This window comes from Paenibacillus mesophilus (assembly GCF_005938385.1).
GTDB classification, from domain to species: Bacteria; Bacillota; Bacilli; order Paenibacillales; family NBRC-103111; genus Paenibacillus_AB; species Paenibacillus_AB mesophilus.
The window spans coordinates 57,672-115,342 of sequence record NZ_VCRA01000021.1 but is presented as its reverse complement, the minus strand read 5'-3'; the positions used below and the strand labels follow the sequence as shown (position 1 = coordinate 115,342).

Sequence of the window (57,671 nt, the reverse complement as noted above, 5' to 3'; positions counted from 1 at the left end):
GCCAATACACGTACCATTCCCCCAGCTCAGTGGCAGTCCCAGGACGTTTTTGTAAAAATGCTCGGCCTTAGGATAATCTTTAACCCTCACATAAATTTCGGCAACCCGATGTTCAATTAACGATTGTACGGTTTGTTCGCTCATCTCATATTCCGCCTCTTCTATTTGCTGGCAGCACTTTTGCGGTTCTCGTATTCTTACCCGTTCGTCGGTATATAGATTTCGGTTACGCCCTGAGGCTGAAGATGCTCCGCGAAAATTTCGAATCTCGGTTTCGTAAAATTCAAGTTATATTTGCTCTTTACGGGCTCCTTGCATATGTGCCCCCAGAAGCTCCCTATGTACCTCTCCTCGAACCGGCAGACTGCGTATTCGTCCGCAGGAATCGTAAAGCCGACCATGCCTTCCGGAATCGGTCCGTCGGATTCCGTCACCTCGTGCGCGATTATTAATCCGTTCGGGATAATGACGAGATAATGATTCAGATTTTTCTTATGCGCAATTTCGTCGCCTCTTGCTTTTATTTCGTCGAAAAGTCTATTCTCATCGTCCGGCCCGCCGCCTTTGACGCCTACGACGCTAACCGCCTCCCGCCTCTCGAAACGCACCTGCATAAACTCGTCTATGTTTACCTTAACCGCTTCACTCTCACTCATTTGCATCGCCTCCGAGTCGGATTAGTAATACCATACATTGAACCGGTTGCCGTCGGGATCGTAGAAATGGAACATCGAGTATCCTTCGATCGGCGGTTTTCCTGCAATAGCGGATACGGTTACGCCGCCCTGAACAAGACGGTCGTATTCCTCCAGCAGCTTGCGCAAGTGAAAGTAAGGTCTCACCGGATAATCGGACGGATCGGTACTAGCGTTCGCCGGCAGCTGCTCCAGCCAGATTTCCGAGAAACCGACCGAATAGAACGATGTCCGCGACGCCATCAAGATCCAGCCTTCTTCACGGAACTCCTCGATGACCTCGAAGCCGAGAAATTGCCGGTACCACGACACGGAACGGCTCAAGTCCGTCACGCCGATCCGATGCCACTCGCACGGAGAGAACAGGCATTCATCCCGGGTGTTCCGCTCGTCTCCGCAAGCGGTCAACCGAATGCTCTCGTCCGTCGCCCAAAAATCGAAGTACATTTTGCCGCCGGGCCCGCGATACAGTTCGGTAATCCGGACTTGCTTCATGCGGAACAGCTCATGAGCATGAACAATATCTCTCGTGTTGAAGCAGAGCCGCAGATGGGGATCGGTCATTCCCGATTGTGCGTAAAGGTGATGCTGCGGATTGTCGACCTTGGCCGATTTGATCCAAATGATCCCGAATCGCGGAATGCCTAGCGCCGTCATGCGCTCGTCCTGCGTATCGTTCGTTTGCCGTTTGGCGCCGTCGCCGACAAGGCTCCAGCCCATATGCTCCACAAACCATTGAACGGCCCGATCATGCTTATCCCAGCCGACATGGATCATCGCCCCGTCACATTCATACCGGGGAGGAGCGACGATCGGATACCCGTTGTCACATGTGTCGCCTTGAACTTCGAACGATTTCACCGTCACTTTGGACCGATTGGCCGCCCCGACGCCGATTTGGCCCGCGAGATGGCCGTATTCGCCCTCGGAACGAAACCGCTCTTCCCCATTCACGAGCAGCACCGCATACGACGCTTCGATAATCCAGTCAACCTTCACCCATTCATCGAGAGGTATGCGCCCTTGTCCGGGAATTCCTTGCGGTGTACCCGTTGCCGGATCGACCCAGCGAAGCTCATCCGGATTCGGCCCCCAGTTCAAAATCACTTCGCTCTTCGCAAAACGCAGTCTCAAATTGGTCGAGTCGGTTTTGGCGGTTACCGATACGCGCAGCGGCACTTTGTAGAAGTGCGGGGTGGATACGTAGCCCCCGTTGCTTTCCAAGGTGATCTCCAGCTGGTTCCTTTTTTGCTTGGACGAACAGCCTGTCGCCACGAGCTGCCTTACGATATTGCGGAACTTGTCGTCCCGCGACGGCTTCAGCGGATGCAGCTGGTCCTTCACGAGCAGGAGCAGCCGTTCACCCAGCTTCTGCCTGGCGTTATACAGCTTCTTCTTGACCGTCGCAACAGGCACTTCCATCATATCCGCTATCGACTGGTACGACAGATCGCTTATGTAAAACAGCACCACCATATGCCGCTCCGCATCCGGCAGCTCGGCGACGGCAAGGCGGACTTGCCCGGCCATGTCGTTTCGTTCGGCCGCCTGCTCCGGATCGGCCTCGGCGTCCATCGCTTGAACCGTGTCCTCCAGCACGACCGTGTGCAGTTTTTTTCTGCGCGTCAACCGGTGAACTTGGTTCATCACGATTCGGCGGAACCACCCGGGGAATGCCTCCGGCTCCCTCAGCTGATCCAGCTCCCGCCATACGGTCAAGAAAGCTTCTTGAGCGGCATCTTGCGCCAAATGCGCGTCCCCGAGCATCGAATAAGCCAGTCCATAAGCCATATCCTGATACCGCACGACCAACTCCTCGAATACCTGTTCTTTCTCCAAACGACCGGCGTCCTCTTTGGACATCCTGGCGATCAATTCCGCGGTCATACCATCCCTCCCACTATAAGGAGCCGTTAACATCGCAAAAAGTTCCGTTCCTGCTTTTTAGACCGCTGCTATTATTTCTTAGTCCTTCCATAATATCGCACATACGTTCGCAATGTAAATAATTTACTGTATCGACCCATTTATTTAAAATAATTATTAAATGGTATTGATTTCATATGAAACCGTGCATATAATAAAACCAATACTTAACATACATTAAAGTTTATAAAGTTTATTTAATGAACGGAGGATGGATATGAACGAATCGCAAGTGGTGATGATCACGGGTGCAACGAAAGGGCTCGGCAAGGCGTTGGCACTGGCATTTGCCAAGAAAGGGGCAAAGCTTGCACTATGCGCCAGAGGTGAAAGCGGATTGGAGGCGGTCAAGCGCGAAGCCGAGTCATCCGGAGCCGCATCCGTATTGACCGTGACGGCGGATATTCGCTCATCGCGGGACGTTGAACGTTTCGTCGCTCTGACGGAGTCGCAGTTCGGACGCATCGACGTCCTGATCAACAATGCCTCCATGCTCGGACCGAGTCCGATGCCGCTTCTGCTCGATTATCCGGAGGACGACTTCGGGGAGGTGCTGCGGGTCAACGCGGTCGGAACTTTTCTCGTTACGCGGCGCGTCATTGCGGGCATGCTTCGGCACGGAGCCGGTTCGGTCATCAACGTGACATCGGAGGCCGGGAACGTCGGTTATTCCGGCTGGGGGGCTTACGGCATTTCCAAGTTCGCGGTGGAAGGCATGACCGAGACATGGGCGGCGGAAGTCGACGGCAGCGGCGTGAGAGTCAATATGGTCGATCCCGGGGAAATGGACACGGAGATGCACGCCTTGGCCGTACCGGACTGCGATTATGAGTTGGCCGATCCGAACGATTTGGTCGGCGTGTTTCTGTATTTGGCTTCCGATGAGGCTCAGGAGATTAACGGCCGGCGCTTCGAAGCGCAGTCCTATGCCGCGGCACAAACGGCAGCGGCCGACAACGGCGCCGAATAGAAAAGAATAGAAAGGAAAAAGGTGAAAGCCATGGAAGCGGAATCCGCGTTCACATTCGAATTGCCGTCCGACCGCAATGCCGGGGCTCCGCCGGAAAGACGGGGCTTGCGGAGAGACCGCGTCAGACTCCTCGTTCAGAACCGTGCCGACGGGACGGTCAACCATTCCAGCTTTCACCGGCTGGCCGACTTCTTGCGGCCGGGAGACTGTCTCGTGCTTAACGAGAGCCGGACGATTCCCGCATCCCTGCAAGCGCGGCGGTTCAGCGGGGAGTTGTTCCTCGGCTCGCTCGAAGTCCGGTTGGCGAGACGAAACGGAGAATCGGCATGGGACGCTTTGCTGCTTCGGCCGGACGAGAGGAAAGGTATGCCGTCGGCAGCGGAAGCGAGCAGCGGAGATATGCTTCGCTTCTCCCCTTCCCTGCACGCCGATGTGGAGCTGTGTCCGTCTTCGCCGTTCGTCACGCTGAAGTTTAACCGGGAAGGCAATGAACTGATGGGCGAAATATATGCGCTCGGAGAGCCGGTTCGCTACGAATATTCGGAGAAGCCGTGGGAGTTGGACTACTACCAGACGGTGTATGGCACCGTTCCGGGCTCGGTGGAAATGCCGTCCGCCGGACGCGCGTTTACGTGGGAAATGATGTTCAGCCTGCAGCAGAGACATATACGCATCGCTTACGTACAGCTTCACACAAGCTTGTCCTACTTGTACGGATCGCGCCTCGATCCGGCGCATAACGCCGAATATTACGCCGTCTCCGCCCGCGCTGCGGACACGATCAACGAAGCGAAACGGGACGGAGGACGCATCATCGCCGTCGGAACGACTGTCGTCCGCTGCCTTGAATCCGCCGCTGCCGGAGACGGCTTCGTACGTCCGGGCTCGGACTGTACCCGGCTGTATATCGACGAAACGGTTCCGCTGCGTGTGGCGGACGGCCTGATCAGCGGTCTTCATGAGCCGGAAGCGAGCCATTTGCATATGCTGTCCGCTTTCGTAGGAATAAGCTCGCTGCGGTATGCCTACGACGAGGCGATCCGGGAACATTATTTGTGGCACGAATTCGGCGACGTTCACTTGATCCTGTAAGGTCGATTTGGTTCAAAGATCAGCCGATCCGTTCCGCAAGCTCGTTTCGATGCTGCTCGATCCAGATCAGCGCAGGCTCGATGGCTCCGACAAGCACTTCGATCGCCCTCTCCGGCGGAACTTTCGCTAGCGCCTGTACCCGGCTGTGCAGGAGGCGGGCTGCCATGAAGTCGGGGAGTGCGGAGACTTCTCCTGCGGTTAACGGAGCCCCGAAGCTCCGGACGTAAGGATGAAGCGCGGCGGCCGCCCTGTCCATATCGAACGTACAGCCTTGAATGAGCGAATAAATGCTGCCGCCGTCCAACGGCTCGGGACGAAGCGCCGCGAAATATATGATCAGATCGGCGACATCGCGCACCCGGGGCTGGAGGCTGATCCAATCGAAATCGTACAGGGCGCATATGCGGCCATTCCGATACGCTACGTTGGCAGGATGGTAGTCGCCGTGGATGACCGCATGCGGAAGACCGCGGTACACTTCGTCGGACAGCCGTTCCTTGATCCGATCCGAGAAGGCAATCATCAATTCGAGCGTGCGGCGCTCAGGATAAGACAAATCGCGGCGTTCGCGATGCACTTTGTCCAACGCCTCCGAAATAACAGCCGGATCGTCATACCGCGGCAGCGATTTGACGCAATCCGTACGGAAATCTTCGGCCGCCCGGTGCACCGTACCGAGGAAATCACCCGCAGCCGCGAGCTGCTCCGGATCGTAGGGATCGTAGGTCTCCCCGGCCATATAAGGGAACAACTGATACGTGCCCGTTCCGGCCGTACAGCGGCGGAAGCCTTGCGCGGTCGGCAAAGGCACGGGAACCGGAATCCCTTTCGCTCCCAAATGAAGCAAGTACTGCTCCTCATAGTCAATCCAATTGTCACCGCTGTATTTGGCGCTTCGTCTCCGCAATATTCGTACCTGTCCGTTCGACCGGACGATGTAGTTCCGGTTGGCCGTCCCCCCTGTCAAAGCGGTGATCGGCTCGTCAGGCTTCATTCCATAATATTCCAATGCTTGCATAACCTCTTGCCGATCAAGTTCCTGCTGATCCATGAAAACGAACCCCCTCCGTATAATTGTGGTATGCTGGTAGCAGAACGAATTCGTCCGGGAGGAACTCGCGTGAAGCTCGATTCGACCCGAATCTTGTCCGTTGCCCGGTATGTGTACGACGAGGAAAACTACGTGCGCAACCATAGCCATAACTTTTACCACGTTCTCGTCGTGACCGGCGGGTGCGGTCTTCTTACCGTGAATGGCGAGAAGCGTGAAGCCTGCTGCGACGACGTCCATTTCATACCGCCGGGCGTATGCCACGAAATTGCATCCGACCCCGTTATGCCGCTCCGAACGCTGGAATGGAAGTTTTATACGGCTGACGCCGGGCTGGAAGCGGCGCTGCGCTGCATTCCGTTCTGCTTCAACGCACGCGGATCAGGCATGAAGCCGGCTCTCGAGCGGATGGTCGAAGAAGCGATCGCCGGGAAGACGCTGTTCAAGGAAATGATAACGGTCCGGTCCATCGAGCTGCTGCTCGGGCTGATCCGCATTTACGAAGCGGCAGGGGAGAAAAACAAACGGCTTTCCCCGCCCGGATTGCCCGAAACGGACATCGAAGGCGCAGAAGGCGACTATCCGGCCGCCATCGCCGCCTATATCGAAGCGCGTTACACCGAACCGCTTACGCTAACCGGACTCGCGAATACGTTTCATTCGAGCGTCACCCGACTCTGCGGCTCGTTCCGCAAAAGCTACGGCTTATCGCCGATCCAATATGTCAACGAGTTAAGACTCAAGCAGGTGAAGGAGCTGCTCGTCGCCACCGACTGGAGCGTCACGGAAATCGCGGAACGCGTCGGATTCGGCAGCGTCCATTATTTGAGCCGCTTCTTCTCGCGAAGGGAGCGATTGTCCCCGCTCGAATATAGGCAAAGGGCGAAACGCGCCCGCCACATTACGGTGGAAGACCGGTACAGGATCGTCGATCACCGGATCGAAACGGATTGAACGCAAGGCGGCGGCATAGGCATAGGCTTATGCTAGCATGCACTCCAATTCAGACTACCACGGTTTCGGGCGGATGGATTTGTACGTTTCTCCCGATCTTTTTGCACATTGCTGCAGTTCAACGACAAATAAGGTACATTTGCATAAGAAAAAGCCGGAGTCCCCTCAATGGAACCCCGACTTTTCGGACGGGCACACTCCGCCGCCCGCAGCTTATCTTCACTTCTCGCCGAATTGGATCAGCGTCCCCATCGTTTCCGCCGGGGCGTTCTCCGCCTGCTTATACGCTTCTTCCAACTGCTCCAGTCGGTATATGCCGGTAATCAGCGGCTTCAAATTCATTCGCCCCGACGCGAGCAGACGGGCGAACTCGTCCAAATTGCGCTGCAGCGTCCACCGGATGTATCCGTACGGGTAATCGCGCCCTTCCTGCTCGTACGCTTTATCGTAGCGACCCGGACCGCCGGCGCGCGATATCGTAATTTGAGCTTCCTTCGCGAACAGCTTGTTGCGATCGAACTCCGTATTCGTATCGCCGACGATGACGATTTTGCCTTTGTCGCGTATCCAGTCAAGCGCCTGGTCAATCAGCCGGTGCTGCTTTGTATTCGCGCAGATGAGCACGCAGTCCGCACCTTTCCCCCGTGTTGCCTCCGCTACCCGCTCCTTTACCTGTTCCGGAGTCCGGCACACGTCCCGAAGTCCGGCCGCCTCCAACATCCCGCAGCGGGATTCCATCAGATCCATCGCAATAACGCGATAGGCAGCCGCATTCGCGATCTGCGCAGCCAGCTGTCCGACGATGCCGAGGCCAAGGACGACGATGGTTTCGCCGAAACGCAAATCCGCTTGGCGCAGTCCCTGCATCGCAATCGTCGCGATTCCCGACAACGCCGCTTCCTTCGGATCGACGTGATCGGCAAGCGGCGCAACATGATTGCGGTTGGCATGAAAATATTCGGCATGGGTTTGAGCCCCGTAGCAAACGATCCGCTGCCCGACTCGTACATGATCGACATTTTTGCCGGCTTCCTTGACAATTCCTACCGCACTATAGCCGAGAAAAGCATTGATTCCTTTGCGCAGCACCATCAGTTCGGTTCCCGTACTCATCGCGGAATATTCGGTTTGTATAACCACGGAACTGTCCGTCGTCTCGGGCATAGGTATTTCCGCGATCTCCAGCTTTCCGTCCAAGCTTCTTGCCGCTTTCACATCGATCTCCTCCATGAGGGCGCGCTCTGCTTCTTCAAATGTCTGCCGCCCGAATGCTGTTATTTTCCCTCTCGTAATTCATTGTATAATTCACACCACCATCAGGTCAATGCATTATTGCCGTTTTCTAATTCATAACTTAACTTTTTTTCATATAAAATATCAATTAGAACGAATCGAGTCTTACAAACGTTCAAAACTAATTCACATAACCTCCCCATTTTCAAAAACATATCAATTAGGTTATAATAGTGGCAATCAACTATACATGCTTGTGGGGAGACATTGCAATGTCAGCACGAATTAGCCGAAGGACGTTCGGCGCACGGCTGGAGCATATGATCCACCAGCTGCGCGGACGCATCTTGAACGGCACTTATGCCGAGAACGACTACCTGCCCTCGGAAAGCGCGCTGGCCAAACAGTTTCAGCTCAGCAACAACTCGGTGCGCAAAGGGCTCGAAGCGCTTGTCGAAGAAGGACTTATCGTGAAAGTCGACAAGGTGGGAAGCCGGGTCATCGCCGTATCGGACCGGGAGCGGACGACGATTACGATCGCCTGCCACCCTTCCATCGAGCGCGATTTGGAGTTTTCCACGCTGCTGGAAGATTTTCACCGGGAGTATCCGGCAATCCGGGTTCAGCCAGTCGCGGGTAAAGCGCTCGGCATTACCGCAAACCGCTTCTTCTCCGACACGGTCCGGGAATGCATCGAGAACGAATCGGTCGATCTGTTTACCGTGAATCATTCGGATTTCTCCGACTTCGTCGGGCAAGGATGGACCGGGCTACTGGAACCGCTGCCCGTTGACGGGGACACGTATCCTTTTCTGACAGAAGCTTTCTCCGTGAATGGGACTCCGCTCGTAAGCCCGCTCCTGTTCAGCCCGGTCGTGTTATGCTATAACAAGGACCATTTCGCTGAAGCCGGCATCCTTACGCCCGACTCCAGTTGGACTTGGGAGCACTTGCTGCGAGCGGCGGCGAAGCTCGCGATCCCGGGCCGGCGGCACGGCTTCCACTTTTTCCAGCTGTCGGAGAATCGTTGGCCGCTCTTTCTGCTTCAGTCCGGAGCTCGGTTCGAACGAAACGCCGAAGGGGGCTACAGCCCGACCGACGGGGCGAAGCTGATGGAAGGCATCCGCCTGTACGGCGATATTACCCGCAACCGCGACGTATTCCCTTCTTATTTGCCGGAAAACGAGCCGGAAGCGAGCCGCCTGTTCGCGGAAGGAAAAGTATCGATGCAGCTCGCCACCTACAACAGCCTGAACGATTTGAAGCGCTCCGGCGTCCGTTACGATATCGCGCCGGTTCCGTATCCCGCGGCTTCCCGTACACCGGCAACACTCGCCATCGCGATCGGGCTGCTGGCTAGCGGCCGCTCCAAGCACAAGGAAGCGGTCAAGCTGTTCGCGAGCTACGCCGCCTCCCGCCATGCGCAGCAGTTGTTGCGGGAGCGCACGCTAAGCATACCCGCTTCGAAGCCAGCCGCCGAAGCCGCCGTGCACAAGGATGACGGCCTGAATCGGCCGGAGCATTTCCGGCTGTTCCGCGAAATCATCCCCTCCTACCGATGGCACGCCGATTTGGGGCTGCCGATCCGGCTGCTGCAGCCGCTGCATCATCAGCTGAAGATGTATTGGTCGGACATGACCGATGAAGACGCTTTGCTGGAACAGCTATCCCGGTTATCCGGCGATTCCGATTAGACGTTTACTTTTTGAGCGACAGGCTGCCGCGGCGGCCTGTTGTTTGCGCTGTATGGCAATATTTTTTGGTTATAGTGATTCATGACGTACGATGTCGGCTGCAAGGCATTGTAAAATCAGGTTACCGCACCATAAATCGGCAGGACGATCGGTGGACAAGGAGGTAACCTAATGGGAGATTTCGAAACAAATTCAGTTATCAAGAACGCCTGGAACAGCTGGTCCGACAAATGGTATGACAAATACGGCACGGCGGACAGGATCGGCCGAATCATGAACAATCCGGAAACGGCTTTCCATCAAACAACCTTTTCTTTAATCAGCAAGTACTATCCGGACTTGAAAGGGAAGAAAGTATGCGTGCCGGCCAGCGGGGACAATCATGCCGTATTCGCTTTTTGCTTGATGGGGGCGCAAGTCACGTCAGTCGATCTTTCGGAACGGCAGCTTGAGAATGCGGCCCGAATTGCCCGGGAAATCGGCCTGCACATCGAATTCGTGTGCGAGGATTGCATGCGTTTCGACAAAATCAAAAGAAACGAATATGATTTGGTTTACACTTCCAACGGTGTCCACACTTGGATTTCGGACTTGCCTTCCATGTATCGCAATTTCCATGGCGTCTTGAAGGATGAGGGACTCTATGTCATGTACGACGTACACCCCTTTATGCGTCCGTTCGAAGAAAATACCGAGACTATCGCCATCCGAAAGCCTTATGATGCGACGGGGCCTTTTACCGAGCTTTCCACCTATCATTGGAGAATGGAAGATATAATGAACGCTTTGGCGGACTCGGGCTTTTGCTTGCAGATGATTAAGGAATCTTATGCGGAGTACGATACGTTCTGGCATGAAACGAGCGGGACAAGAGAAGGGAAGCTGGATCGCCTCTATGATTGGAAACAAACCCCCTTGATGGCACTGCCCCAATGGTTGTCATTATGTGCTCGGAAAAGAGCGGAGGGCTGATGAAGTATGTCTTATACCGTTCGCGAATGTGATGAGGAAGATTTCGGGCAAGTTACGGCGGTCAGCCGGTCGGTATATGCGAAGAAACCGGGCTCGTTTTCATTAGTTTCCGATATGAAGGACAGCCGCATGCTTAAGAAGTACGTCGTAACCGATCATGAAGGGCAAACGGCCGGTTATGGTTTGTTATGGGAGCAGTACGCCTCTCCGAATTTGATATTGAAGGTTGAAATCTTATTCCGCCGCGAATACCGAAACGAGCTTGCGGTCGATGCCCTTTTTGATAAGATAACCGACGATATACACCGGATCCATCCTTATGCCGTTCAAGCAAGAACATTTGACGACCAGACACGGCTGCTTCATTTTTATGAGAAGTACGGTTTCGCGGAAAATCATCGAATGGTTCACACTTATTTAGGTGCGGCGGACGCCGATCTTGCGCCATACGCGGAACTGGAGAACAGATTGCGATCGCAAGGAATTACGATTACGACGATGGCACGCGAACAGATTCGCGACAAAGATTGGTTTCCCAAGCTGCAAACGCTTAACAGCATGACGTGGGCCGATTATCCGTCAGAGCCGCTCTTGCCTCCCGCTCCTCCAAACGATAAGTGGTTGACGCACAAGGACAACATTCCGGAAGCTTTCTTCATAGCCAGAACGGAGGACAAATACGTAGGTTATAGTCAGCTGATGAGAATGGAGCAGGATTCCGAACATGCCATGCAAGGTCCTACCGCTACGCTTGGAGAATATCGCGGCAAAGGAGTGGCGACCGCTCTAAAAGTGAAAGGGATCGAATATGCCAAAGCGTCGGGATATAAGGGGATCTATACTTCCTACCGCAATGTGAATATCCCGATGAAAGCGGTGAACGATAAATTGGGATGGCTGCCCTACTCCAGTGAAATCCGACTGGAAAAAAGGATCGAGGGAGCGTGACTCGCTTGAGTTTGTTTCCGGTGACGCATTCCGTCTTGTCGCAGCGTGCGCTCGCGGCTGAAGTATTGCCCCTCCATTTCGGGGAAACACCGGCGGATTGCCGCCTGCTCGTCCGAGGCATGAACGATACCTACCTCATCCGGGTCGAGGGTACGCCTTACATTCTCCGGGCTTACCGGCACGGTCACCGTACATTGCCGGATATACGGCACGAGCTGGACCTGCTGCGGCATCTTCAGGAGCAAGGAGCGGGGGTTGCGGCTCCCGTTGCCCGCCAAGACGGCGAATTCATAACGGAGGTTGCGGCCCCCGAAGGCGCGAGGTACATTGCCTTGTTTACATACGCCCCTGGCGCTTCACGATCGCTTACGCCCGAAGTCGCCGAAAGGTACGGGCAAGCGGCAGCCGGACTGCATCAATCGATGGAATCGTACGAGTCAAGCCATCGACGTTATCCGATCGACCTGCGCCATTTACTGGACGACCGGGTGCCTTGTATATTGCCTTTACTGGAACACCGCCCCGACGACATGACCTTCGTTAGCCGTATGTGGCGCTTCCTATATCAGCATCTCGACGCCATAGCCCCCTCCTTGACGCGTGGATTGTGCCACGGTGATTTGAACGGCGGCAACTGCCATATCGACGACGAGGGACGAGTAACATTTTTCGACTTCGATTGCGAAGGTCCCGGATGGCCGGCTTATGACGTGGCCGTGTTCAATTGGACCACTCGGGATATGCCGGATCAAAACGCCGCACTTCGGCTGTGGCATGCTTATTATGACGCTTACCGGCAAGTGAGGCCGTTGGCCGGGCCCGATGCGGACTAGATCCCTTACTTCGTCGCCACCCGGCAGCTTTGGCTCATGGGGCTCCACTGCCAACACGCCGACGAGTGGACATACGGCAACTTGAACGACGTATATTTCGATCGCCGGCTTAGGCTCCTTAAGCGGTTGGTTCGCGAACAGAGCTGGCCGGTTTAGTTCAGGGGACGTTCGGATGGTATCACGGATTTGGAAGTTCCAAAGTTTACTTGGATAAGAGCTCCAAAAGACCGTTATTTCTCCCCTGCTCTCTCTCCTCCCTTTGTTCATTAATCATGTCAGCTTTTTTACCCAGCCGGCATCTTCTTAATGAAACTTACTTAAGGAGGAACCGACGATGAACCCGACCGAAGCGATAATCAAAGATTTCACCTTGGAAATTCCCGTAAGAGATATTGCGCAATCCGTAGAATGGTATTCGCGGCATTTGGGATTCGAGCTTGTTCCACCGGCCAAATGAATAGCGGAGCTGAAGCTGCCTTCCGGCTTCCGAATCTGTTTGTTCCGCCCCGACCCGACGGACGAGACGAGCTACTGGTACGTGAAAGACCCGGACCACTACAGAGTCCGGGCGTGCATCCGAGTATCCGATATTAGACAGCTTCATCGCGACTTGACGGAAGCCGGCATCGAAGCAAGCGACGTCGAGGGCGGTCCGGGCTGCGGATGGACTTTCCGGTTCCGGGATGTAAACGGGAACACGCTCATCGCTTGGAGCGGCTATACGAAGGAGCACGACTGGTATTACGAATAAGTAGGCTATTGCCGAACAAATCCCCCAGAAGTGAAGCTGGCCTCCGATGCCGATTCCGATTACTTCTGGGGGAGCCCCCATTGTGCACAAAAATTAGCTTCGCATAATTTCCTATGCAACAAAAAAGCCGGGCATCCGGCCCGCAATCGCGAAGCCGGAGCCCGGCCCATGCCGGCCGTCCGCTCATCCTTTGACACTGCCGAGCACGATCCCTTTGACGAAAAACCGCTGCAGGAACGGATACACCGCCAGGATCGGGAGCGCGCCGAGGAAGATTTGCGCCGCTTTGACCGTCTGGTTCGACAGCTCCTTCATCAGCTCCACCTCATTGTCCGACATGGCGCTCATATCCTGCTGGATAATGACGGTTTGCAAGTAGCTCTGAAGCGGATAGTTGATCGGGTCGTTCATATAGATGAGCCCGTCGAACCAGGCGTTCCAGTGGCCGACCATCGTAAATAGCAGCACCGTCGCGAGCACCGGCTTGGACAGCGGGATAAACAAGCTCCACAGCGTGCGCATATGCCCCGCGCCGTCGATAAAGGCGGCCTCCTCCAGCTCCTTCGGCAGCGCCCGGAAAAAGTTGAGCAGCAAAATGACGTTGAACACCGGAACCGCTCCCGGCAGCACAAGCGCCCAGATCGTGTCCATCAGCCCGGTATGCTTCACGGTCATATAAGTCGGAATAAGCCCCCCGCCGAACAAGACGGTAAGGAAGAAGTACCAGACGTAAATCGTGCGCATTTTGAAATCGCGCGACTCCTTGGACAGCGGATAAGCGATCAGCACGCACATCACCATGTTGATGACCGTTCCCAGCACAAGCCGCTGCAGCGACACGCCGAACGACCGGGTAAATTCCACTTTGCGGATGACGAACTCGTAAGCTTTGAAATTAAACTCGACCGGCCACAGCCCGACTTTTCCCGCTGCCGCGGCGGAGCTTGAGCTGAACGATACCGCGAGCACATGGATGATAGGAAACAGGCATAGGAAGGCGAGAAACGCCAAAAAGAAATAGTTACCTGCGACGAACAGCTTGCGGCCTAATGACGGATGTTCGACCACCTCCGGTTCCCCCTTTCTCTAGAAGATGCGATAATTGGCCAATCGGTAAGCGAGCAAATACGATACCGAGATCATGACGAGCGATACGACCGATTTCAGCAGCCCGACTGCGGTCGCCAGGCTGTATTGAGCGTTCTCGAGCCCCATCCGGTATACCATCGTATCGATAATGTCCCCGCTCTCGTACACGTAAGGGCTGTACAGGTTGAACACCTGCTCGAAGCCCGCATTCAAAATTTGCCCCAGACTGAGCGTCATGAGCAAGATGATAACCGGCCGGATGCCGGGCAGCGTAATGTGCCACGTCTGCCGCCAACGCCCCGCACCGTCGATAACGGCCGACTCGTACAGCGACGGGTCTACGCCCGACAATGCGGCCAAATAGACGATCGTGCTGAAGCCGAACTCCTTCCATTCATTGGAGATGACAATCGTATAAGGAAACCAGTTGTTGTCCCCGAGGAAAAAGATCGGTTCGATGCCCGCCAAGCCGAGCACCTTATTGACGATCCCTTGGCCCGGCGACAAAATGTCGATCAAAATACCGGCCAATATCGTCCACGATAAAAAGTGCGGCAAGTAAACGAGCGTCTGCACCGTCCGCTTGAAGGCGGCTTTGCCGATTTCGTTCAGCAGCAGCGCGGTCGCGATCGGCGCAACGAGCCCTGCCACGATTTTCATCATCGCGATAAACAGCGTATTCCAGAACACTTCCATCGTGCTCGGCAAGCTGAACACGTAAGCGAAATTGCGCAGCCCTACCCACTCCGAGCCGAAAATGCCTTTGGCCGGAATATATTTCTGGAACGCCATGACGAGTCCGCCCATCGGAATGTAATGATAGATGAACACGATGATGGCGCCCGGCAATATCATCAGATGGAGCGGCAGCTCTCTCAGCCGCTTCGCGCTAAGTATCGCCTTCACAGCCGTCGCCCCCCTCTCTTCTCTGCTTCATAGCAATCGTATGCCCCTTTCCGCGATGTCCTTGATTGCAAGTAGCCGCTCGTCCTATCCGGCTACCCGGGCGTCAATCGGCCCGCTGTCGGTAATCCCATCGTAGCCGCGATACGTTCGGGGTACAACGATCCGTTTCGCCACTTTTATTCCGATGCGCAGGAAATCCCTCGCCGAACCGTTTCGGAATAGCCGCTGCGGCGAGGAATAGGGGTTCCTCCGCCTGAAATTCCGAAAGGCGCAGTCGCTGCGCCTCTCGTGGATTTGGTGCTTTTCGTATTATTTTTTCTGCGTGGCGTACCAGTCGTTTACTTCTTTCGTAATGATGTCCCCGCCCTGCTTCTTCCAATCGGCTACGTATTTGTCGAACGCGTCGAGTCCCAAATTGCCGGTTACGATTTTGACGAACGTTTCGTTTCTCAGCTTCTTCAGCTGCTCGTTGCGCTCGGCCATCGTCGCCGTCGGCGTCGTGTAGAACTGGTTCGGCACGAACCGGTCTTCCTTGATGATTTGGTCGATGATGCCGGCCGACCCGCCGGGGCCGTTCTGCGCGAATTCGCCCCACAAGTTTTTCTGGCCGCCCTTGTACAGCATGATCCGGTCATATACTTTCTTGCGTTCCGGAGCGAGCTCCTCGGGCTTAACCTTGCCGTCCAGTACGGCGGTCGCTTGGCGGTAGTTCTCGATATTGTTGTCGGGCAAATAAATTTTGACCGGCGAATACGTCCAGAGCGCCGACCCGTCTTCCTTGCTTGGCACGATATATTTGTAATACACTTCTTCGGACTTGTTGTAGTAGTAGGTCTGCAGCCAGAAGTCCATCATCTTGAATATCGCTTCCGGGTTTTTCGTTCCTTTCTTCACGACCCAGTAATAGCTGAAAATGTTGAGCGGCAGCTGCGCCTTGAACGGCTTCCCGTCCACCGTCGGCATCGGATACGCCTGCCATTCCTGGTTCGGAGTAAGCGAGACGAGAGGCGAGTTCGCCGATCCGCGGCCGCCGATCATCATCCCGATTTTGTTGCCCCCGATGCTTTCGTTCACTTTGTTGCTGTCCTTGACGATAAATTCCGGATCGAAATGCCCCGCCTTGTACATTTCGGCGAGCTTCGTGAGCGCCTGCTTCATTTGCGGCTGAATTTCGCTGTAGGCCAAGCTTCCCGAAGCGTCCTTGATCCAGAAGTCGGTATAGGCGCCGAAGCCATTCATCAGCCCGGCCGCCATGCCGAGCTCCTTGTCCATCGCCAGGCCGAACGTATCGTCCTTGCCGTTGCCGTCGGGATCTTTCTTCGTGAAAGCGTCGGCGATCGCGACCAGATCGTCGATCGTCTTCGGATCGGGCAGATTCAGCTTCTCCTTCCAGTCTTTGCGGATCCAGAGGATAGCCGGACCTTCCTTCGCGACCCCGGACCATGGAATCGCCATCAGCTTGCCGTCGAACGTGGCCGATTTCAGCACCGTTTCCCCGGCCTGCTGCATCACTTTCTTGATCGATTCCGGCGCGTGATCGTTGTACGCCTTCGTCATATCTTCCAGCTGACCCGCTTCATACAATTGGCGGAACTGCTGGGGAGTCGCCGCGAAGAAATCGGGAATTTCCCCGGAGGCGATCATAAGGTTCGTCTTCTTGTCGTACTCGGTGTTCGGCACGTACCACTGCGTCTTCACCTTAATGCCGTACTTCTCCAGAAGCGTCCGCGTCCAAATATTGTTGTTGATGTCTTCCCCGTTAAAAAACTTCGTCGTTGGGAAGCTGTAGTTCACCGTCGTCATCTCGATCGGAGGATCGTATTTCTCCGGCACCGTCTTGCTTGTCCCCGTTCCTTGCTTGCCGGCATCCGCCGTCGTCTTGCCTCCGGACTCGTCCGTCTTGCCGCATGCGGCGATCATTGGAACCGCTATCAAACTTAAGCTGAGCAACACTTTAACCGCTCGTTTCATTTTGCTCTGTAGCCCCTTTCCGATTCAGTTCGTCATGGACACCCAAACACCGCCTGTCGATGTCCGGCTCCTGATGCCCATAGTAAACGCTCCCCGCCACCGGAACAACAATCCGTTTCGCCGCAATTATTCCGAACCGGAACTGATTCCCCAAAAAGCGATGTTTCTGCTATACGGAATAAGAGATACGAAAGGGAATAGCAGGGAAAGCTAGTTGAAATCGATTTCATCGATTATACTTATATATACGCAACCGCTCAAGGAATGGAGGAAACGCACCATGGAACGCCGCATCCGGTTTAACGGCAAATCGTTGTTCGCCAAGCTTCTGCTCGGGTTCATGATTGTCATCTTCATTTCCTTCGCCTTCAACGTGATTGCTTATCAGTTCTTCTTCAGCCAAATGCGCGATCAGCTGATCCGCTCCAATTCGATCAGCGTCTCCAAGACGGTGGACGGCTACGAGAAACAGCTGAGCCAGCTGGACGATCTGCTGACCCGGTATTATTTCGACAATTCGGTTACGGCGCTCAAGAAAGGAAATATCGACTCCGACTTTCCGATCGTCAACGAGCTGGCCGACGAGTTCAAATCGATCGTAGGCAATTACAACCTTGATCTGGAGAACGTTTTCATTTATTTCAAGGAACAAAACTTCGTCATCGACAAGAACGGCTACACGCGTGCCGAAGACATGTTCAGCAAATACTATGTAAGCCGGGAATACGGCTCCGATTTCTGGGCCAAGCAATTTACGGAAGACTTTCATTTCCGCGCCTTTCCTTCGTCCGAGTTCCGGAAGTACCGGATCGATTTCGTATCGCCGGACAAAGGCCGCTACTTCCCGATTATTATCAGAAGCCAGATCGGCAGCCAGTTTTACATCGGGGCGTTCGTCGACACGGACCGGATGTTCGCCGCTCTGAAGCAAGCTTCGGACAATCCGTTCTATATGATGGACCGGGAAGGACAGCTGTTTTTCAGCACGGGCTCCCGGCCGAGCCAGCTGCCGGAGCTGACGCCCGACCGGGCGTATGCGCTGCATGCGAACAACTATTTCTTTTATGAAAAAGGTTCGTTGTCCGGCCTTACTTACGTCAGCGTCATCCCTTACCAAAGCGTGGCTTCCCAGCTTATGAAAATGAATGTGCTGCTGCTTGCGCTGTTCGCCGTCTCGATTCTGGTCAGTATCGCCATTTCCGTGCTGCTCAGCGTCCGCTTCAAAAATCCGGTGCAGCGCATCGTCGAGTCGCTGCGGCAAATGAATCCGGCTATCCGGCACAGCAGTAAAATCCACGAATTCAACGTGATCAGCGAAGGGCTCGAGCATATTATCGAATCGGTCCATCGCAAAAATTCATTGCTGCAAAAATACGGCTATTTGGACAAAATCAAAAGCATTCACGCAGACGATACCGAGATGCAGTCGCTGATCGAGACGAAGCGGCCGTTCCATTTCATCATGTTCCATATTCATTATACCCGGGAATACGAGCTTCTTAGCAACGAGCATCCGCTCAAGGCGACTTATTTTCTGGAATTTATCAATTTGAACGTGACGCAGTCGTTCCCGGACTCGATGACGATGCAGATCGAGAAGGACCGCATCTTGTCGATCGTATTCACGGATACGGACGTGTCGGACGAAATTTCCGGAAAGCTGCGCTACTTCAAGCGGGTATTCGATCAGGACAAAGCGTATTACCAGCTAACGATCGCATGCCAGCCCCGTCTATGGGAACCGTCGGAGTTCACGTCCGCCTACGAAGCCGCCGGCGAGATGGTAAGGAGCCGCAAGCTGGACGACGCGACGCAAATCGTGGAGGCCTCGGGCGCCGCCGAGCCGCTCATCCTGTGGACGTCGGAGGAAGAACGCAGCTTCGCCGCCATGCTGGAGGCCGGAAACGAAGCGCAGCTGCTCACGCTTGCCCGCGGCTCGCTCCACCGGCTCGCCAAAAGCGAAGCGGCCGCTCTGCATTATCGCCAATTCGCGAGCGATGTCGTATCCAAAGTGCTGATGGCACTCATGGCCCACAAAATCGATACGCATGCGCTGTATACGAAAGGTACTCCGTTCGATGAGATTGAACGGCTCGTCTCCGTGGAGCAATACGCCGCGTTTTTCGAGCGTCTGCTCGGGCAGGCGTCTGCCCTGATCCGGGACAAACGCGAAGCGCGCGATCCGATCGTCGATTTCGTCGTCCGTTTCATCGAGGAGCGTTACGGAGACGACATTTATCAAGATTTGATCGCGGACCGGCTGAACATCTCGACCGGCTATTTGCGAAACTACTTCAAGGAGAAGACCGGGCAAAACTTGAGCGATTATTTGAACGAATATCGAATCGAGAAAGCGAAGGCAATGCTCGAGGAAACCGAGGAGAAAATCCAGGATATCGCGGCCAAAGTCGGCTATCAGAACGCCAACTCGTTCACCCGGATGTTCCGGCGTCTGACCGGCATTACGCCGGGGGAATACCGCCGTGACAAAATTTTGAATCCGCAGAAGTAGAAAAGCGGGACTTCGCTCGAAGTCCCGCTTTCTTGTTTCCGCAGATGGAAAAGATGCAGTTATTTTCGGGGAAAACGACGCATTCTCGCTAGTGAACTGGAAAAAGTCCAGCTATTTCACCCAATACGGCGCCGATCGCCGTCATGACAAGAAAATAGCTGCATCTTTTCCAGTATAACGCTGCAACCCGGCCGTTGCGGCCGCTTTTACCTGCATGTTTTCCATTATGGGTGGCTCGGCTCGCGCTACCCTCGAACCGGCGTTTCATCAATCCAACGGTGCTCCCGAAATGCGGCAGCCTGCCCCCGAACTATACCGTTCTCGTCCGCCAAGTTCCATACGGTTGTCTCGATGATGTAAAATCTCCGGCCGGTGCTGGAAATCCGAATGCTGGTGTAATTGTCGACGTAGCCGTTGTCGCTCACGTTCTTCAGGAAGGTTTCCCGCTTCTCGCGTATCATCGGTTCGGCGGTCAGTCTCGACGGCGTGCGCGTGAACGTCTCCCAGTCCATCTCCCATAGCGCCAGCGCCGCCCGATTGCCGAAATTCAAGATCGGGTCGGGTTCCGTCCCGTGGGACAGCACCACGACCGGAGAGCGGAACAGGCGCTCGAATTCATTGCCGGAATCGGCTCCTTCATCCAGCAACGATTTTCCCGTCCATTTGCGGTAGCTGTCCATAATCAATCTGGCATGCTCGTCGGTGGCTCCGACTCCGGTATAACGCATAATCGTCCGATGTCCTCCTCATGTGCGCGAACCGGCCGGATTCGCCGCTTCTCCTTTTTGCAGCTGATACATTTTGAAATAACGGCCTTGGAGAGCCATCAGCTGCTCATGATTGCCCGACTCGACAATCTCGCCGCGGTGAAGCACCAAGATCCGGTCGGCGTCTTTGATCGTAGACAGCCGATGGGCGATGACGAACGTCGTTCTGCCTTCGCGCAGCACTTGCAGCGCATCTTGGATAATGCCTTCGGTTTCGCTGTCGATACTGGCCGTCGCCTCGTCCAGGATGAGGATGGCCGGATTGTAGGCAAGCGCCCGGGCAAATGAAATCAGCTGCCGCTGTCCCGCGGACAGCGTATTGCCGCGTTCCACGACCGGCTCGGCGTACCCTTTCGGCAGCTGTTCGACGAAGCTGCTCGCGCCCACTTCGCGGAGAGCCTTCTTCACTTGCTCCAGATCGATCCGCTCCTCGTGCAAGGCGACGTTGAACTTAATGTCCCCGGTAAACAGGAACGGATCCTGCAGCACGATGCCCATATGCTTGCGCAGCGCCTGCTTGGACATCCGGGTAATGTCTTGCCCGTCGATCGTAATCGTGCCTTTGGTCGGTTCATAGAAGCCGAGCAGCAAGTTCAGGATCGAGCTTTTGCCGGAGCCGGTATGGCCGACGAGCGCGATCGTCTCGCCTTTGCGCGCTTCGAGCGTTATGTTCTTGAGAACGTAATCGTCTCCATTGTAGGCGAACGAAACGCCGTCGAATTTGACGTTGCCCTGCGGACGCGGCGGCGACGCTTCCTCCTCGATCGGAAGCCCTTCGCGGTCAAGCAGCGAGAATACCCGTTCCGCCGATACGAACGCCCGCTGCGCATTCGTCAGCTGATCGAATATGCCGATAATCGGCTGGAAGATGCGGCCCAAATAATCGATAAAGGCATAAAACACCCCGAACGAGATCGCCGTCTCTAACGACTTGCCTCCGAAATACCAAATGACCGACGCCGTCATCAAGCTCCCTGTCAAACCAACGATGTTCCTCGAAGACAACGAGAACAGCCTCATCTGCTTGCGCTGATTGACGTAGCGGTCTTCGTTCAGCACCTCGAACTCGGACAGACGCGCTTTCTCGCGGCGGAACGCCTGAATCATCGGCATTACATTGATCGATTCGTTCAGCATCGCGTTCATGTCGCTCAGACGTGCGCGCATGGCGGCAACGTACACCTTCGAATATTTCAGATGAATGGCCATTACGAGAATAAAAAACGGAATGAGCAGCAAGCACAGCATAGCCAGCTTGAAATCCAATATAAATATCGCGACGAAAATGCCGAGCAGATTGACGCCGCTTACGACGAACGTCGCCATGAAACTCATGAACAAGTCGCGGATAGCCTCCGTATCGTTGGCGATCCGGGAGACGACTTGCCCGACGGGCGTATTGTCGAAGTAGCGGACCGATATGCGGTGGATATGAGTCATGACGTCCATCCTCATCTTCTGGATGATCGTCAAGGCGGTCGTCTGCAGCATGTAGGATTGCACGAAAGTCAAAATTCCGGACAGCACCAGCAAGCCCAAAAACAGACCGAGCAATCCTATAATCGGCTGAATGTCATGCTTGTAGAAATCGAGCACCTCGTCGGCCGACAGCCGGACTTTGCCGGAAACCGACCCGCCCTCGATCGTCAAGGACGCGCCATCCTGCCGGATCGCCGCCATTTTCCAACCTGCCGCAGCCGCCGTCCCTTTATCGGTCCAATCTTCGCGGACATAAGCTTTGCCGCCGTATTCGACGCTGCGAATTCCCGGCGCCAACTGGCCCCGGTCTGCTTCATACCAGGTCCGCTCGATCGCGAGCAAGTGGTCGTCAATAATCTCCTTTGCGATGTACGGACCGGCCAGCTGCGTGCCGACTGCGGCAACGAGCAGAAGCAGGGCGACGATGATTCTCGCCTTGTACAGCATCGCGTACCGGAACAACCGCCGCGTCACCTTTTGTTTGTTCACTTCTTCCTTCGCCGATTCCATCCGCTCACCCCTTATCCAGCTCGTTCAGCAAGCTCGACTCCATCTGCTGGCGGTCGAATTGCTGTTTGTACCAGCCGCCGATCGCCATCAACTGCTCATGCGTGCCTTCCTCCACGATCCGTCCTTCGTCAAGCACGACGATCCGGTGCGCGTGGCTGACGGCGGACAGCCGGTGGGTGGCGATCAGCGTCGTCTTCCCGGACCGCTCCGCACGCACGCTTTGCAGAATCCGGCTTTCCGTACGGGCGTCGACGGCGGACAGCGCATCGTCGAGAATCAAAATTTCCGGATCGACGAGCAGCGCCCGGGCGATGCCGACCCGCTGCTTCTGACCGCCGGACAGCATGACGCCGTACTCGCCGATAACCGTCTCGAGTCCGTCCTTCATCTGGCGTATGTCTTCGGCTAGGCAAGACATCTCCACGACGCTGTCAAGACGTCTCTCCCCCGCTTCCGGATTGCCGAACATGATATTCTCGCGAATCGTCTTGGACAGCAGCAGATGCTCCTGCGGCACGTACCCGATCCAGCCTTTTACGGTTTCGAGCGGAATTCGTTCAATCGGTGTTCCCGCAATAAGCAGCCCCTGCTCTTCGATCGGATATTGGCGGAGAAGCTGCTTCAGCAGCGTACTCTTGCCGCTCCCGGTGCGCCCGACAATCCCGAGCGTTTCCCCCCGGTTCAACCGGATCGAGATATGCTTCAGGCTGTCCGTCTCCGTCCCCGGATAACGGAACGTCAAATCTTGGAACTCGATCACGGCCGGGCCGACCACCTCTTCCGGACGCTCCGGATCGAGCACGTCGGATTGTACGCTGAGCGCCGTCTCCACGCGATCCGCCGAAGCGCTTCCGCGTTGAAGCACGTTGATGAACTCGCCGAACGAAATCATCGGCCATATAAGCATGCCGAGATAAATGTTGAACGAGACGAGCTGCCCGACCGTCAGCTCGCTGTGGAATACAAGATAAGAGCCGTAGCCGATGCCGATCGCATAGCTGATGCCGACGATCGTCTGGATGATCGGCTGAAACAGCGAGCCAACGAAAGCGACTTCCTTGTTTCTATCCATCACATCCCGGGTGACGGTTCCGAACGCCGCGATGTCTTTCGTCTCTTGTACATAAGAGCGGATGACCCGCAAGCCGGATATCGATTCGAGCGCATGGTCGTTCATTTTGCCGAAAGCGGCTTGGGCGGCCAAAAACCGTTTGCGCATCATCTTACCTAGCACGCTAATCGCGATCGCCAGAAACGGCAGCGGCACAAGCGCCGCCAGCATCAGCTTGTAATCGATCAGCGTCACCATCGTCACCAGCACGATCGTCGTCCCGGAGACGGTGCTTACGAGCGTCAGTACGCCATAACCGGCCGTCTGACTGATCGCCAATATGTCGTTCGTGGCAAGCGCCATCAAATCGCCCGTCCGGTTCCGGTGGAAAAACGAAGGCGCCATCCGGGTCAAGTGCGCAAACAGACGGGAGCGCAGCATTTTTTCGAGCAGGAATGAGTTGCCGAACAGTGAAAATACCCACACGAAGTTGAGCACATAGAGCAAGATGCCGAGCGCGAACAGGAAGCCGACCGTCTGCGCCAGTTGTCCCGCCATCAGTTCGTCCAGCCGGATCGAGTCGATCACGTTGCCGATCATTTTCGGCGGGATAACGTTCAGCACGTTGACGACAGTCATCAGCAGAATCGTCATCAAGTAGCGCGACCATCTTTGCTTCAGAAACCATTGCATTTTGACGATGAAATTCACGGGATCACCTCTTGGCCGTCCTTTTACAGAACGTATGTTCGGATCGATGATTCAACTATTATACAGGGAAGGGCAACTTTGGTAAACTAAATTTTTCGATTACATAAACGACTTTATTAGCATACAAAACTTCGGACGTCCGGGATAAGGACGGTTCCGCTATAGTCAATTTTCCCGCAAAAAAAACATAAAACCCCGCCTCGACCCGATGGCCGAATGACGGGGCTTCCGCTTGTATGCCGATTCTTCCTGCCGGCGCTGCAGCGCGGTCAGTGAATATCTTTTTTCTTGAATCTGCCACCCTTGACGTCATGAATGTTGCCGACGGCCAAGAAGGCGGACGGATCGATTTCTTCGACGATCGTCTTCATCTTCGCTTCCTCGAGACGGGTGATGACGCAGAAAATGACCCTCTTCTCCCCGCCCGTAAAGGCGCCTTCGCCGTGCAAATAAGTAACGCCCCGGCCAAGCCGCTGAATGATCGCTTGACCGATCGTATCGTGCATCTCGCTAATGATCCAAACCGATTTCGATTCGTCGAAGCCTTCGATAATGACGTCGATCATTTTATAGGCGATAAAATACGCGATCAGCGAGTACATGGCGCGGTCCCACCCGAAGACGAAGCCGGCGCTCGCAAGAATGAACACGTTGAAAAACATCACGATTTCGCCGACCGAGAACGGCGATTTTTTCGTTACGAGTATCGCGACGATTTCCGTTCCGTCGAGCGATCCGCCGAAACGGATAACCATCCCGACGCCGACGCCCAATATGATGCCTCCGAATACGGCCGCGAGCAGCGGGTCGTCGGTAAGCGGCTGTACGGGATGCAGCAGCCATGTTCCGGCCGACATGATGACAACCGCGAACAGCGTGGACAACGCGAACGTCTTGCCTATCTGTTTATAACCTAAATAAAAGAACGGTATATTCAAGAGCAGCAGGAAAATGCCGAGCGGCCAGCCGGTCAAAGCCGATGCGATAATCGAGATGCCGACGATCCCGCCGTCGATAATGTTGTTCGGTACGAGAAAAATCTCGAGTCCGACCGAGAATAGCGCCGCGCCGAACGTGAGGAACAGCACCCTCTGGATAAATTTCGTGCGTGTCATTTGGGTGTGCTGGGCTTGCGGCTGCGCGTTATGAAGCTGTACGGTGTCTGTTTTCATCGGAACCTCCTGAGGTTGTGAACTTGCGCACATGAGTATCGGATCAAACGGCACAACAAATAAGCCTTATGCAAATCGGCCGGTAATAACTCCGCGATCGTCCTTGGCGAATGTATGCTTCAGACTGCGACGTATTTTGATGTGAATTTGATCGGACGAAGCAGCAAGCTCTTCATCAGGAGAGGAATAGCGAAGGCAAGCCGGTGACGCAGCATCGATGCGACTTGGCCAAGCGGCAGGAGCAGAACGGAAGAGGTCGAACAGGTTACGGCTTCTTCCGGCTTCTCGAGGTTTTGGCCGGAAATGCTTGCCGCGGTGCATCCGTGCATGCCGGAGGAAACGGCGGGGATGGTGCTGGAGACGGGAGTGACGACCGTTTCGATCGTCGGCATGAGAAACGACCAGACGAGGGCGAACGCGACGATCAGCTTCATATGAAGATGATACATTCGAACCGCTTTGGACGCAATCATACTATCCCCCCTCCCCACGATCTCTCTATTGCCAGAATAACACAAATTCGCGCGAATTTCAAAGGGAACCGCCACGGAGCCGCTTGTTTGATACGTTTCCCTCCGTTTTGCTCCGAATATCACCTCTTACTTACCCCAATAAGTGGCGCAATCGTTCGAAAGTTAAAAAAAGATCAAGCAGAAGAGCCTTCGGCTCCCTTGCTTGATCTTCAATCGCCCTTCATATGCGATTCTGTTTGATAATCGAGGCGGCCAGGATGATTTCATCCTCCTCCGGCTCCCGGGCGTCTTCGAGAGGATAGTCTTTACCGAGCTGCTTCCATTTGTAAACGCCCATTCGATGGTACGGCAACAGTTCTACTTTTTCCACACCGCTCAACGTTCCGAGAAACTTGCCCATAACCGACAGATCGCCGGGATCATCCGTTAAACCGGGAATGAGCACATGGCGAATCCACATCGGTTTCCCTTCGTCGGACAGCCATTCCGCAAACCGGAGAATCCGATCGTTCGGCTGCCCGGTCAATGCAAGATGCCGATCCCGATCCATCATTTTCAAATCGAGCAGTACGAGATCGGTAACGTCGAGCAGCTCACGCGCATGGCCGGGATCGCAAAATCCGGACGAGTCGAGCGCCGTATGAAGCCCCCAGCGCCGCTTGCAGGCACGGAACAATTCGGAGACAAATGACGCCTGCAGGGTAGGTTCCCCGCCCGATACGGTTATCCCGCCCCCGGACCTCGAGTAGTAATCGACATAAGGCTCGATCTCGTTCAAAACATCCTCGACGCTCATCCATGTTCCCGCATCCGTCTGCCAGGAATCGGGGTTGTGGCAATACTGGCACTGCAGCGCGCATCCCTGCATAAACAGGACGAAACGGATGCCCGGACCGTCGACGGTGCCGAATGTTTCCAGAGAGTGAATTCTGCCCTTCACGGGTAACCGCCCCTTTCCGGCTTCCCCCCGATCATACCGACCCGTGGAAAGTTCGGTTCAGCACTTCGATCTGCTGCTCGCGCGTCAATTTGATAAAATTGACCGCATAGCCGGATACCCGGATCGTAAGCTGCGGATAGTTTTCGGGATGCTCCATCGCGTCCAGCAGCTGCTCTCGGTTGAACACGTTCACGTTCAAATGGTGTCCGCCTTTGGCCGAGTAGCCGTCCAGCATGGATACAAGGTTTTGAATCTGCGCTTCGTATTCCCTGCCGAGCGCTTTCGGGATGATGGAGAACGTGTTGGATATCCCGTCCAGACAGCAGGCGTACGGCAATTTCGCGACGGAGTTGAGCGAGGCGAGCGCCCCCTTCCGATCTCTTCCATGCATCGGGTTCGCCCCCGGAGCTAAAGGCTCGCCCGCTTTGCGGCCATCCGGCGTGCTGCCCGTCTTTTTGCCGTAAACGACGTTAGACGTAATCGTAAGGACGGATAAAGTCGGGATCGCTTTGCGGTAAGTGCCGTGCTTGCGCAATTTGCCCATGAACCTCTCGACGACCCATACGGCGATGTCGTCTACCCGAGCGTCGTTATTGCCGTACTGCGGATATTCGCCTTCTATTTCAAAGTCGACGGCGAGTCCCCGTTCGTTGCGTACGGGACGGACCGCTGCATATTTGATCGCGCTCAAGGAATCGGCCACTACCGACAGCCCGGCGATTCCGCAAGCCATCGTACGCGTAATCTCGCTGTCGTGCAGCGCCATTTCGATCCGTTCGTAGCAATATTTGTCATGCATGTAATGGATGACGTTCAGCGTGTTCATATACAATTTGGCCAGCCATTCCAGAATGGCGTCGTATTTGCTTATGACATCTTCGAATCCGAGCGTATCCGCAAGAACCGGCGAGAACGCCGGACCGACCTGACGACCGAGTTTCTCGTCAACCCCACCGTTGATGGCATACAATAAAGCCTTCGCCAGGTTGGCGCGCGCGCCGAAAAACTGCATCTGCTTGCCTATGCGCATCGCGGAAACGCAGCAGGCGATTCCATAGTCGTCTCCGTAGACGGGACGCATGACATCGTCGTTCTCATATTGAATCGAGCTCGTATCGATCGACACTTTGGCGCAATAGGCTTTGAAATGTTCCGGAAGCCGCACGGACCACAGCACGGTCAGGTTCGGTTCCGGCGCCGGTCCGAGATTGTACAGCGTATGGAGAAACCGGAAGGAAGAGCGGGTCACCCGCGTTTCACCGTTTGCTCCCATCCCTCCGATCGACTCGGTCACCCAAGTCGGGTCGCCGCTGAACAGCTCGTTATAGTCCGGCGTTCGCAGGAATTTCACGATGCGCAGCTTCATGACCAAATGGTCGATCAGCTCCTGCGCCTCTTCCTCCGTCAACAATCCTTCCCTCAAATCGCGCTCGATGTAAATGTCCAGAAAGCTGGATACGCGGCCCAAGCTCATCGCGGCTCCGTTCTGCTCCTTGACCGCCGCCAAATAAGCGAAATAGAGCCACTGCACGGCTTCGCGCGCGTTGGCCGCCGGCCCCGATATGTCGCAGCCGTATGAAGCGGCCATTCGCTTCAACTCGTCCAGGCTGCGAATTTGCTCGGACAATTCCTCCCGCGCCCGGATGATGTCTTCCGACATGACGTCGGTTTCGAGCTCGAGCAAATCGTTCTTTTTGGCCTCGATCAAGCGATCGGCGCCGTAAAGGGGAACTCGGCGGTAGTCTCCTATGATGCGCCCCCGCCCGTAAGCGTCCGGCAAACCGGTAATGATCCCGGCCTTCCTGGCCAGCTTCATCTCCGTTGTATAGGCGTCGAACACGCCCTGATTGTGCGTCTTGCGAATATCCGTAAACAGCCGCACGATCTCGTCGGGCAATGTGAAGCCGTAAGCTTCGCATGCATCGACGACCATGCGGATGCCGCCGAACGGCTGAATCGAACGCTTGAACGGGGCGTCGGTCTGCACCCCGACCACCTTCTCCAGCTCGCGGTCGATATAGCCCGGCGAATGGGAGGTAATGGTCGACACCGTTCCGACATCGACATCGAGCACGCCGCCGTTATCCCTCTCCCGCTTCATCAGTTCCAAAATGCGCTCCCAAAGAGTCGCAGTCGCTGCCGTCGGGCCGGCTAAAAACCGTTCATCGCCGTAATACGGGCTGATGTTGCCGGTCAAAAAATCGTTGACGTCGATATGTCTTTGCCAGCTGCCGGATTTGAACCCCCTCCAGCAATCCGGATGATCCCGATCCGTATGTTGCTCAGTCATGGCAATCCCTCCCTATGGATTAGGTTAGTTCTAATCATAACGCTCGGGACGATCCGTCACTGTGACGGATATCACCCGAAAGGAGGGAAAGCGTCCGATCGGCGTGAACAAAAAAGGAACAACCCGGTTCCTTCGGCGAAGTCGGCCTCCGCGCCAGTGTACCGGGTCATTTCCCACTTTATTTCTTCTTCTCGGCGATGCTTTTGTTCGCCGCTTCCTCCGCCTCGCGGAGCGCGTTGTTCATATCGTTTTTGCCCGAAACGACATTCGTTCCCGCGGTGTTCAGCTGAGGACTCGCGAGCTTGTCGAACTCGTTCGAGTAAGCCAGATCTGCCGATTTGTGCTTGAACACGGATTCTACGCGTTTCCCCGCCAATCCTTCTATGGCGCTCCCGAACGGCTTGATCATTTCCGGATCGGTCAAGATCGGCATCTTGCCGTTTTTGGACAAATTCAGCTGCACTTCTTTCGAAGACATGAGATATGCGATCGCATCGAAAGCCGCTTCTTTATGCTTGCCCGATTTGGACAAGACGAAATAATACGGTTTGTAAAAGCCGGACACGCCCGGAGCATCTTTCGATTGCGGCATGGCGGCGATATCCCAGTTCAGCGAAGTGCCGCCCTTGCGCACGCCCTCCAGCATGCCGACCATAATGCCGAAGCTTTGCTGCAGCATCGCGAGCCTTTGCTCCTTGTAGAACGTCTCGTTAGTCAATTTTTCATTTCCCGGTATGCTGTTGATGTCGTTGAACAAGGTGAGCGCCTTCTTCCACGAATCGGTCTGGAGCGAGGCGATCCCGGTTTTCGGATCGATGACGGGATAGCCCCACTGCGTCCCCGTCGTGTGCAGATTGATCGTGCGCATGCCCGCGTACTGGATGCCGCCGTCCAAGCGCGTCATTCGTTTGACGAGCGCGATGAACTCGTCGTAATTCATATCGTCCGTCGGATACGGCACGCCGAATTTCTGAAACAAATCTTTGTTGTAGAACAGCATCATCCGATCCATATAGAACGGCAGGGCGTACAGCTCCCCTTTCGTGCCGATCCGTTTGCCCCCTTCGATCATCTGCGGGTTGACGCCCCCGAGCGCGGTCTGCTTCGCCTTCACGAATTCGTTCAAGTCTTGGGGATAGTCGAACTCCAGCAGGCCCGACAAGTTCGGGTAGTCGGTAAATACGATATCCGGAACGCTGCCCGTCGTTATCAGATTTTGCAGCGTGCTTCCCTTCAGCTGATCGAGAAATTCAAAGGAAATGTGCGGGTATTTCTTTTTGACGGGCGCCGCTATATTCGCCTCGAAGTCTTCCTGCGATATGGCCGTGTTGAAGTTGTTGATCTTGAGCGTAACCGGCTCGGGCGGAAGCCCTTCTTTCGGTTCGGTATTTTTTGCCGCGTCTTTGCCGGAGCAGCCGGACAAGATCAAGATAAAACAAACGAATGCGGCGGCCATTGCTCTATAGTTCGTCATGCGGTCCCCTTCTCTCTCTGCCTTATTTTTGCGCGGCGTACCATTCGTTAACTTCTCTCGTAATGGCATCGCCGCCAAGCCTTTTCCAGTCGTAAACGTACTTGTCGAACTCGTCGACCGAAGCGGTTCCCGCGATGATTTGCAGAAACGTTTCATCGCGCAGTTTGTTTAGGCTTTCGCCTTTCTCGGCCATAGTCGGAGTCGGCGTGGCGCTATACCGGTTCGGCAAGAACCGGTTGGTGCGGATAATGTCGTCGATGATCGCGCCGGAGCTTCCTGGCCCGTTCTGGGCGTATTCTCCCCACAGCTTCTTGTCCCCGTTCAAATACCGCATCATCCGGTCGTATACGTTGCGGCGTTCGGGAGCGAGCTGCTCCGCCTTTTTGCCGCCGTTCAGGACTGCCGTAGCCTGCCTGTAATTCTCGATATTGTTGTCCGACAAATAGATCCGGATCGGAGCCATCGACCAGGTGGCGGACTTGTCCTCCTTGCTCGGATTGACGAGCGTGTAGAACAGCTCCTCCGACGTATTGAAATAATACGCGTTCAACCAAAGCTCCAGCATATGGAACAGCGCTTCGGGATGATTCGTCCCTTTTTTGACGACCCAATAATATTTGTAAATATTCAGCTGCAGCGGATACAGCACCGGATCGCCGTCCGCGGAAGGAATCGCGTACGCCTGCCATTCCCGGTCCGGCGTCAGGGTTGCGAGCGGATAGTTCGCCGAGCCGCGGGAACCGGCCATCATGCCGATTTTGCCCGAGCCGATGCTCTCGAATACTTTGAATGCGGGCTTGACCGTAAACTCCGGATCGATCTGCCCGTCTAGGAACAGCTCCTTCAGCTTGGCCAGTCCCCGCTTCATCTCGGGCTTGATCGTACTGTAAGCGAGCTTGCCGTCCCCGTCCGCAAGCCAAATGTCCCAGTAGGCATGATAGCCGTTCAGCAGGCCGATCGCCATTCCCAAATCGCGGTCGAGAGCAAGGCCGTACGTATCCTTCTTGCCGTTTCCGTCCGGGTCCCGATTTGTAAACGCTTCAGATATGGCCCACACGTCGTCCATCGTCTTCGGAGCGGGAAGCTTCAGCTTCTCCATCCAGTCTTTGCGAATCCATAGAATGGCGGGGGTTTCCTTGGCTGTCCCGGTAAAAGGAATCGCCATCAGCCTGCCGTCGACCGCGGCCGACCGGATTACGTCCGGGCCGGCGTCCCGAATGACCCGCTTCACGACCTCGGGGGCCTTGTTTTCGTAAACGGAGGTCAAGTCTTCCAGCAAGCCGGCCTGGGCAAGCTGCTTGAATTGCGCCGGAGTGGCCGCGAAGAAATCGGGCAAATCGCCGGACGAAATCATCAGATTCGTCTTCTTCACGTACTCCGCTTCGGGGACCGTCCATCCGGTTTTGACTTTGATGCCGAGATGACGCTCGATATAGCGGGTCCAAGGGTTGTTCCCGAAATCGTCCCCGTTGAAATATTTGACCGAAGGAAGGCTGAACGCAACCGTAGTCAATTCAATAGGCGGATCATATTTCGCAGGCCCCCCCGTCGTTATCGGCTTTTGACCCATGTCCTGCCCTTTCGGCTGCTTCGCCGTATCCTCCTTGTTGTCGCAGCCCGACAAGAGCAGCATGACTGTCAAACAAACCGATATGGCCGACGTCGAACGCACCCGTTTCATCGATATACCCCCGTTATGGAATGATCCGGGCTCCGGCTACAGCAGAGAAACCTGCTTCCAGCCCGTTTTGCTCGTTCCCGATTGCTTCAAATACTTGATTCCCGAAGCCGTATCCGTATACTCGGAGCCCGGCGGCGCGGACAGCGCTCCCTCCGGCGCACCGGCATCCTGAATCCGGTAATAGCCGCTCGTCGCTTCCACGTTGGCGCCTTCCACGACGCCGACGGCATAATTGCTCAGCTTGTTGCCGAACGACTGAACGTCTACGATCCGGATGTCGGAGGGCTTCACGCCGCCCGCATGCGGGAAAAATTCGATTCCGTAATCTTGCGTCTTCGTCGCCTGATTGTCGAATACTCGTCCGCCCTGAACCGTCACCCGGCTGGCGCCGCGTATGACGATTCCGCCGATCGTGAGCAGCTGCGCGTTATTGTACACATTCGGGTTGATCACATCGACGGTCGTTACCAATCCGGCCCCGTTGTCGATGAGGATTCCGCCGCTTCCATTTTCCTTAGAAGTATGATTCGCGACGGTCACCTGATGTCCTCCCGTAATATTGACGCCGTGCAGCTTATTGTTGCTCGTATCCGCGCCAATAATTTGAAAATGCCGGGGATACTGCCCGGCGACGTTCGTCCCGGTCAAAATGCCGTGCCCCTGATTGTTATGGAACTGACCGCCGATCACTTGGACGTTCGTGGCGGGCGTGCCCATAGGAGCCGGATAGCCGTCCGTTGAAATTTGCAGTCCCGCCCCTTGGTTGTGGTGCGAATTGCAATGCACGAACTGAATCCGGTCGGCTCCGGATACCCCCATGCCGGGCTGGGCGCCGAGATGACCGGAGACGTTGCGCGCCTCGCAGCCTTCCACGCGCAAGTCGTGCGTACCGTTGGCCACGTAGTAGCCCGGCTTGCTGACGCCGTCGACGACACAGTTGCGGATGACGCCGTTCGTCCCTTGCGAGGTGGCGATGCCGTTCGTAATCCGCTGCCTTGCCGTCAGCAGCGCCGAATTGCCGATTACCCGCACGTTGTCGACCAGCAAGTCGACGCAATAGTTCAGGGCGACGACGCCCGCATTGTTCGGCCCGAATCCTTTGACCGCTTGGAACGTCAAATCTCTCACGACCACATTGCGCACCGGCTCCAGCGTCGTCGAGGGCGGAGTCGTTTTGTTCACGAGCAGCGCGATATAATCGGTCTCCAGCGATATGACGGACGCTCCGGTCCCTTGCAGCACAATGTTGTCCACCTCGGCGCGGATTGCCTGATTCACGATGTAGGTCCCGCTTGGAATCCAGACGACGGTCGTTCCGGTCGTTCCGGATTTGACCGCTTCGATAGCGGCCTGGATGGCGCACCAATCCTTCTCGTCCGTAAGCGCCTTGGCGTGCGGATAAACGGCCCGGGCTGCCGTCAAGGTGGCGAATGTGCCGGACAACGGATGATTGACGCCGTCGCCGATCGCCCCGAACCACTTCACATCGACCGCTTCCCCGATAATCCGCTTGAATCTCGCGCCGGAAGAGGAAACGAATACCGTGCCGTTATTGTCGGCGGTCAATGTGTCGGCCGGATCGTAATAAAACATCCCTTCCCGTCCCCGGTCCGTTACATAATAAAGACAGTCTTCATCAGCCGACGCGATGACCCGCAGTTCGCCTATCGTGACAGGGAAAACATAATCCTCAGCCCAGGCCGGCCCACCCGGACCGTAAACGGCGGCATTCACGCTTCGAGCGCCTGCCGCTGACGAAGTCCGATTCAGCAAGCTTGCCGACAACAAGCCGACGCTCGTCACCCCTATGGCCGCAAGCATGCTTCTGCGGCTTAACCGTTTGCCGTCCGATACGGTCTCCCCGCGTCTAAGGACTTCCGCCGCGCTTCCCGTTTCCGTCTCTGCCGCCGATCGTTCCGGCTCCATTTCCGCCGCCTGTCGATCCCCTGACCTTTCCGTATCCGCCGGGTTGACCCTTCCCTCCATCTCGCCCATCTTCCAGCCTCCTATGCAATCGGCCGTTCCGACGCTGTCTGCTCACGATGCCGCATCCCCGACGGCCTTGCACGACTATCGTAACGAAAAGGCGTACCGACAGAAATCGCCATATGAGCATTTTGTATTCTTTCCTGAAGACTTGTTGCACCGAATAGCCGTTTCTCTGCATAATGGAATAAAGTATGCGGAATTGCATATGGGGGTAGGCCGCTTGATTTGCCATAATAGAAGTTGAACAATGGAAGTTTATTAGTTCAACTTGTAGATACGTACTTATCGTCCGAAATAAGGAGAGACAGCATCATGACGTTCCGCTTGGGATGGATCAGAAATACGTTGTTCGGCAGGCTGATGGTCGGCTTCTGGACCATTATCGCGATATCGTTCGCCTTCAACGCCTTGTCGTTCCATGTATTCTCGGGGAGTATCCGCGAGGAGTTGATCCGCTACAATACGCTCAACCTGGCGAACACGGCGAACGGGTACGAGAAGCAGCTCGGATTGCTGAACGATTTGCTGGACAGCTTCTACTTCAACGGAACGCTGAGCGGACTGGACAATCGGAAAAGCGACGGCAGCGTCAATTTCGAATCGATCAACCGCATTACCGAACAGTTCAAATCGATTGCGGACGATTACAATTTGTACGTGAACGACGCATTCGTCTACTACAAAAACAGCGACAGCGTCATCAATAAAATAAGCCTGCACACTTCGCAGGACATGTTCGAATCTTACTATAAATCCGAGGCTTACCCTCGCGAATTTTGGACTGCGCAATTCGGACTTGACTATCATATGAAGCTGCATCCGTCGGCGACGTTCCAGACGCCGCGGCTGGACACCTCCATAGCCGGGTCCGGCGTTTATTTTCCGCTGATCGTCAAAAGCAAGCTGTACGGTCAGGCCTACATGGGCGCGATGCTGGACGCCACCGCTATGTTCGAGCATTTGCACATGTCGGTCAACGACAATTTCTATATCGTAGACGACTCGGGCCGTTTGTACTACAGCTCGGCCGGGCTCGACCGGGAAGGGCTTCCGCTCCGCTTCGGGGAAGGCGGGACGCATCCGATCGGCGGGCGGTATTACTTTACCCACCGCAGCGCGGCAACCGGACTGACGTATGTCAATGTCATTCCGTTCGAGCACATTTCCCGGCAAATGAACGGTTTGCGGCTCATTCTGATCGGGTTGATAGCGCTTTCGGCAATCATTTGCCTCATTATGTCCGTTCCGCTCAGCAGCAAAATCCGTCACGGAATCGAAACAATCGTCGAATCGTTGAAGCACGGCCGGAGGGAGACCGCCGAAGACGCAGACGGAAGAGGCGATATTCACGAATTCGTTCAAATCCGCGACGGTATAGACCGGATGATGGATTCGATGCACCGGAAAGACTCGCTGCTTCGCAAATACGGTTATTTGGACAAGCTGAAGGACACGAATATGAACCACGAGGATGTGCAGCGGCTTATCGATACGGAGCGGCCCCATTTCTTCCTGATGTTCCATATCCGGTACGTCGACCGGCCCCTATCGTCGGCCGGCTGGCAGCGGAGATCGACTTATTTTCTCGAATTCGTCAATTTGAATATCTATGAGGCGTTCCCCGATTCCGTGACGATGCAAATCGAAAAAGACGTCATCGTCTCCATCGTGTTTTCCGAAGACGAGGGCGCCGAAGCGCTCCTATCCGACAAGCTGCACTATTTGAAGCAAGTGTTCGATCATGACAAGCCGCATTACCATCTGACGATCGCGTTCCATCCGCGGCTGCGCCTTCCATCGGAATTTTCCGCGGCTTACCGGGAGGCGGCCGATATGATCCGCAAGCGCAAGCTGAACGACGAAACCCAGATCATTACCGACACGAGCCCGGTCGAGGAGCCTTATCCGCTCTCGCCCGAAGAGGAGCGCCAATTTATGGACAGCCTTCTGGCGGGCAACGAGCCGAATATGGCGCATGCGGTCTCCCGTTCGTTCGAAAGGCTGCGCAAGCAGGGCGCCAGCGAAGCGCATTACAAGCAGTTCGCCCATACGATTGTGTCTAAAGTATTGCTTGCGCTCATGTCGCACAAGATTGATACCGGAGAGCTGCAGCCGGAACATTCGCCTTTCGAGGAAATCGATTCGTTCGTCTCCCCCGGGCAGTTCGAATCGTTCTTCGACAACCTGCTGCGCAGGGCGGCCGCCATGATGGAGGAAAAGCGCGCGCAGAAAGACCCGATCGTCGATTTCGTGCGCGATTTTATCGAGAACCGGTACGGGGACGATCTTTATTTGGACCTGATCGCGGACAAGCTGAACATTTCGTCCGGCTATTTGCGCCAATATTATAAGGAAAAGACCGGACGCAGCATAAGCGACAGCGTCGATGACGTCCGCATCCGCAACGCGAAACGTTTTCTCGCGGAGACCGACTGGAAAGTTCACGAGATCGCGGCCAAGGTCGGCTACCGGAACGCGAACTCCTTTATCCGCATGTTCCGCCGTCTGACGAATATTACGCCGGGCGAATACCGGCGTGGGATCGCTACTGGGACGATAACGGACGAACCGGCGGACAACGGCAGCACGGCCGAAAGCTGATCAGCGTACGCCGTTATCCGGAGAAACGGCCAGCAGCGCTTTTTTCTTGAGCAGCTTCGCCCGGTACCTTTTGACGAAGAAGATGATCGCGAACCCGAGTGCGATGCATACGGCCGCTCTCCACGAATAGGCGGACAGGAGATGAAGCAATTGGTCAAGCTGCTCGCCGAATATGCGGCCGATCGACACGTACGCGATTACCCATACGAAGGCGCTTATATGATTGTACAGCAGGAAGGTGCCGAGGCGGATTCTCATGATGCCGGACACGTAGCCGGTAAAGTGGCGCAGACCGGGGACAAAATAGCTGACTAGCAGCAGCTTGCTCCCGTATTTCGCAAACCAGTCGGCCAGCTTATCGATTCGCTCCCGGGACAGGAATACGTACTTGCCGTATTTCTCGAAGAAAGGTCTGCCCAGCTTGCGGCCGAGCGCATAGGTGAGCATCGTGCCGATCGTTGCGCCAAGAAACGAATACAGCATATCCAGCAACAAATTCGATTTACCGAGGTAAGCCATATGCCCGGACAGCGCCATAGCCAATTCTCCGGGAAACGGCAAGGCAAGCGATTCCGCAAACAATCCGAAAAACAACAATAAATATCCGTACTGCTCGAACAGGCTGTTCATCCACTCCATGAATACCGCTCCTAACTCGCTGAATGGCACACCGCCACCTTGATATGGGAACAGTATACCGAAAGACACGGCGGCCGATGAACGGACCCGGGGTTGGTTGTTTCCCGTCCTATGGTCGAGGTAAAAATCGACAAAAACCCGGACCTATCCGGCTTAAAGGCTATTTCGCCCCAAGCCGGTACGTCCGGGTCATGTATAATCGTACGATTGCTTAAGCCTTCACTTGCACTTGATCCAATCCGAGGCCGCGCAAATCCGCAACCGTATTGTTTTGCTCCGCCTCGTACAGCTTCCAGATGACGCGAAGTCCTTGCAGGCTGGTCGGTCCGTCCGTGATCGGACGCGTGCCGTCGCGGATACAGTCGAGGAAATGCTCCAGCTCGTGGTGCGTAAACTTGCCCGAAGCGTCCGCCTCGTACAGCACTTTCTTGCGCGATTCCGTATCCAGATTCGCCTTCTCTTCCTTGATATGCGTATGCGCGTACAGCTTCTTCTCGGCGAGATTGATCTCCAGCATCCCTTCCGTGCAATGCGCGTGAATGCTCCAGCCGAGACGGGTTCCGCGGGCTCCCCATGTGCCGAAATGGTAGCCGAGGGCTCCGCTCTCGAACTCGATCGTCACGTTGCTCGTGCCTTCATTCTCCATCCACGGCGTGCCGAAGTTCGTGCCGATATGCGTGCCGCGTACCGGACGACCGAGGAACCAGAGCATCAAGTCGACGTAATGGCAGCCGTGGCTGAAAAATTGTCCGCCGCCGAGACGTTTCGCCGAATGCGCCCAATGCCCTTCGTGATAACGGGTAAACTGCTCCGTCCAGATGGACATTTGGAAGCATTCGCCGTACGCCTTCGAATCGATCAATTCCTTCAGCTTCAGGACGATCGGCCAGAAGCGGACAGGGTAAGCGGTCATGAGCACTTTCCCAACCTGCTCCGCCGTCTCGATCAGCTGGATGCATTCCTCTTCCGTATTGCACATCGGCTTCTCCATCAGCACGTGCTTGCCCGCCTTCAGGCAAGTCATGCCCACTTCGAAGTGAAGATCGTGCGGCAGAACGACCAGAACGGCGTCCACATGGTCCAGCAATTCGCGGTAATCCGCAACCGCAATCTTAGCCCCGGTCAGCTCGGCCGCTTTCTGCGCGCGCGCAAGCTCGATGTCGCAAGTCGCTGCGATTTCAACGCGATCGGCCAAATAGTGAAACCCTCCGGAATGCGATCCTGCCATACCCCCGCAGCCGATAATGCCAAGACGAATTTTACTCATATTGTTCTCTTCCCTTCTTCTGCATATTGTACGTTGTGATTCGCTTTCATAAATTCATCTTAAACGGTCCGGGACGAACAATCTTTATCATCCCGGTCCGATGTTTTGCACTTTTTGAAACGAATCGGACGCACTTCCGAGGGGAAAATTATTGCAAATAGTTGTATTCGTCGTACTTCGCACTGGATAGCGGCGTCATGTGAATCGTTGCGGCGGGGTCGGTCTCCCGCAATATTTCTCGAAGCGGGTCCTCTTGCTCCCGGGATATGATGACGGTCATGTCGCCGGAGCATTCCGGCGATCCGGACCGCGACAGGAAGGCGAATTCCGTCCCGAACTTATCCTGCAAATCGGAGTGGACATGGTCGAGCCGCCCTCCCCTTATCCGTACAAGCGTATAGCGGTGATACCCTCTCATCGTATAGCGGAGCGAACGATAGGCAACGTAATAGGCGATTACCGAATAAAACGCCTGTTCCCAACCGAACAAGAATCCGGCTATGGTCAGCAGGAGCAAATTGATGAGCATTACGAGCTCGCCGATCGACAGCGGAACTTTGCGTTTGACCCAGAAAGCCGCTTCGTTGACGCCGTCCGTGTAGCCTCCGATTCTTAATATAAATCCCGCTCCGCAGCCGAGAGCGAGCCCTCCAAGCAAGGAAGCGGCGAGCGAATGCTCCGTGAGCGGCGGGATCGGATCGAGCAGCAGTGTAACGGCCGCCGTCACGCTGAGCGCCGCCGTACGGATGAAGGCCGGTCGTTTCCACCCGCCCGCGCCCGGCTTGACAATAAACAGAAACGGAACGTTGATCAGGAATAAGAATAGTCCGAGCCTCATCTCCGTCATATGAGACAGCATAATCGAAATGCTTTGAGCGCCCCCCGCCACCAGCCGGTTCGGCTTCAGAAACAGCTCGAGACCGACCGCGATGAGCACGACTCCGGCGATAAAGGAAAGAACGGCTGGCCAACCGGCTCGGACTATAGGACCGAACCGTTTCGGACGGTTACCGATTTTCATGGCGCCCCGCATTCGGTTAACCCTCCCGCCGCTCGGCTTGAACCCGTTCGGCCGACTGCGCGGCATCCTTGGCTTTCGGGCTTCCTCTCCGCGCGAACAGCACCTTGTAGACGCGCTTCGATTCTTTCGTCAGCAGAGGTCCCAGAATAGCCAGTATAAGCACGTACAAGGCGGCGAAAGGCTGCAAAATGGCGAGCAGACCGCCGGCTTTGCCGAGATTAGCCATTACAATCGAAAATTCTCCTCTGGAGACGATCGTAAGCCCGATGTTGACGGACGCTTTCGGAGACAGCCCGGCGCTGCGGCCCGCGAGCATGCCCGCCACGAAATTGCCGATGAGCGTAATCGCCACCGCGCCGAGAGACAGCCATACCGCGCCGCCCAGCGTCGTCGGATCGATCGTAAGCCCGAAGCTGAAAAAAAACATCGCGCCGAAAAAATCGCGAAACGGCAATATCATATGCTCGATCCGTTTCATGTGATCGGTTTCCGCCAGCACGAGGCCGACGAGCAGCGCCCCGATCGCCTCGGCGACATGGATCGTTTCGGAAAATCCGGCAACGACCATCAGTCCGCCGAATATGACCAGCAGAAACAGCTCATTCGAGCGGATATCGAGCACTTTGTTGAGCAGCGGCACCGCTTTGCGTCCGATGACGAGTACGGCCAGCATGAAGCCCAGCGCGACAAGCGCCGATAAGGCGACGCCGGCGAACGAGGTCGACCCGCTCAGTACGAGCCCGGACAAGATCGAGATGTACACGGCCAGAAAAACGTCTTCAAACATGATGATGCCAAGAATCATTTCCGTTTCCGGATTGGCCGTCCGTTTCAAATCGACCAGAACCTTCGCTACGATGGCGCTGGACGAAATCGTCGTAATACCGGCGATGACGAGCATTTCCTTGAACGGCATACCCGCTAGCAGAGCAAATAAAAGGCCGAGCGTAAAATTGATGGCGATATAAATCGTACCGCCGACGGCAATGGAACGTCCCGACTTGATAAGACGGCCCACCGAAAACTCCAGTCCGAGGTAGAACAGCAGAAACAATACGCCGAGCCTGCCCATAAACTCGATGAGCGGGGCGCTTTCGATGAAGCGGAAGTCGAATACGCCCCATTTGGGCGCATGTGGTCCGACGGCCATGCCGACCAAAATGTAGAAAGGAATGACCGAAAATTTCAATTTGGCCGACAGTAGGCCGGCCACGGCGATAAGAACGACGGCGAGGCCGATTTCCAGTACGAGATGGTCCATCATCAATGGCCCCCGTGCTGGAGTAATTGCTTCAGCAATTTGAGATGGTTCCGCTCCCCCGCGACGATCAGCGTGCTGCCGCCCCTCAGCCTATAGTCCGGGCCCGGATTAATATGGTGGGTATGATCCGGGTACACGGCCGCAATGATGCTCGCCCCGGTTTTTTGGCGGACGCCCATCTCGCCGATCGACTTGCCTACGCAGAGGAATTCCGTGTCGATCCGATACCATTCGATAATGAGATCGTTCAGCGCCACTTCGATCGTTTCAAGCGCCTTCGGCTTGTAGTACATGCCTCCGAGAATAGCCGCGGCCGCTCTCGCTTCGTCGTCTTCCAGCGTCACGATCGAGACGCTCTCATCCGGGTCGTGGCGGTCCGGCGTATAAATTTCCCGCCTGCCGTCGTCATGGACGACGATAACGAACTTTTCTTTCGATTGCGTTTCCACTTCGTACTTGCGGCCGATTCCCGGCAAATCCGACTCCCTTATAGGTTTCATCCGTAATTTCCTCCGATTGTGTATGGTTGTGTCGCGTCGAAAGTAACGGCACAATCGGATAGAGGGCAACGCCCGGATCGACTAATCCATATTTTTTTCGGGCATGCCAAACAATACCCGTGCACCGGAACAAGCTGAACCTGCTGTTATTATTTTCCGATGACTATGGCTTCATACCGAAAAGTTGGGGAATTAGGCGCCGACGTACATGGAGGTGAATTTCAGGGGACGCAAAAGCAACTGCTTGCGGAGCAGCGGTACCGGGGGGGCGAATCGTTCCAAGCGGGCGCGGATGCAAATATCGCGCAGCACTATTGTGCACAAAGGCAAGAAAATCGTAATAAGCGGAAGAAACACGCGAAGCTTCTGCAGAAAATGGGCGGGTGCGCCGAGAGGCGAATGAATGGATGCCGGTGCCGATACGGCGGGGATCGACTGGGAAATGGGCGTTACGACCGTATCGGCGGTCGGCATGAGAAACGACCAAAGAAGAGCGAACGCGACCGACAGCAGTCCGATTGTGCGGACAGTTGGACGTACGATCAAGATGTCCTCCCTCCTTTCCGGTAAGATAAGGCCATTTTATCATAAATTCGGTCAAATTCCAAATCATTTTCATAATTATCGGTATATTAATGCTTATTACTCGGATTATCTCGTTATATCGCCAATTCCTCTAGTTGAACCCGACATACCCCCCTTCATTTCCCCGGAAATGGTCCCAGTTGAAACGCATTCTCAACTCAGTGATAACGATAACCATTCTCCCTTATTTAGAATTATTTTAAATAAGCATTGATTTTAACAAGATGAGGTGTATAATTTAGATACACGGATGAACCTTCGGTCGTCCTTTTTGCAGAAAGCAGGTGACTTCTCATGTACGATTATCATCATCTACGCCACGTGAAGGAACAAGCGACTTCCAAACGGGCGCTTTGGATTACTTTGATTTTGACCGCATTTTTTACCGTTGTGGAAATTATAGGCGGCTTGGCGTCCAACTCCCTTGCCCTTCTGTCCGATTCGGCCCACATGGTGTCCGACGTTATCGCTCTCGGCCTAAGCATGACCGCGATTTATTTGGCTTCGCGTCCCCCTAACGCGAGATTTACGTTCGGATTTTTGCGGTTCGAGATTATCGCCTCTTTTCTGAACGGATTCGCGCTTTGTCTGATCGCTCTCGGCATTTTCTATGAAGGCGTGCGTCGTGCCCTTAATCCTCAGGTAATCGATCTCGGACTCATGCTGACCATCGCTTCCATCGGCTTCACCGTCAACCTGGTGCTGACGTTTGTGCTCAGCCGAAGCATGAAGGAAGAGGAAAATTTGAACGTGAAAAGCGCGCTGTGGCACTTTATCGGCGACCTGCTCAGCTCGATCGGCGTCATCATCTCGGCCATCATCATCTATTTCACCGACTGGGGCTGGGTCGATCCGCTCGTCAGCGTCGTTATCGGCGGCATCATTTTTACCGGAGGCGCGAAAATCGTCAAGGAATCGTACCTCATTCTGATGGAATCGGTCCCGGACAAATTCGACCTTGACGAAATCCGCAGCTCGATCGCCGAGGTGGAAGGCGTCGAAGACGTACACGAGATGCATCTGTGGGCCGTCTCTACCGATCATTACTCGCTGACCGCACACGTCTTTATCAACGAGCGCATCCAGCCGTTCTGCATCATACTGGCCATCAACGAGACGCTGCAGCGCAAATACGGCATCGAGCATTCGACGATCCAGATGGAGCATGCGACGATCCACCCGCACGGCGAGTACGGCAAAGAATTTTTGCGGCATAAAGAAGAGGAGGAAAAAGCCCGGGAGCATATGCTGCCGAGCTAATAGCACAACCGTTGGCTGTCGTTCATTCCGGTGTTTCCGCCGGGGAGAGCGGCAGTCTTTTTTTTAGAAAATTTTGCGTGAATTTTCCCCAAATAAATACATGTTCATCCTTGAAAATGGTTTTGACAGCCGTTCGCGGCGCGATATGACGATATTTTTCGCCAAATTTCGCCCATGGCAGTCGAACCGCGCGCCAAATACGCAAAATCGAATGAAAACGAAAGCATATGTGCGATCAAGTGGCTTCGCGATATATTTTCAGTCAATTCGAAGCTACAGGAAACATTGTTTCAAACGCTGGAAAGCACCTATAATGAAAACATTTATTGCCAAACTTTACTCGAGTTGAACTTAGTCGACATGCAAGGTCTGGCGGTAAATCAGAACACCCATTTGAACGAACGGAGGCTGACGAATGAAAAGAAGCTTGCTCGCTCCCATTCTTTTCACCTTTGTAATCGCTTTCACTGGATGCTCTAAAAGTCAGGAAGCCGGTGTAACCGCACCGCCGCAAAAACCGCTCGACCCGGTCACGATCCGAGTCCACCAGCTGGGGGGGTATTTTACGGAACAAGACTTCGACGAGCTGATCGCTCAGCCGGTCAAGAAGAAATACCCTCATCTCACCGTTACGATGGACAAAACGACCGAAGATTTGCCCGACCTGCTTGCCAAAGGGGAAGCGATCGACTTTCTCGTTACGTATCACGGACGGCTGACCGCCTATAAGGAGCTGGGCGTCTACCTCGATTTGCTCCCTCTTGCCAAACAGTACAATTTCGACTTGAGCCGGTTCGATCAAGGGGCTTTGGATACGATCATCGCCAACTCGGACAAAGGAGAGCTGTACGCCCTCCCGTACGCGAACAATCTCAATGGCCTTTATTACAATAAAGATATTTTCGATAAGTTCGGAGCCCCGTATCCGACCGACGGCATGCTGTGGGAGGACGCCATCGAGCTTGCCAAAAAAGTGACGCGAATGGACAATCAAACGCAATACCGCGGTATCGAAATCGACGACATCAACCGTCTGCTGTTCCCGCTGTCGCTCAACATCGTCGAGGCGAAGACGGATAAAGTCATGGTCAACAGCGATCCGTATAAACGGGCGATCGGCATCGCCAAACAAATCTACTCGATTCCGGGCAACGAATACATAGGCGGTTCCCCGATCGACCGCTTTCTGAAAGACCGCACCGTCGCCATGATCCCGACGATCAACCTGTACTTGCGCATCCGGCAAACCCCGGGTCTGAACTGGGACGTCGCCCAATTCCCGAGCTATAAGGAGAAGCCGAACGTGTACGGCATGTACGACCTCCACTGCATGATCCCGATGGTCGCGAGCAAGAATAGGGACGACCAGATGCGTGTGCTGGAAGTATTGTTCTCCGAGGAAGTGCAGATGGTCATGTCCAAAAAATCGGCGAAATTCCCGGTCATGAAAGATCCGAAATTCCGGCAGGCATTCGGCCAAGATTTGCCCGAGCTGAAAGGCAAACATATCGAAGGCGTGCTCAAAAGCAAAACCGAGCTCGCTCCGCCCAATTCGCTCTATTATGCCAAATCTTTAAGCTTGCTCAACGCCGAGTACGCCAACATCATGAAAAATACGAAAGATATGAACACCGGCCTGCGCGACGCGGAAGAACAAATCAAGCAGTACATCGTCACCGAGAAGTCGAAGAAGTGAAGCTTGGCGCAACATAAAAGCGAGGAAAAGCCCCGGTGACCCGGGGCTTTCAAATATCATAATTATTCAACATCGATAAAATATCGATAACAGTCGGCCCACCATGTATATCCTTCCCGTTGACCAAGCTTTGCAAGGTATACCTCGATCGTTCCGGTCTCGCGATCCTGTATGATGCTGAAGTTGGATAGTTGGAGCTTATCGGAATCACCCTCTTCACGCTTGTCTATCGTTGTAAGCGTGTCCTTCATCAGCAAACCGCGGTCGTCTATTTGAGCAATCATGAGCGGATGTCGGGGGAAGTTGCCATAGGTTGCATGATCGGAAATATTGCCGATCCAGTAGATCTTGTCGTTCTTTATGCTCCTGACAAAAGCAGAAATGGTCGCTGCTGAGTAGAACACCTCCCGGTTGTCAAAATGCCACGGCACAGGGTCGGTGAACGTCCTTCCTCCGTCATCGGAATAACAGTACCACTTATGCGCTGGCGTTCCAGGTTCGATGCGCGTGTTCCAATTTTTGTTTTCCCAATTGGACCCGCGGAACACCGCCAATATCCGGCCCGTCGGCAGCATGATGGCGGCCGGCTCATCTACCCCTCTGGAAGATTTCAAGTCACTGATCACGACCGGTCGGGAGAACGTAAGGTCATAATGCCCGCGAGATTCATTGAATATGCCACGAACAACAATCAAGCCGTGCATGATTTCGGAACAAGAGGGGAAAATCTCAGCTGCGTCAAGGCCGCGAATACGCAAGCAGGCGTGCATGGAAGCGCCAATCGGAAATATAATTTCGCCGTTATCCAGTACATCGACACCGCAACCCAGATAGGCCCGATTGTTGTCGGTATATGCCGGGTTTCTCCAGTTATCCGGCTCAAAATCGGCGCCTTCCTCATACTTGATCAATTCGGTTGTTCGCTCATCACTTCCTTCTTTTCTTATCGACAGCATGCTGTGGTCAACAAAACTTGCTTCGCCATGTCCCCAAAATCGCTTATAGGCCTTATGATGGCCGTCAAAGAAAACTCTGCGCATGTCAACGGATACAAAATGTCCGAAGTGGGGATTGAATGTTTCTTTCCCATTATAAGTAGCGATTTCGTCTTCGCCTTTCACCTCTACACTTCTGCTGTAAACATCTTGCCATTCCCCCCAGGTTCGCCCGTTATCGTCGGAGAATCGCTCGAATGCTGCATTGCTCCAATCCGATTCACCTTGCAAGCTCTTACGTTCCACTCTCCTAAGTCCCGTACTGTTTACATAACGTTGCGATCTCTGATCTGTCGTTTTTTTATCCGGGGATTCGACATATAACTCTTTTCTCACCTTCATATTTGTGCTCATGCTCCTCTCATCTTCATAATCCTTTGGCTAATCTCATACCTGCATGGCTTTCAGTGCGAGAATGAATGCATTCGCCTGCTGTTCAAGAACCTCCGCAGCCGTGGTAGATATCAGATTCTGAGCGCGAACGGAAGGATCATCGATGTAGCTTTTGAAATCCTCCATATAAGCAACCGCCAGTTGTCCGGCCCCTTGATTCAAGAGCAGTTGTATAATATCCAGCCGATACTTCAGATTGACTGCAAAACTGGACTGAATTTCGTTCTCCTCCGCATAGTGTCCCACGGACAGTAACATCCCGTTTACATGAACCGGTTCAATTATCACCGTTAAAGTAGCGGGTAGCGAGTATTCGTGACCGTCATAAACACGAAACGTTACGGTATCCATGCCCGTCAGTCCTGTATTAGGCAAATAGCTAAACGTCCCGTAGGCAGAATTCGTCACACTCGCAGTTCCTTTCTGACCGTTCACTACGAGACTATACGTTAATTGATCTCCATCGGCATCCACAGCGTGTAACGTACCCCCGACTGCTGTGTTTACCTGGGTGGTAACCGTCAGGTCACGTGTTAATGGCGTTGAGTTGGCTCCGGGAACAGGTGCTTCCGCTTCTATTAGATTAGTGACCAAATCGGCAGGGTAAGCGAAATGATGCCATTTTTCAATATCGATCTTATCACCGATCTTATTCAGACTATTGTTTCCGGTCCAGTTGTTGAACAAGTAAATGCCATCTGCTCCGGCCTGATAGGCCTCGTATGCTCTAAGACGATATTGCAGCTCACTCATTATCGTATTGGACCGGTTGACCGGAATCCCTTGCTTGATCAAATCTTCTTCCGCCTTCGTCAAGTCATGCCCGCTTAAGGAATGAGTCGTACCGATGTACAATTGGACAGCGGAATTGCCTACAGCCTCCACAAATGGAGTGATATCAAAAAACTCTTCATGACTGAGGGTAGTAGGGATGATCATATCAACCAATTCCTCGTCGATCCAGGCGTCAATATCCAACCCGTATTGTTTGTATCCATTGTAAGGAAAACGTACCGTGATCTGTTTCGTCGGCAAAGCCAGTCGGAGCTCGCGAAGCATCTGCGTAATCACCTCGGCTTTATAACGGTCCCAACGTTCCAGCCCTGCAACGGATGTTTCATCTTTCGGCTCGATTCCATACTGCAGCAGGTACGCATTGGTTAGCTCGGATTGATAACCGAAAAGATTCGGATACCTGCCGAAATCGAGGTTTATTCCATCTACCCCAGGGAAGGCGGCAGCCTCCAGCAGGACATTTTTCATATATTCCCGGACGATGAGATTCCCATAATCAACCCTGAAATTCAAAGTCCCATTCTTCAGCACCATTCGATAGGGAAGCATTTGGTTGTCATAGACGGCACCGTTCAAGTATCCGTTTACGGCAGGATCATAGACAGCGTTCATTCGCAGGGAAGCATTCGTCTTTAAGCCCAGTTGGTCAGCTTTCTCGGCTACGATCTGCAACGGTGAACGGCCGCTGGCGTTGATATCGGTAATTTGCTGTCGTGCCAGCTTATCCCCGTCCCTCATCTGACTCTCATAAGCTTCCGACCCGGCAAATGGAATACCTGCATATTGGCTGTTATGATTCAAAGTAAAGGTGGCCAACAACTGCCAGTCAATCTGCCCAACATCCTTGCCTGCGTAAATCTCGACCCCTCTTTCCTCCAGCTTGCTTGGCGTGGGAAAAAATCCCTGGTAGAAATTGCTGAATCCGTCATTGTTATAGATGGTTCGATTGCCGGCGGCACCTTCGCTCTGCGAGTCATACAACGTCAACTCTTCCTCTGTCAGGCTTCTAAGCTTAAAATACGTAATGAAAGCCTGCTGATTCGGCAGCGGAGTAATCCGTATGCGTTCTCCATCGAATTGACCCGCAAATAGAAATTGCTCTTCGATAGCCTTGAGACCGTAAGTTGTTCCGGTCACTGTCGCGGTCCCTGCAACCTGTCCGCTTGCTTCCTCTCCATAAGAAACCTGGAACCCGCCGGCCTTGGCTACATAACCGACATAGACAGCATACCGCCCTTGGAGTTCCAGCGGCAGTTCCAACGAATGGGCGCCCGGTTCGTTCGCGATCCACAATTCGTCCTCATTACTGCCCAAATAATGATATTTGCCCGTCTTCCAGCCGGCATATGTCGCCTTTTGTCCTTGGCTATCTTCCAACCAGAGCATGTCGTTGTACACGTAGACAGTGCCAGGTACAGATACCGGTGCATCACCGGGGTTTACCTTATGAACCGAAGGATATACGTATAAGTCACTCGTTAATTCATTCACTTTGCGATTTTTATAATACAACTCTGCTACAGCGGTCATGATTCCCGACTGTCCCCCAGGTGCAAGCGGAATCTGTAAACGGGGAGAAGAAATGATCTCGTTATGCTGTGCAATGATTTGATCGTCCTTCACCAACTTCGTCCGGATCTCCAACTCGCCTCCGGACAACCAGTTGGGAGGAATATCATCCAATCCTGCCCCGAGTGCCACTTCCTCCGAGTCAGAATAAGGGAGGACCGATAACCCTTTTATTCGCGGTTCGACCTGCGTCCACTCCGGCAAGTCTCCAACCGTCAACTTCAGATTGTCCAGGTAAACCTCGTTATGACCGGACACGCTATTCATCGAAGCATTAATGATTTTGAGCGAGTCCGCACCGCTTGAAACAGGAGTAGCTACGTTGAAGGAAACAATCCTCATCTCGTCCATGGACAGCATCAATTTTCCTCTGCCATCGTAAGCAATCCCCCACCGATGAAACAGTCCATCGTCGGGTATTAAATGTTCATAATCCGCAACCAGAATGCTGCTGGATTTTACCAGCACCTTATCTCGCTGGAGGGTTAACTTTGCCGTCTTCCGCGCTGCCGTCACTTCAAAGCTTAATCCCCTGATTATCCCTAATGTCGGAGCCTCATCCACTTCAATCAGGTCTGCGATTCGAGCATCAAATTCCAACAGCCACGGGCCTGCGCCTATCGGAAATACTTTGGTCATAAACGTGTACTTGTTAGCAGCTGCGGCGACTTCATCTCCGTAAATCAAGTATTGGCCTACAGGGACAGGTTTCATCGTCACACCGCCGGGATTTGCCAAGGAGCCGGTATGGTCAGTAATGTAAGTCCCGTTACTGGCACTCGTTACCGACCATCCCGATCCTGCCAGTTGAGAAGCATCATCATCGAGAACCACCACCGCAGCTGCGGCGATTTCCTGCGTTGCCAGCGTGATTCCATTCCATTGCAATGAAAAGAACGAGAGAAAAAAGATAAGAGGCAGTACAATGAATATTTTTCGATCCTTGATAAGAAAAGCTTCTGATCGAAGTCTTTCAATGATGTGCATTCGTGTTTTAGCAGTAGCTTTTCTTGGTATAGAATTTACTTTTTTCGTCCACAAGGTCCGAAAATTTATAAATTCTATAACGTTAAGAAAAGCTTCTAAACGAAGCCTTCTCCACGATGAATGACCCTGCGTAAGCGGCGGCCTTTGGTTCACAAAAACGCACCTCCATCGATTTTAGATTCGTTTATTTCCGATTATCTTCTATATACTTGTTTACTTCTTCCTCAGCTTGACGCAATGCGGAATTGATATCTGTTTTGCCGTCCCGCACGTTATGCACATGTTTTGGTATTATGGTTGCCGCTGCCTGGTTCGTATACTGATCGTATGTAGCTGCAGGAGCGTATTTCTTAGGACTCATTGCGCTTATATTCTTGCCCCTAAACATTTCGGCGTTCTGACCAAAAGCCGCTTTAATCTGGCTGCTCTTCAGAGGAGTCGTGTAGGCATTCTTAGAACGTTCCATCTGGAATGAATCAGACGTAAAGAACTCCATCGCCTGCACGGCCAGTTCCTTATGTTTGCTTGTACTGGATAAATACATATAATCCGGATAGGGCTGAACGCTTACAGGGCCTCTTTCCGGCAACACAGGAATCGGTGCCATATCCCAATCCATCCCTTTGTAACGTTCCGGTGTATTGTAACTCGCTCCCAATCCCATCCACATCGCCAAAGTTCTGTCCTCGAAAAACATTTTCGCTCCATCGGGAGCTAATCCCGGTGTATCCGACTTTTCATATTGCCTGAGGTACATCTCGGATACCTTTTTACCAATATCGTTATTGAAAATTGCCTTATTCGTCTTTGGATCCACGTATTCAAGAGAATAGGGATTCCTGCGGAAAAAAGTGGAATGCATCCGGACGCCATAATATTGTGTCCCGCCATCCATGCGCGTCACCTTGTTGGCCAAAGCAAACATCTCATCCCATGTCCATTGATCATGAGGCGGATAAGGAACACCAAATTTATCGAAAATACCTTTATTATATAAGATTTGCGTTGGACTATCCTGCAGCGGCAGCCCGATCAGCTTACCCTCGCCCAACTTCCTGTTCATATCAATAAATTCCGGGGCAAACCGGTTCAAATCGATTTTATATTGCTTGATAAACGGTTCAATATCCGAGGAAAACTCATACGGTTTCAGGTAGAGGAGATAACTCGCATTGGCGGCAAGAATCACATCAATCGGCTGTTTGGCAGCAATGAAGCCCTCTATGACCTTCGTGTTCATCCCGGTAGGCTTGATCGTTTTCGGAATAATATGAGGGTATTTTTTCTGTAGCGGTTCTCCAAATTCTTTCATAAACGTGGCTTCATCCCACCAATATGTACTGGTGCTCAGAAAATACACCTCTGTTGGCTCTTGAGGAACTGCCGGCGTCTTCAATTCTTCCTCACCAGATTTACTTCCTCCGCATGCAGCGAGCAAACCGATGGACGAGATCATGACGCAACCCAACATAAATGAATTCCTTCTTTTTGACATGACAATTCCCCTTTTTTTAAAATAATTTAATGAGTATCTTTATACCGCCTACAACGCGACCACATTGAACCCTATTATGGCGCGGTTCTGTACTTGCTCTCATTATTTGCATACGCTTACATATGTCAGCCGAATAGAATCCTGTCTTCATCTTGTTTCCCCCTCTCCTTATTCATTGAAGCTTTTTGAAGCATTTCGTTGGAAATTCGCCATTCAAACTAAAAACCAGTATGGTGGTTATACCATCATACTGCAAATGATACCCATTCATTTACTGCACGTCAACACTTATTTATTGTATCTTCATTTTATGATACGATCGCCCTATTAATATAATTGGATGTGTGAGATATGGATCTAGCTGAGAAAACAACACTGCCGCAAATCGTGTGTGAGCGGATAAAGTTATTTATTGTGGAACATGAGCTCAAGGCTGGAGATAAGCTTCCTTCCGTGAATCAATTGATCGATATGCTGAAGGTCAGTCGCTCCGTTGTCCGTGAGGCGCTGAAAATGTTGGAGACGCTTGGGGTTTTGCGGATTCAAGCGGGCGGAGGAATTTATCTGGATGTCCCCTCGTTTAAGCCATTTATGGATCAGGTATCCTTTCAATGGAAACATAATGAGCACAGGACCAAGGAGCTTATCGCTACGCGGAGGGCATTGGAGCTCTGTGCTGTTGAGATGGCTATCGAGCATTATGATCTCTATCTGTTGGAACAGTTGGAACTCGCAAACAAGCAAATGGAGCAAAGCATTACAAAAAGAAAACTTCCGGTAGAGGAAGATTTGGCGTTTCATCGAGCACTTTTCAAGGCGACGGGTAACCAAACATTTTTCGAATTAAGCGATGTGGTAAGCGAATTTTTTAATCAAGTCAGGGAGCGGCATTTCGTGGATGTCAGAAATACGATTATTTCCTTCGAGGAGCATAAGCAAATCATAGAGCAAATCCGAAAAAAGAATGTGGAAGAAGCGAAAGCGGTCATGAAGAAGCACCTGTTAGTCTTGGATATGTTGATTCCGAACAAAATAGATCAGTAATTACCAAAATGCAGCAATCCGAACATACAGGGCCGTCTCCTTCCGCGCTCAGCATACCGGCAGCTCGCTTTGGTAAGCGAGACCGACTCTTTTGCCTTTAAACGGCCCTGCAAGCTCTAGGTGGTTCAGCATACAGTTCGCTACATCCTCGTAAGCGACATCCAGCTCCTTCAACCGGCTGAACAGGTGGCCGGCAACTTCGGCTTCGGAGAAGTCCCTGATGGTCTCCGGAACAGGCACGGGCAAAATTGGGCCTCTGTCAAGATGGTAGACACAAATTTTATTGCTTCACAGTGTTAATGTAGTAGGCACGCTCGAATTCATTTGGTGTTGCATATTCAATGGCCGAATGGATGCGTTTTTGACACAGCCCTCCGATTTCTATCATTTCATCAGTGTAACTGTGTCTACTTATGGCTTCGGTTGTTCGTTTATCATTTTCTGTGTCTCTTCCGCCATCATTCGCAAACCTGTATTGAGATCGACCGTGCCGGCAAGCAGCGCATTGAGATGTTTCTCATAGATGCTTCTCGCTTTGGAATCGACGTTCGTTGTCGCAGCAAGCGGCGCGAAGGGATAATAGGTGACCGCCTTCCAATTTTTATCCGGAAAAGGAGATTTCGATCCAAGTGTCTCTCTCACTTCCTTTGCTCTCGAAGCCATCAATGTGCCGCCCTTTGAATTTTCGACAAAAAATTCGAGCGAGGTCCAAAACTTGATCGCTTCCATTGCCGCCTCTTTATGCTCCGAAAGCGAAGTGATGCCGAAATAATTGGGAGAAACTTGCGAGCCGACTTCAGCCAAGCCCGGCAATACCGGAAAAGAAACCATGTCCCAATCGAGCGACGAAAACTCTTTCGTCAGTGCGAGCGGAGCGGCCGCCGTGTACAAAAGCATGGCAACCCTGCGATCCTTGCTAAACGATGACCAATCCGGTATTTTCCCTATATCCTTGTATGCTTTCGTAAATACGGGATTTAAAAGTACGGTTTGGATCAGTGTCTGCCATTGCGCGCTCGTATGAATCGTCGGTGTTCGCTTGGTCCCGTCTACCAATGGCAAAGAATATGGATTCCAGCCGATCATCGCACCCGTTCCATGGCTGCCGATACCGTAATATTGCAGGTTACTGTCCAAACGTGTCATTCTGTTCGCCAAATCGAGCGTTTCCGCCCATGACATCCCGTCTTTCGGGTAGGACACTCCGAACATATCGAAAAGCGTCTTATTATAGTAGAGCAGCAGGCTGTTCATCTTTACCGGTAGGCCGTAAAGCTTTCCATCGAACATCTGCCTCATCGATTCGATGGCTGTCGGCTCCAGATGGCCGATATCGACGTTATGTTTGCGGATCAAGTCGCTCATATCATACTTCAGATCGTAATCGAGCAGCGCCTCCTCGAAACCTCCCCGCGAATTGGTGTACAAATCGAACTTGACGCCGGCCGCCAGCAGTTCGGGAATCGTCGTGCCGTCGGCCTTCGAGGTTTGAATGTACCGCAAATCGAGATGAGGGTATTTTTTGCGCAGCGGCTCCAAATAAATCACTTCCATCTCTTCCAGAGGGGAAATGGACACCAACGTTAACGGAACACGTTCCGCCGGATTTTCCTTAGCCGTTTGAGGAACATCGGCCTCCTCTTTCGGCCCTCCGCTGCAAGCGCCAACAATAGCGGTTGCCCCTGCTAGAAGGATTAGCAACCTTGCACTCTGTTTGAACATATGGACACCCTCGCATTTTATTATTCTGGTTTAATCCCCGCGTCCTTCAACATGCGCTCCGGTTGCTTTCGAGTAGCGGAGATTCGCTGATCGTTTAACTTGGTGGTTGGATGTGTGATTAATGCGTCCCGCTCTTATAGATCCCCATATCCCATACGTTTCCTCTCGAGTTGCCATCGTAATCGGATGAAATATCAATGGACTGTCCATCCATCAACACAAACTCCGTGATGGCCTTGCCGGCGCCGATAGCCGGGCTGCCTGCTTGCAGATGCCAGTCCTCTTCGGCTAAGTTGGCGAAATACGGATCTGCATATACGCCGTTCAGTTCTTGCCCGGCAGGCAAGCTCGTGTTGTTGTAATAGAGGTTATAGTCGTGTACCAAGTTAACCGGCTGCTTGGTACCAGCCGCGATGACGGCATTGTTTGTTGTATTCATGATGATATTGTTCATGAACACCGGGTTTACGTTATCCGGGTCCCAATCCCATCCGACCTGAGGCTGGGAGCTTCGAGGACTGTACAAGAAAATGCCGTTCCTTGTGCCGATCACGATATTGTTGTAAGCCGCGCTGTCCTTTGAGCCCACGAAGCCAATGCCGTTGTTGATACTGGGTATCCCATTCCGTGTTTCGGCCACAACGACATTGTTGTATACGACCATGTTCCAAGCTTCGTAACCGTTTACGCTGTAATCGCGAGTCCATGCATAGCCGGTCGATCCCCCCATATAGATCGCGCCTTCAGCCATATTCACATTGTGGTTATGGATGTAGTTGTTATAGACCTCAATATCCGACGAGCCGCCTTTGGCCAGCAGCCCAACGCGTCCAACGTCATGAATTTCATTGTTTCGAATCGTGCTGGACTGGACGTTGACGAAATCGATGCCTTCGTGCCCCATATCGTAGATGAGGTTTCCATCGACTACATAATCGGAAACGAGATACCCTTTTACCCCTTCTTCGAACGCATTGTGAATTTTGTTGCCGATAACATGAACGTGATTAGAGCCTTCCAGCACTTGGATGAAAATATCCGACGTAGTCGTTCCGCGCTGAGTTTGCGTCATTTCAAAATCTTGCAGCGTAACATAAGAGATGCCGGTCAGGACAACTTTTTTGGTCGGCAAATTCTGGAACTGGATGACCGCCTGGTGTTTATTCCTCGCCTTGAATACGATTCGCTCGTTTGCCGTGCCGCTTTGCATAAAGATGGCCGGGCTGGTCTCGGTGTAAACGCCGTCCTCAAAAATAACCGTGTTCCCACGCTGCGCCAGTTGGGCCGCTCTAGCCATCGTCTTCCATGGTTTATCTTCGGTTCCGGGGTTCATATCGGAGCCCGTCGGAGAAACATAATAGGTCGAGCCCGGCACGGTGCTTGGACCGGGATCGTCCGACCCTGCAGGGGCGTCGATTTTAGCTACGCGAATATCGTCGATCTGTATATCCGCCTGGTAAACCGCCGCTGCGATCCCTCCGTTCTTCAGTTGCCCATCCGATCCGCTCAACTCCAGCTTGCCGTATACGTAAACCTGAATGTCAGTGCCATTTACGACAAAACGAATATCTACCCATTCCCCAATTGGCGGATGCAAGTCCTTCTCCTGCAGCGGGGTAACGATGCCGGCAACCTTTTTCTTCAGTCCGATGTAGCCTTTCTCCGGACGGATCTCCAACAAATAGTAATTATTGATGTTGGTGTACCGGGTATACAGCGTCAACCAGCCTGATGGATTATATGACTGAACGAACTTTACTCTTGTGTCCAACTGATAACTTACCCAATCCATAGAACCTGCGTAAGAGCGGGAAATACCGCTGCTTGAAGAAGCATTCAGGTCGGTATATACGTGATTGCCTCCCGGTGTTTCTTCTACGATCCCCATCGTTCCCGACTGCGCGGTCCAAGCGCCGTCTCCCTGTTCAAACTGCTCTGTGAACAAAATCTCTCCCACCTTAGGTACTGTATTGGCATAAATCCCCATAGGCACGGGTGCTGTTCGGGCATTCCCGTTAGCATCCAGATTGACGTCCATTGTCTCACCGTAATAACCGGTAACGTTCAGTGTAGCTCCTGCGCCGGCAGCCGGACTGTCTTCCCGCAGATACCAGTCATGGTACGGATCAATCAGCAGCGGATCCTCATAGATCCCGTTTGACTCGACCGGGGCATTGGCACAGTTGTAGTACAAGTTATAGTCGTGCACAGAATCGATTGGCGAGTTTACCGTGTGAATGGCATTCCCGGTGCAGCCCGAAAAAATATTGTTGGCAAATGTCGAAGAAGTCGGGAACGGCGCCCATCCGGTTGTCGCCCCGCCCCCATTGGAGTAGCTGACCCCGTATTTGGCATCGACGACGATGTTATGATAAACAGCGCTGTCCACGCTCCCGGTAAACGCGAACGCGGTATCGATCAGCCCCGGCTGTTCCGCAACAAGAATGTTGTTCCAGGCAACCGCATAATAAGCTTGGTATCCGTATGTGTCATACGCTACTGAAGGAGGATAACTTCCGCCCAAGATGATACCGTTCCTCATCAATTTGTCGATTGCACGAATGCGGTTATTATAGATTTGGGCGCTGCGTGTGCCTGCTGGTACCAGAATGGCAGTACTGACCTCGCGAATCTCGTTGTCTGCGATGACCGGCCGATCGATATTCGCCAAAACGATGCCGAAGTTGACAAAATCGTATATTTCGTTGCCGACCACCTCAATCCGCTCGCCTTTTAAGGCTTGCACAGCCTTGCCACCGGCACCGTGAATGGAATTTCCGCTGACGATACAGTGAGAGCAGTCGCTCATGTCGATGAATATATCCCCGCTTGTTGTTCCACTGACTTCCTGGGTTATTTCAAAATCGAAGATGGAGATATACTGTTTATTCGTCAACACGATTTTGGATGTTGTATTCAAATTGGAAAATAACAGTTTCGCCTTCTGTTTATTCCTTGCTTTGATCGTAATCGGTGCAAGTTCCGCTCCGTTGTTCGTAAACCTGATCTGAGTGCTCACGTATACGCCATCCTCAAAGATCGCGGTATCACCGGCCTGTAGCGTTGCCGCAGCCTTCTTAAGCGTTCTCCATGGCGCCGTTTCCGTACCTGGGTTGGCATCGTTGCCAGCGGGAGCGACATAGTACGTATTGCCAGCTGCGTAGACCTCCTGCGTACCGGCGGTCGGCATGTTTGCCAGCAGGCCAATCATGAATACAAACAGAAGTACACATCCGACTTGAAAGATTCTGTTTCGAAATTCCTTCATCCTAATAGCCTCCCTATGTAAGACTATTGTTTCTTTTTGTATTCCTCGATCGCGATGTTCGCTTGTTCCTCCGCTTGCAGCAAAGCGCTATTGATGTCCAGTTTCCCTACATTTGTTTGTGTGAAGAAAGAACTATACGTGTTTACGATCTTGGCATCATAAGGCGTTCTTTCCGGAATCGGTGCGAAATCATTGTAAAATACAGCTTTCATATTCCGGTCCCGGTAAGGAGAGTCCTTGCCAAACTCCCGTTTGATTTGTTCCTTGTTCAGGACGGGCATAATGCCTTTGCGCGCCAGACTCGATTGGAATTCGTCGGAAACCATGAACTTGAGCACTTCCATCGCGGCATCTTTATGTTTGGCCATCTTCGTAATCCCGAAATAAGACGGGTACGATTGCGAGCCAACCCCGGGTTTAACCGTGGGCAGGGAGACGA

General features: G+C 53.5%; 45 protein-coding genes (2 of these 45 cut by a window edge). 14 read left to right on the top strand and 31 right to left on the bottom strand.

What is annotated here, in order from left to right:
• The 3 genes in view from FE783_RS27955 to FE783_RS27945 are tightly spaced (at most 53 nt apart) and all read right to left on the bottom strand, a layout consistent with a single transcriptional unit that may run on beyond the window.
• On the bottom strand, nt 1-144 hold the 5' portion of the coding sequence (locus FE783_RS27955; RefSeq protein ID WP_138882673.1) for a VOC family protein. The gene continues 222 nt to the left of window position 1, outside the view; 144 of the gene's 366 nt are visible here — the first part of the coding sequence; its start codon is at nt 142-144; the stop codon falls past the left edge of the window.
• 53 nt (nt 145-197) lie between these two features.
• Nucleotides 198-656, bottom strand: a complete 459-nt coding sequence (locus tag FE783_RS27950; protein WP_158302066.1) for an effector binding domain-containing protein — start codon at nt 654-656, stop codon at nt 198-200.
• Nucleotides 657-677: 21 nt separating this feature from the next.
• On the bottom strand, nt 678-2,582 hold the full coding sequence (locus FE783_RS27945; RefSeq protein ID WP_158302065.1) for a sigma-70 family RNA polymerase sigma factor: 1,905 nt from the start codon (nt 2,580-2,582) through the stop codon (nt 678-680).
• 256 nt (nt 2,583-2,838) lie between these two features.
• Between FE783_RS27945 and FE783_RS27940 the strand changes: the two genes are divergently transcribed.
• Both FE783_RS27940 and FE783_RS27935 read left to right on the top strand, forming a co-directional pair.
• A complete protein-coding gene (locus FE783_RS27940) occupies nt 2,839-3,591 on the top strand; it encodes an SDR family NAD(P)-dependent oxidoreductase (RefSeq protein WP_138882670.1) in 753 nt (250 codons plus the stop codon).
• Between the two features lie 30 nt (nt 3,592-3,621).
• Nucleotides 3,622-4,683 (top strand): S-adenosylmethionine:tRNA ribosyltransferase-isomerase, encoded by a 1,062-nt coding sequence (locus tag FE783_RS27935; RefSeq protein ID WP_138882669.1) that lies wholly within the window; start codon nt 3,622-3,624, stop codon nt 4,681-4,683.
• Between the two features lie 19 nt (nt 4,684-4,702).
• Here the strand turns inward: FE783_RS27935 and FE783_RS27930 are convergent, their stop codons facing one another.
• Nucleotides 4,703-5,734, bottom strand: coding sequence for a phosphotransferase enzyme family protein (locus tag FE783_RS27930; RefSeq protein WP_158302064.1), 1,032 nt, complete (start codon nt 5,732-5,734; stop codon nt 4,703-4,705).
• Between the two features lie 69 nt (nt 5,735-5,803).
• Here FE783_RS27930 and FE783_RS27925 point away from each other — a divergent pair, with 69 nt between their 5' ends.
• Complete coding sequence (locus FE783_RS27925; RefSeq protein ID WP_158302063.1) at nt 5,804-6,688, top strand: AraC family transcriptional regulator; 885 nt, start codon at nt 5,804-5,806, stop codon at nt 6,686-6,688.
• 219 nt (nt 6,689-6,907) lie between these two features.
• On the opposite strand, the gene FE783_RS27920 is transcribed toward FE783_RS27925, so the two are convergent.
• Nucleotides 6,908-7,918 carry a zinc-dependent alcohol dehydrogenase gene (locus FE783_RS27920; RefSeq protein WP_138882666.1) on the bottom strand — a complete coding sequence of 337 codons (1,011 nt, stop codon included), beginning with the start codon at nt 7,916-7,918 and terminating at the stop codon, nt 6,908-6,910.
• 275 nt (nt 7,919-8,193) lie between these two features.
• Here FE783_RS27920 and FE783_RS27915 point away from each other — a divergent pair, with 275 nt between their 5' ends.
• The 6 genes from FE783_RS27915 (at nt 8,194) to FE783_RS27890 (ending at nt 13,119) form a co-directional block, all read left to right on the top strand.
• Nucleotides 8,194-9,615, top strand: coding sequence for an extracellular solute-binding protein (locus FE783_RS27915; RefSeq protein WP_138882665.1), 1,422 nt, complete (start codon nt 8,194-8,196; stop codon nt 9,613-9,615).
• A 171-nt stretch (nt 9,616-9,786) separates the two neighbouring features.
• Nucleotides 9,787-10,587: a class I SAM-dependent methyltransferase gene (locus FE783_RS27910; RefSeq protein WP_138882664.1), complete on the top strand. Its 801-nt coding sequence runs from the start codon at nt 9,787-9,789 to the stop codon at nt 10,585-10,587.
• Nucleotides 10,588-10,593: 6 nt separating this feature from the next.
• Nucleotides 10,594-11,535, top strand: a complete 942-nt coding sequence (locus FE783_RS27905; protein WP_138882663.1) for a GNAT family N-acetyltransferase — start codon at nt 10,594-10,596, stop codon at nt 11,533-11,535.
• A gap of 5 nt (nt 11,536-11,540) precedes the next feature.
• Nucleotides 11,541-12,368, top strand: coding sequence for a phosphotransferase enzyme family protein (locus tag FE783_RS27900; protein WP_138882662.1), 828 nt, complete (start codon nt 11,541-11,543; stop codon nt 12,366-12,368).
• A 334-nt stretch (nt 12,369-12,702) separates the two neighbouring features.
• Nucleotides 12,703-12,825 (top strand): VOC family protein, encoded by a 123-nt coding sequence (locus FE783_RS37870; RefSeq protein WP_138882661.1) that lies wholly within the window; start codon nt 12,703-12,705, stop codon nt 12,823-12,825.
• 39 nt (nt 12,826-12,864) lie between these two features.
• Nucleotides 12,865-13,119 carry a VOC family protein gene (locus FE783_RS27890; protein ID WP_138882660.1) on the top strand — a complete coding sequence of 85 codons (255 nt, stop codon included), beginning with the start codon at nt 12,865-12,867 and terminating at the stop codon, nt 13,117-13,119.
• A gap of 183 nt (nt 13,120-13,302) precedes the next feature.
• On the opposite strand, the gene FE783_RS27885 is transcribed toward FE783_RS27890, so the two are convergent.
• From FE783_RS27885 to FE783_RS27875, 3 genes are all read right to left on the bottom strand, one after another.
• Nucleotides 13,303-14,187: a carbohydrate ABC transporter permease gene (locus FE783_RS27885; RefSeq protein WP_138882659.1), complete on the bottom strand. Its 885-nt coding sequence runs from the start codon at nt 14,185-14,187 to the stop codon at nt 13,303-13,305.
• Nucleotides 14,188-14,205: 18 nt separating this feature from the next.
• Nucleotides 14,206-15,063, bottom strand: a complete 858-nt coding sequence (locus FE783_RS27880; protein WP_138882680.1) for an ABC transporter permease — start codon at nt 15,061-15,063, stop codon at nt 14,206-14,208.
• A gap of 360 nt (nt 15,064-15,423) precedes the next feature.
• The gene (locus FE783_RS27875) at nt 15,424-17,085 is read right to left on the bottom strand and encodes an extracellular solute-binding protein (protein ID WP_138882658.1); all 1,662 of its coding nucleotides are present in this window, start codon (nt 17,083-17,085) and stop codon (nt 15,424-15,426) included.
• Nucleotides 17,086-17,365: 280 nt separating this feature from the next.
• Here FE783_RS27875 and FE783_RS27870 point away from each other — a divergent pair, with 280 nt between their 5' ends.
• Nucleotides 17,366-19,597 (top strand): AraC family transcriptional regulator, encoded by a 2,232-nt coding sequence (locus FE783_RS27870; protein WP_138882657.1) that lies wholly within the window; start codon nt 17,366-17,368, stop codon nt 19,595-19,597.
• A gap of 245 nt (nt 19,598-19,842) precedes the next feature.
• Here the strand turns inward: FE783_RS27870 and FE783_RS27865 are convergent, their stop codons facing one another.
• From FE783_RS27865 to FE783_RS27820, 10 genes are all read right to left on the bottom strand, one after another.
• Entirely contained in the window at nt 19,843-20,325 is a 483-nt protein-coding gene (locus FE783_RS27865; protein WP_138882656.1) for an MEKHLA domain-containing protein, read from the bottom strand.
• A gap of 18 nt (nt 20,326-20,343) precedes the next feature.
• Nucleotides 20,344-22,353, bottom strand: coding sequence for an ABC transporter ATP-binding protein (locus tag FE783_RS27860; protein ID WP_138882655.1), 2,010 nt, complete (start codon nt 22,351-22,353; stop codon nt 20,344-20,346).
• 4 nt (nt 22,354-22,357) lie between these two features.
• On the bottom strand, nt 22,358-24,097 hold the full coding sequence (locus tag FE783_RS27855) for an ABC transporter ATP-binding protein (protein ID WP_158302068.1): 1,740 nt from the start codon (nt 24,095-24,097) through the stop codon (nt 22,358-22,360).
• Between the two features lie 287 nt (nt 24,098-24,384).
• Nucleotides 24,385-25,230, bottom strand: a complete 846-nt coding sequence (locus FE783_RS27850; RefSeq protein ID WP_420799776.1) for a YitT family protein — start codon at nt 25,228-25,230, stop codon at nt 24,385-24,387.
• Between the two features lie 176 nt (nt 25,231-25,406).
• Entirely contained in the window at nt 25,407-25,760 is a 354-nt protein-coding gene (locus tag FE783_RS27845; protein ID WP_138882652.1) for a hypothetical protein, read from the bottom strand.
• Nucleotides 25,761-25,980: 220 nt separating this feature from the next.
• Nucleotides 25,981-26,700 (bottom strand): pyruvate formate-lyase-activating protein, encoded by a 720-nt coding sequence (pflA, locus tag FE783_RS27840; RefSeq protein WP_138882651.1) that lies wholly within the window; start codon nt 26,698-26,700, stop codon nt 25,981-25,983.
• 31 nt (nt 26,701-26,731) lie between these two features.
• On the bottom strand, nt 26,732-28,990 hold the full coding sequence (gene pflB, locus FE783_RS27835) for a formate C-acetyltransferase (protein WP_138882650.1): 2,259 nt from the start codon (nt 28,988-28,990) through the stop codon (nt 26,732-26,734).
• Nucleotides 28,991-29,168: 178 nt separating this feature from the next.
• Nucleotides 29,169-30,464, bottom strand: coding sequence for an ABC transporter substrate-binding protein (locus FE783_RS27830; protein ID WP_158302062.1), 1,296 nt, complete (start codon nt 30,462-30,464; stop codon nt 29,169-29,171).
• 22 nt (nt 30,465-30,486) lie between these two features.
• Entirely contained in the window at nt 30,487-32,145 is a 1,659-nt protein-coding gene (locus FE783_RS27825) for an extracellular solute-binding protein (RefSeq protein WP_138882648.1), read from the bottom strand.
• A 36-nt stretch (nt 32,146-32,181) separates the two neighbouring features.
• Entirely contained in the window at nt 32,182-34,140 is a 1,959-nt protein-coding gene (locus tag FE783_RS27820) for a pectinesterase family protein (RefSeq protein ID WP_138882647.1), read from the bottom strand.
• A gap of 306 nt (nt 34,141-34,446) precedes the next feature.
• Here FE783_RS27820 and FE783_RS27815 point away from each other — a divergent pair, with 306 nt between their 5' ends.
• On the top strand, nt 34,447-36,735 hold the full coding sequence (locus tag FE783_RS27815; RefSeq protein ID WP_138882646.1) for a helix-turn-helix transcriptional regulator: 2,289 nt from the start codon (nt 34,447-34,449) through the stop codon (nt 36,733-36,735).
• On the opposite strand, the gene FE783_RS27810 is transcribed toward FE783_RS27815, so the two are convergent.
• The 6 genes from FE783_RS27810 to FE783_RS27785 all read right to left on the bottom strand — a co-directional run bounded on the left by FE783_RS27810 (nt 36,736) and on the right by FE783_RS27785 (nt 41,969).
• The gene (locus tag FE783_RS27810) at nt 36,736-37,374 is read right to left on the bottom strand and encodes a DedA family protein (RefSeq protein WP_138882645.1); all 639 of its coding nucleotides are present in this window, start codon (nt 37,372-37,374) and stop codon (nt 36,736-36,738) included.
• Between the two features lie 211 nt (nt 37,375-37,585).
• The gene (locus FE783_RS27805) at nt 37,586-38,641 is read right to left on the bottom strand and encodes a Gfo/Idh/MocA family protein (protein ID WP_138882644.1); all 1,056 of its coding nucleotides are present in this window, start codon (nt 38,639-38,641) and stop codon (nt 37,586-37,588) included.
• Nucleotides 38,642-38,789: 148 nt separating this feature from the next.
• A complete protein-coding gene (locus FE783_RS27800) occupies nt 38,790-39,674 on the bottom strand; it encodes a YitT family protein (protein WP_158302061.1) in 885 nt (294 codons plus the stop codon).
• Between the two features lie 4 nt (nt 39,675-39,678).
• Complete coding sequence (locus FE783_RS27795) at nt 39,679-40,923, bottom strand: cation:proton antiporter (protein WP_138882679.1); 1,245 nt, start codon at nt 40,921-40,923, stop codon at nt 39,679-39,681.
• Nucleotides 40,924-40,925: 2 nt separating this feature from the next.
• Nucleotides 40,926-41,423: a cation:proton antiporter regulatory subunit gene (locus FE783_RS27790; protein ID WP_138882642.1), complete on the bottom strand. Its 498-nt coding sequence runs from the start codon at nt 41,421-41,423 to the stop codon at nt 40,926-40,928.
• Between the two features lie 192 nt (nt 41,424-41,615).
• Entirely contained in the window at nt 41,616-41,969 is a 354-nt protein-coding gene (locus FE783_RS27785; RefSeq protein ID WP_138882641.1) for a hypothetical protein, read from the bottom strand.
• A 333-nt stretch (nt 41,970-42,302) separates the two neighbouring features.
• Between FE783_RS27785 and FE783_RS27780 the strand changes: the two genes are divergently transcribed.
• Nucleotides 42,303-43,268, top strand: coding sequence for a cation diffusion facilitator family transporter (locus FE783_RS27780; protein WP_138882640.1), 966 nt, complete (start codon nt 42,303-42,305; stop codon nt 43,266-43,268).
• Between the two features lie 415 nt (nt 43,269-43,683).
• A complete protein-coding gene (locus FE783_RS27775; protein WP_138882639.1) occupies nt 43,684-44,964 on the top strand; it encodes an ABC transporter substrate-binding protein in 1,281 nt (426 codons plus the stop codon).
• Nucleotides 44,965-45,026: 62 nt separating this feature from the next.
• On the opposite strand, the gene FE783_RS27770 is transcribed toward FE783_RS27775, so the two are convergent.
• From FE783_RS27770 to FE783_RS27760, 3 genes are read right to left on the bottom strand one after another with little or no spacing between them, the layout of a single operon-like run.
• A complete protein-coding gene (locus FE783_RS27770; protein WP_138882638.1) occupies nt 45,027-46,301 on the bottom strand; it encodes a hypothetical protein in 1,275 nt (424 codons plus the stop codon).
• Nucleotides 46,302-46,346: 45 nt separating this feature from the next.
• A complete protein-coding gene (locus FE783_RS27765) occupies nt 46,347-49,856 on the bottom strand; it encodes an FIMAH domain-containing protein (protein WP_138882637.1) in 3,510 nt (1,169 codons plus the stop codon).
• Between the two features lie 31 nt (nt 49,857-49,887).
• Nucleotides 49,888-51,198: an ABC transporter substrate-binding protein gene (locus FE783_RS27760; RefSeq protein WP_138882636.1), complete on the bottom strand. Its 1,311-nt coding sequence runs from the start codon at nt 51,196-51,198 to the stop codon at nt 49,888-49,890.
• Nucleotides 51,199-51,549: 351 nt separating this feature from the next.
• Between FE783_RS27760 and FE783_RS27755 the strand changes: the two genes are divergently transcribed.
• Nucleotides 51,550-52,242 (top strand): FadR/GntR family transcriptional regulator, encoded by a 693-nt coding sequence (locus FE783_RS27755; protein ID WP_138882635.1) that lies wholly within the window; start codon nt 51,550-51,552, stop codon nt 52,240-52,242.
• A 48-nt stretch (nt 52,243-52,290) separates the two neighbouring features.
• Here FE783_RS27755 and FE783_RS27750 read toward each other — a convergent pair whose 3' ends face one another.
• The 4 genes from FE783_RS27750 to FE783_RS27735 all read right to left on the bottom strand — a co-directional run.
• Nucleotides 52,291-52,488: a hypothetical protein gene (locus FE783_RS27750; RefSeq protein ID WP_238403281.1), complete on the bottom strand. Its 198-nt coding sequence runs from the start codon at nt 52,486-52,488 to the stop codon at nt 52,291-52,293.
• A 165-nt stretch (nt 52,489-52,653) separates the two neighbouring features.
• Nucleotides 52,654-53,964 (bottom strand): ABC transporter substrate-binding protein, encoded by a 1,311-nt coding sequence (locus FE783_RS27745; RefSeq protein WP_138882634.1) that lies wholly within the window; start codon nt 53,962-53,964, stop codon nt 52,654-52,656.
• A 118-nt stretch (nt 53,965-54,082) separates the two neighbouring features.
• Complete coding sequence (locus tag FE783_RS27740) at nt 54,083-57,232, bottom strand: right-handed parallel beta-helix repeat-containing protein (RefSeq protein WP_138882633.1); 3,150 nt, start codon at nt 57,230-57,232, stop codon at nt 54,083-54,085.
• Between the two features lie 23 nt (nt 57,233-57,255).
• A protein-coding gene (locus tag FE783_RS27735; protein ID WP_158302060.1) for an ABC transporter substrate-binding protein crosses the window boundary here: on the bottom strand, nt 57,256-57,671 show its 3' portion. Its footprint extends 967 nt past the window's final position; the window shows 416 of its 1,383 coding nt (coding positions 968-1,383); the start codon falls outside the window, past its right edge; its stop codon occupies nt 57,256-57,258.

Bases quoted from the DNA above. Each gene is read 5' to 3' on its own strand.
- FE783_RS27950 (WP_158302066.1), bottom strand. From the start codon at position 656: ATGAGTGAGAGTGAAGCGGTTAAGGTAAACATAGACGAGTTTATGCAG.
- FE783_RS27945 (WP_158302065.1), bottom strand. From the start codon at position 2,582: ATGACCGCGGAATTGATCGCCAGGATGTCCAAAGAGGACGCCGGTCGT.
- FE783_RS27940 (WP_138882670.1), top strand. From the start codon at position 2,839: ATGAACGAATCGCAAGTGGTGATGATCACGGGTGCAACGAAAGGGCTC.
- FE783_RS27935 (WP_138882669.1), top strand. From the start codon at position 3,622: ATGGAAGCGGAATCCGCGTTCACATTCGAATTGCCGTCCGACCGCAAT.
- FE783_RS27930 (WP_158302064.1), bottom strand. From the start codon at position 5,734: ATGGATCAGCAGGAACTTGATCGGCAAGAGGTTATGCAAGCATTGGAA.
- FE783_RS27920 (WP_138882666.1), bottom strand. From the start codon at position 7,918: ATGGAGGAGATCGATGTGAAAGCGGCAAGAAGCTTGGACGGAAAGCTG.
- FE783_RS27915 (WP_138882665.1), top strand. From the start codon at position 8,194: ATGTCAGCACGAATTAGCCGAAGGACGTTCGGCGCACGGCTGGAGCAT.
- FE783_RS27910 (WP_138882664.1), top strand. From the start codon at position 9,787: ATGGGAGATTTCGAAACAAATTCAGTTATCAAGAACGCCTGGAACAGC.
- FE783_RS27905 (WP_138882663.1), top strand. From the start codon at position 10,594: ATGTCTTATACCGTTCGCGAATGTGATGAGGAAGATTTCGGGCAAGTT.
- FE783_RS37870 (WP_138882661.1), top strand. From the start codon at position 12,703: ATGAACCCGACCGAAGCGATAATCAAAGATTTCACCTTGGAAATTCCC.
- FE783_RS27880 (WP_138882680.1), bottom strand. From the start codon at position 15,063: ATGATATTGCCGGGCGCCATCATCGTGTTCATCTATCATTACATTCCG.
- FE783_RS27875 (WP_138882658.1), bottom strand. From the start codon at position 17,085: ATGAAACGAGCGGTTAAAGTGTTGCTCAGCTTAAGTTTGATAGCGGTT.
- FE783_RS27870 (WP_138882657.1), top strand. From the start codon at position 17,366: ATGGAACGCCGCATCCGGTTTAACGGCAAATCGTTGTTCGCCAAGCTT.
- FE783_RS27865 (WP_138882656.1), bottom strand. From the start codon at position 20,325: ATGCGTTATACCGGAGTCGGAGCCACCGACGAGCATGCCAGATTGATT.
- FE783_RS27860 (WP_138882655.1), bottom strand. From the start codon at position 22,353: ATGGAATCGGCGAAGGAAGAAGTGAACAAACAAAAGGTGACGCGGCGG.
- FE783_RS27855 (WP_158302068.1), bottom strand. From the start codon at position 24,097: ATGCAATGGTTTCTGAAGCAAAGATGGTCGCGCTACTTGATGACGATT.
- FE783_RS27850 (WP_420799776.1), bottom strand. From the start codon at position 25,230: ATGACACGCACGAAATTTATCCAGAGGGTGCTGTTCCTCACGTTCGGC.
- FE783_RS27845 (WP_138882652.1), bottom strand. From the start codon at position 25,760: ATGATTGCGTCCAAAGCGGTTCGAATGTATCATCTTCATATGAAGCTG.
- pflB (WP_138882650.1), bottom strand. From the start codon at position 28,990: ATGACTGAGCAACATACGGATCGGGATCATCCGGATTGCTGGAGGGGG.
- FE783_RS27830 (WP_158302062.1), bottom strand. From the start codon at position 30,464: ATGACGAACTATAGAGCAATGGCCGCCGCATTCGTTTGTTTTATCTTG.
- FE783_RS27825 (WP_138882648.1), bottom strand. From the start codon at position 32,145: ATGAAACGGGTGCGTTCGACGTCGGCCATATCGGTTTGTTTGACAGTC.
- FE783_RS27820 (WP_138882647.1), bottom strand. From the start codon at position 34,140: ATGGGCGAGATGGAGGGAAGGGTCAACCCGGCGGATACGGAAAGGTCA.
- FE783_RS27815 (WP_138882646.1), top strand. From the start codon at position 34,447: ATGACGTTCCGCTTGGGATGGATCAGAAATACGTTGTTCGGCAGGCTG.
- FE783_RS27810 (WP_138882645.1), bottom strand. From the start codon at position 37,374: ATGGAGTGGATGAACAGCCTGTTCGAGCAGTACGGATATTTATTGTTG.
- FE783_RS27805 (WP_138882644.1), bottom strand. From the start codon at position 38,641: ATGAGTAAAATTCGTCTTGGCATTATCGGCTGCGGGGGTATGGCAGGA.
- FE783_RS27800 (WP_158302061.1), bottom strand. From the start codon at position 39,674: ATGCGGGGCGCCATGAAAATCGGTAACCGTCCGAAACGGTTCGGTCCT.
- FE783_RS27795 (WP_138882679.1), bottom strand. From the start codon at position 40,923: ATGGACCATCTCGTACTGGAAATCGGCCTCGCCGTCGTTCTTATCGCC.
- FE783_RS27790 (WP_138882642.1), bottom strand. From the start codon at position 41,423: ATGAAACCTATAAGGGAGTCGGATTTGCCGGGAATCGGCCGCAAGTAC.
- FE783_RS27780 (WP_138882640.1), top strand. From the start codon at position 42,303: ATGTACGATTATCATCATCTACGCCACGTGAAGGAACAAGCGACTTCC.
- FE783_RS27775 (WP_138882639.1), top strand. From the start codon at position 43,684: ATGAAAAGAAGCTTGCTCGCTCCCATTCTTTTCACCTTTGTAATCGCT.
- FE783_RS27770 (WP_138882638.1), bottom strand. From the start codon at position 46,301: ATGAAGGTGAGAAAAGAGTTATATGTCGAATCCCCGGATAAAAAAACG.
- FE783_RS27760 (WP_138882636.1), bottom strand. From the start codon at position 51,198: ATGTCAAAAAGAAGGAATTCATTTATGTTGGGTTGCGTCATGATCTCG.
- FE783_RS27755 (WP_138882635.1), top strand. From the start codon at position 51,550: ATGGATCTAGCTGAGAAAACAACACTGCCGCAAATCGTGTGTGAGCGG.
- FE783_RS27745 (WP_138882634.1), bottom strand. From the start codon at position 53,964: ATGTTCAAACAGAGTGCAAGGTTGCTAATCCTTCTAGCAGGGGCAACC.
- FE783_RS27740 (WP_138882633.1), bottom strand. From the start codon at position 57,232: ATGAAGGAATTTCGAAACAGAATCTTTCAAGTCGGATGTGTACTTCTG.